General features: G+C 42.2%; 42 protein-coding genes, 1 tRNA gene and 3 pseudogenes. 14 read left to right on the top strand and 32 right to left on the bottom strand.

From position 1 onward, the window contains the following. Positions 1-398, bottom strand: a 398-nt coding sequence (locus tag DP117_RS10675; protein WP_248277613.1) for an ATP-binding cassette domain-containing protein, incomplete at its 3' end; no start/stop codon positions are given. 560 nt (positions 399-958) lie between these two features. Between DP117_RS10675 and DP117_RS10670 the strand changes: the two genes are divergently transcribed. From DP117_RS10670 to DP117_RS10660, 3 genes are all read left to right on the top strand, one after another. Then, positions 959-1,849 carry a PhnD/SsuA/transferrin family substrate-binding protein gene (locus DP117_RS10670; protein WP_169218281.1) on the top strand — a complete coding sequence of 297 codons (891 nt, stop codon included), beginning with the start codon at positions 959-961 and terminating at the stop codon, positions 1,847-1,849. Between the two features lie 314 nt (positions 1,850-2,163). Next, positions 2,164-3,444, top strand: coding sequence for a serine/threonine-protein kinase (locus DP117_RS10665; protein WP_169218280.1), 1,281 nt, complete (start codon positions 2,164-2,166; stop codon positions 3,442-3,444). Between the two features lie 221 nt (positions 3,445-3,665). Then, on the top strand, positions 3,666-4,073 hold the full coding sequence (locus tag DP117_RS10660; protein ID WP_169218279.1) for a hypothetical protein: 408 nt from the start codon (positions 3,666-3,668) through the stop codon (positions 4,071-4,073). Here the strand turns inward: DP117_RS10660 and DP117_RS10655 are convergent. The 8 genes from DP117_RS10655 to DP117_RS10610 form a co-directional block, all read right to left on the bottom strand. Next, positions 4,060-5,754, bottom strand: coding sequence for a DUF1565 domain-containing protein (locus tag DP117_RS10655; RefSeq protein WP_169218285.1), 1,695 nt, complete (start codon positions 5,752-5,754; stop codon positions 4,060-4,062). The genes DP117_RS10660 and DP117_RS10655 overlap by 14 nt on opposite strands. A 777-nt stretch (positions 5,755-6,531) precedes the next feature. Further along, the gene (locus tag DP117_RS10645) at positions 6,532-6,729 is read right to left on the bottom strand and encodes a hypothetical protein (RefSeq protein ID WP_169218284.1); all 198 of its coding nucleotides are present in this window, start codon (positions 6,727-6,729) and stop codon (positions 6,532-6,534) included. A 686-nt stretch (positions 6,730-7,415) separates the two neighbouring features. After that, positions 7,416-10,706, bottom strand: coding sequence for a translation initiation factor IF-2 (gene infB, locus DP117_RS10640; protein WP_169218277.1), 3,291 nt, complete (start codon positions 10,704-10,706; stop codon positions 7,416-7,418). A 428-nt stretch (positions 10,707-11,134) separates the two neighbouring features. After that, positions 11,135-11,404, bottom strand: a complete 270-nt coding sequence (locus tag DP117_RS10630; protein WP_169218276.1) for a YlxR family protein — start codon at positions 11,402-11,404, stop codon at positions 11,135-11,137. Positions 11,405-11,448: 44 nt separating this feature from the next. Continuing rightward, on the bottom strand, positions 11,449-11,658 hold the full coding sequence (locus tag DP117_RS10625) for a hypothetical protein (RefSeq protein ID WP_169218275.1): 210 nt from the start codon (positions 11,656-11,658) through the stop codon (positions 11,449-11,451). Positions 11,659-11,938: 280 nt separating this feature from the next. Beyond that, positions 11,939-13,222 (bottom strand): transcription termination factor NusA, encoded by a 1,284-nt coding sequence (nusA, locus tag DP117_RS10620; protein WP_169218283.1) that lies wholly within the window; start codon positions 13,220-13,222, stop codon positions 11,939-11,941. 235 nt (positions 13,223-13,457) lie between these two features. Next, on the bottom strand, positions 13,458-13,919 hold the full coding sequence (gene rimP / locus DP117_RS10615) for a ribosome maturation factor RimP (RefSeq protein ID WP_169218274.1): 462 nt from the start codon (positions 13,917-13,919) through the stop codon (positions 13,458-13,460). A gap of 231 nt (positions 13,920-14,150) precedes the next feature. Beyond that, positions 14,151-15,602 carry a hypothetical protein gene (locus DP117_RS10610; RefSeq protein ID WP_211176034.1) on the bottom strand — a complete coding sequence of 484 codons (1,452 nt, stop codon included), beginning with the start codon at positions 15,600-15,602 and terminating at the stop codon, positions 14,151-14,153. A 262-nt stretch (positions 15,603-15,864) separates the two neighbouring features. Between DP117_RS10610 and DP117_RS10605 the strand changes: the two genes are divergently transcribed. Beyond that, positions 15,865-16,668: a peptidoglycan-binding protein gene (locus DP117_RS10605; RefSeq protein WP_169218273.1), complete on the top strand. Its 804-nt coding sequence runs from the start codon at positions 15,865-15,867 to the stop codon at positions 16,666-16,668. A gap of 84 nt (positions 16,669-16,752) precedes the next feature. Here DP117_RS10605 and DP117_RS10600 read toward each other — a convergent pair whose 3' ends face one another. Both DP117_RS10600 and DP117_RS10595 read right to left on the bottom strand, forming a co-directional pair. Continuing rightward, complete coding sequence (locus DP117_RS10600; protein ID WP_169218272.1) at positions 16,753-17,652, bottom strand: hypothetical protein; 900 nt, start codon at positions 17,650-17,652, stop codon at positions 16,753-16,755. Positions 17,653-17,883: 231 nt separating this feature from the next. Continuing rightward, entirely contained in the window at positions 17,884-19,764 is a 1,881-nt protein-coding gene (locus DP117_RS10595; protein ID WP_169218271.1) for a serine/threonine-protein kinase, read from the bottom strand. Positions 19,765-20,310: 546 nt separating this feature from the next. On the opposite strand from DP117_RS10595, the gene DP117_RS10590 reads away from it, so the two are divergent. Then, positions 20,311-21,234 (top strand): DUF3365 domain-containing protein, encoded by a 924-nt coding sequence (locus DP117_RS10590; protein ID WP_169218270.1) that lies wholly within the window; start codon positions 20,311-20,313, stop codon positions 21,232-21,234. 125 nt (positions 21,235-21,359) lie between these two features. On the opposite strand, the gene DP117_RS10585 is transcribed toward DP117_RS10590, so the two are convergent. Further along, a complete protein-coding gene (locus tag DP117_RS10585) occupies positions 21,360-21,620 on the bottom strand; it encodes a DUF3493 domain-containing protein (protein ID WP_169218269.1) in 261 nt (86 codons plus the stop codon). A 23-nt stretch (positions 21,621-21,643) separates the two neighbouring features. Between DP117_RS10585 and DP117_RS10580 the strand changes: the two genes are divergently transcribed. Next, positions 21,644-21,715 (top strand) — tRNA-Thr (locus DP117_RS10580). Positions 21,716-21,978: 263 nt separating this feature from the next. After that, positions 21,979-24,318, top strand: a complete 2,340-nt coding sequence (gene pcrA / locus DP117_RS10575) for a DNA helicase PcrA (RefSeq protein ID WP_169218268.1) — start codon at positions 21,979-21,981, stop codon at positions 24,316-24,318. A 109-nt stretch (positions 24,319-24,427) separates the two neighbouring features. Here the strand turns inward: pcrA and DP117_RS10570 are convergent, their stop codons facing one another. The 3 genes and pseudogenes from DP117_RS10570 to DP117_RS37210 all read right to left on the bottom strand — a co-directional run. Continuing rightward, positions 24,428-24,844 carry a response regulator gene (locus DP117_RS10570; RefSeq protein WP_169218267.1) on the bottom strand — a complete coding sequence of 139 codons (417 nt, stop codon included), beginning with the start codon at positions 24,842-24,844 and terminating at the stop codon, positions 24,428-24,430. A 109-nt stretch (positions 24,845-24,953) separates the two neighbouring features. After that, a complete protein-coding gene (locus DP117_RS10565) occupies positions 24,954-26,636 on the bottom strand; it encodes a M14 family metallopeptidase (protein WP_169218266.1) in 1,683 nt (560 codons plus the stop codon). A gap of 80 nt (positions 26,637-26,716) precedes the next feature. Continuing rightward, a pseudogene (locus DP117_RS37210) lies at positions 26,717-26,857 on the bottom strand (PIN domain nuclease); the annotation flags it as partial. A gap of 191 nt (positions 26,858-27,048) precedes the next feature. Here DP117_RS37210 and DP117_RS10560 point away from each other — a divergent pair. Then, positions 27,049-27,309: pseudogene (locus DP117_RS10560) on the top strand (tetratricopeptide repeat protein); the annotation flags it as partial. Positions 27,310-27,553: 244 nt separating this feature from the next. Here DP117_RS10560 and DP117_RS10555 read toward each other — a convergent pair. The 6 genes and pseudogenes from DP117_RS10555 to kdpA all read right to left on the bottom strand — a co-directional run. Next, positions 27,554-27,754, bottom strand: a pseudogene (locus tag DP117_RS10555) (hypothetical protein); the annotation flags it as partial. 71 nt (positions 27,755-27,825) lie between these two features. Next, positions 27,826-28,983: an anhydro-N-acetylmuramic acid kinase gene (locus DP117_RS10550; protein ID WP_169218265.1), complete on the bottom strand. Its 1,158-nt coding sequence runs from the start codon at positions 28,981-28,983 to the stop codon at positions 27,826-27,828. Between the two features lie 108 nt (positions 28,984-29,091). Further along, complete coding sequence (locus tag DP117_RS10545; protein ID WP_169218264.1) at positions 29,092-30,261, bottom strand: universal stress protein; 1,170 nt, start codon at positions 30,259-30,261, stop codon at positions 29,092-29,094. Between the two features lie 66 nt (positions 30,262-30,327). Then, entirely contained in the window at positions 30,328-30,933 is a 606-nt protein-coding gene (gene kdpC / locus DP117_RS10540) for a K(+)-transporting ATPase subunit C (protein WP_169218263.1), read from the bottom strand. A 114-nt stretch (positions 30,934-31,047) separates the two neighbouring features. Continuing rightward, entirely contained in the window at positions 31,048-33,156 is a 2,109-nt protein-coding gene (kdpB, locus tag DP117_RS10535) for a potassium-transporting ATPase subunit KdpB (RefSeq protein WP_169218262.1), read from the bottom strand. 236 nt (positions 33,157-33,392) lie between these two features. After that, on the bottom strand, positions 33,393-35,105 hold the full coding sequence (gene kdpA / locus DP117_RS10530; protein WP_169218261.1) for a potassium-transporting ATPase subunit KdpA: 1,713 nt from the start codon (positions 35,103-35,105) through the stop codon (positions 33,393-33,395). A 421-nt stretch (positions 35,106-35,526) separates the two neighbouring features. On the opposite strand from kdpA, the gene DP117_RS10525 reads away from it, so the two are divergent. Then, on the top strand, positions 35,527-36,255 hold the full coding sequence (locus tag DP117_RS10525) for a phosphoribosyltransferase family protein (RefSeq protein WP_169218260.1): 729 nt from the start codon (positions 35,527-35,529) through the stop codon (positions 36,253-36,255). 391 nt (positions 36,256-36,646) lie between these two features. Here the strand turns inward: DP117_RS10525 and DP117_RS10520 are convergent, their stop codons facing one another. The 4 genes from DP117_RS10520 to smpB form a co-directional block, all read right to left on the bottom strand. Continuing rightward, complete coding sequence (locus DP117_RS10520; protein WP_169218259.1) at positions 36,647-37,756, bottom strand: peptidylprolyl isomerase; 1,110 nt, start codon at positions 37,754-37,756, stop codon at positions 36,647-36,649. A gap of 177 nt (positions 37,757-37,933) precedes the next feature. Next, positions 37,934-38,611, bottom strand: coding sequence for a rhomboid family intramembrane serine protease (locus tag DP117_RS10515; protein WP_169218258.1), 678 nt, complete (start codon positions 38,609-38,611; stop codon positions 37,934-37,936). Positions 38,612-38,780: 169 nt separating this feature from the next. After that, positions 38,781-39,500 carry a rhomboid family intramembrane serine protease gene (locus tag DP117_RS10510; protein WP_169218257.1) on the bottom strand — a complete coding sequence of 240 codons (720 nt, stop codon included), beginning with the start codon at positions 39,498-39,500 and terminating at the stop codon, positions 38,781-38,783. Between the two features lie 177 nt (positions 39,501-39,677). Next, positions 39,678-40,145, bottom strand: a complete 468-nt coding sequence (gene smpB, locus DP117_RS10505; protein ID WP_169218256.1) for an SsrA-binding protein SmpB — start codon at positions 40,143-40,145, stop codon at positions 39,678-39,680. A gap of 401 nt (positions 40,146-40,546) precedes the next feature. Here smpB and DP117_RS10500 point away from each other — a divergent pair, with 401 nt between their 5' ends. After that, a complete protein-coding gene (locus DP117_RS10500) occupies positions 40,547-40,834 on the top strand; it encodes a WGxxGxxG family protein (protein ID WP_169218255.1) in 288 nt (95 codons plus the stop codon). 159 nt (positions 40,835-40,993) lie between these two features. Here the strand turns inward: DP117_RS10500 and DP117_RS10495 are convergent, their stop codons facing one another. Both DP117_RS10495 and DP117_RS10490 read right to left on the bottom strand, forming a co-directional pair. Next, entirely contained in the window at positions 40,994-42,418 is a 1,425-nt protein-coding gene (locus DP117_RS10495; protein ID WP_169218254.1) for an IctB family putative bicarbonate transporter, read from the bottom strand. A 208-nt stretch (positions 42,419-42,626) separates the two neighbouring features. Continuing rightward, positions 42,627-44,144, bottom strand: coding sequence for a GAF domain-containing sensor histidine kinase (locus DP117_RS10490; RefSeq protein WP_169218253.1), 1,518 nt, complete (start codon positions 44,142-44,144; stop codon positions 42,627-42,629). A gap of 641 nt (positions 44,145-44,785) precedes the next feature. Between DP117_RS10490 and DP117_RS10485 the strand changes: the two genes are divergently transcribed. From DP117_RS10485 to DP117_RS10470, 4 genes are all read left to right on the top strand, one after another. Beyond that, entirely contained in the window at positions 44,786-45,916 is a 1,131-nt protein-coding gene (locus DP117_RS10485; protein WP_169218252.1) for a succinylglutamate desuccinylase/aspartoacylase family protein, read from the top strand. A 154-nt stretch (positions 45,917-46,070) separates the two neighbouring features. Continuing rightward, positions 46,071-46,244, top strand: a complete 174-nt coding sequence (locus tag DP117_RS10480) for a hypothetical protein (RefSeq protein WP_169218251.1) — start codon at positions 46,071-46,073, stop codon at positions 46,242-46,244. Between the two features lie 342 nt (positions 46,245-46,586). After that, on the top strand, positions 46,587-47,561 hold the full coding sequence (era, locus tag DP117_RS10475; protein WP_169218250.1) for a GTPase Era: 975 nt from the start codon (positions 46,587-46,589) through the stop codon (positions 47,559-47,561). A 3-nt stretch (positions 47,562-47,564) separates the two neighbouring features. After that, on the top strand, positions 47,565-48,239 hold the full coding sequence (locus DP117_RS10470) for a response regulator transcription factor (protein WP_169218249.1): 675 nt from the start codon (positions 47,565-47,567) through the stop codon (positions 48,237-48,239). A gap of 209 nt (positions 48,240-48,448) precedes the next feature. On the opposite strand, the gene DP117_RS36125 is transcribed toward DP117_RS10470, so the two are convergent. The 5 genes from DP117_RS36125 to DP117_RS10445 all read right to left on the bottom strand — a co-directional run. Beyond that, complete coding sequence (locus DP117_RS36125; RefSeq protein WP_248277612.1) at positions 48,449-48,628, bottom strand: HepT-like ribonuclease domain-containing protein; 180 nt, start codon at positions 48,626-48,628, stop codon at positions 48,449-48,451. A gap of 409 nt (positions 48,629-49,037) precedes the next feature. Beyond that, a complete protein-coding gene (locus tag DP117_RS10460) occupies positions 49,038-49,187 on the bottom strand; it encodes a hypothetical protein (RefSeq protein ID WP_211176031.1) in 150 nt (49 codons plus the stop codon). Then, positions 49,184-49,477: a nucleotidyltransferase family protein gene (locus DP117_RS10455; protein ID WP_169218248.1), complete on the bottom strand. Its 294-nt coding sequence runs from the start codon at positions 49,475-49,477 to the stop codon at positions 49,184-49,186. Before DP117_RS10455 ends, DP117_RS10460 begins: the two co-directional genes overlap by 4 nt. Before the next feature lie 93 nt (positions 49,478-49,570). Further along, positions 49,571-50,134 (bottom strand): Uma2 family endonuclease, encoded by a 564-nt coding sequence (locus DP117_RS10450; protein ID WP_169218247.1) that lies wholly within the window; start codon positions 50,132-50,134, stop codon positions 49,571-49,573. A 396-nt stretch (positions 50,135-50,530) separates the two neighbouring features. Next, the coding region (locus tag DP117_RS10445; RefSeq protein WP_211176030.1) for a HEAT repeat domain-containing protein at positions 50,531-52,697 on the bottom strand (2,167 nt) is incomplete at its 5' end.

Below are 52,697 nucleotides of genomic sequence, written 5' to 3'. Positions count from 1 at the left end.
CTAGATATTAAGTTACAGTTCCTAGCCCGCAATAACCTCATCATTTCTTTGTCTAAGCCGGGATCAAGACCAGAAGTCGGTTCGTCGAGGAAGAACAGTTTGGGATCAGCTAATAATTCCACACCAATGCTAACGCGTTTACGCTGTCCACCACTGAGATTGCGAATAAAGTTATGTCTAACGTGACTCAACTTTATTTGCTCTAGAGTTGTCTCAACGATTTGCTTAACATTCGTATCTGGCGGTAGTCGCAATTTGCAAGCGTAGGAAATAACCTCTTCTACTGTCAAGTCGGGATGCACAATGTCATCCCGAGAAACATAACCAATTTGCGAACGATACACCGCCCAGTTTTGCCGCAAGTTGTCCGCATTCAGGTATACTGAACCAGATGTCAACCCCCTTCGGGGAATTCAAAATTCAAAATTCAAAATTCAAAATTAAGAACCCCATACCATAAGTTGGGGGCTTGAAACAAGGACATCGTTTCCCTCGCGCCTACTCGTTGACGCATTGTCCCCTTCAAAAACAGCCAGCCCTCTAAGCCCTCTAAGAACGAGTACTCGTGGGTGCTGACAGATCAACAAAATACAGGGCTGGCTGTTTTTGATACGTGTAAGACCCCGTGGGTAAACATTTTTTACACCGCGTCCTAAACGATGGATATCTTTTTTGAGGTTAAGTCGAAGGGTTAAATCTTGACTATTTAGTTCTAAATAAGGTTGAGGACTAACAAGCGTCGCTTGTTCAAAGCTACCATTCATTCAATTGGTTGAGGAACTGTTATTTCTCATGATGATCTCAAACAATCTCTGTTCGTCAACTAAATATTTTCAAATGGCAACATAAGCATTATGAAAAATTAACTTTTATATGAATTCTTATATTAAGGACTTGAAATAGCGATAATCAAAATGTCCCGATTTTAAGAGAATTTTCCGGAAATTGTCATTAGCTAATGAGAACCATTATTTTACGATGTTTTTGGGTCATTCATTTCCTAATACTTATGGGGTTAGTTGGAACTGGATGCAGTAACAAACAAGAAGACATTAACTCCGAAAAACTGACTGTAGGTGTGGTCAGTTACGGCGAAGGAGCCGTTTCTATAGATAAGTACGAGCGTTTCAAAGACTATATAGCAAGACAAACTCAATCGATTGTAGAATTGGAACCAGCTTACAACGAATTGCAAGCTTTAGAGCAAATTCAGCGCCAAAATTGGGAAATTGTTTTTGCGCCTCCCGGTTTAGCAGCAATAGCAATTAGCAAAGAACTTTACACTCCTCTGTTCTCTATGGAGGGAACAAGTCGTAGACAACGCTCTCTACTGATAGTCCGAGATGAGAAACCAATAAAAAAAATAGCAGAGCTAGCTAATAAAACTGTTGCTTTGGGAATATTGGGTTCTGCTACTGGCTATTATGTTCCTCTGTACGATTTATATGGTTTAACTCTTGCTCAAATCCGTTTTGCTCCTACTCCCAAAACAGTATTACAGTGGCTCAGCGAAGGTAGCGTTGATGCTGGCGCATTATCTCAAACAGATTTTGAGCTTTATCAACGAGAGTTTAGTACAACCAAGTTCAGGATTTTACACACTAGTCGGTCAATTCCTTCAGCAGTTGTTTTACTAGCACCAACTGTGGAACGCAATCAACAGCAACAGATTCAAAAAGCAATGAACCAAGCACCCGGAGATATCGTAGCAGATGCTGGTTACATCCCTACAGCACCAGTACCTAACTACGAGCAATTTATTAAAATCATAGATAAAGTCAGACCTCTTGAAGCACAAGTCAAGAAAACACCTGCTGTTTTGCTCGATCAAAAATCTACCAGTCAATAGAAGGTTGATGGACAAGTCGTTAACTCAGACGACTTCATAAAAATTAATCATTTCTTGGCGTTTTTTTGGAAAAACATGCCGATATATTATTAAATTGTCAAGAGATTGGAGTAACGATGAATAAACTTATATAGTATATGTAGTCTATCCTGTGACAAACTGCTATTGCTGGAAATACAGTGTGTTGTTGTGTAGTTATGATAGACAATCTAAAGAATCAATTTATTAAAATTTTGACGTAATAGAGTTTTTTTTGCTTAAAAATACCAAATTTTCATAAAGACAATAGCTAAGATGCCTAGGAGTGCGGTGTTATGTCTCAGTCTCCCATAGTAAAAGCAGAAATTCCTTCTGGGACGATGATTGATAATCGTTATATTATTCAAAAACTGTTAGGACAGGGGGGATTAGGAAGAACATACTTGGCGTTTGATACTCGTCGCTTTAACGAAGCATGTGTCCTCAAAGAGTTTGCACCTACGGGTTCAGGGGAGAATGCCTTAGAAAAATGTCGCAATTTATTTAAAAGAGAAGCAAAAATCCTTCACCAGTTGGAACACCCTCAAATTCCTCGTTTTTTGGCTTGTTTTGAAGGGGATGGTCGGCTTTTTTTAGTACAAGAGTTTGTTGATGGTAAAACATATTCAGCTCTTTTACGAGAACGACAAAGCTTGGGACGAACTTTTACTGAAATTGAAGTTATACCGTGGCTAAAGAATCTGTTACCTGTCTTGCAATATGTTCACCAACACAACATCATCCATCGAGATATTTCTCCTGATAACATCATGTTACCTGAGGGCAAGAATTTGCCGGTGCTGATTGATTTTGGTGTGGGAAAGCAGATAGTTAACTTTAATGAAGGAACCACACCTTACCACATGACTTTTGTGGGCAAAATGTCACTTGTGGGCAAAGTAGGATATGCTCCCCGCGAACAAATCAGCTTGGGGTTGTGTTCTCCTAGCAGTGACCTTTATGCTTTGGGTGTGACTGCAGTTGTATTACTTACAGGTAGAGATCCATCTTTTCTTATGGATCAGTATTCTTTGGAGTGGAGATGGCGTTCTTACACCAATATCAGCAATGATTTTGCCAGAGTACTCGATAAACTGCTAGCAGATACGCCAAGGCAGCGATACCAATCCTCAAATGAAGCTTTAGCAGATTTAGAGCGTTTTGGACAGTTTCAAGTGATGTCACAATCAAGTGTTGTTGATTTGCCTGTCACTGTTATTGAGGAGAAAGCTCAGCCTGGAATGACAATGAGCCAGCCACCTAACCAATATCCAGAGACTATAGTTAGTTCAGCTAGAAGTTGGTCTCCTCAGCAGCAATTTCCTGTGGTTAAACCACAGCCACAACCACAGCCACAACCACAGCCACAACCACAACAATCCTTACTCAATCCAGCTTTCATACAACGTTGTCAGCAAGAGCTAGCTTACTATATTGGACCAATAGCAAGCCTAGTTGTGGAAGAAATCCTGGCGCAAACTCCTAACATCTCGCATTACCAATTTGTTGAGTTTTTGGCAAGGGAAATTCCAGATGCATCAGCAGCTTTTGAATTCAGAAAACACTTATTCTCATAAATATTGATATCGACTAGACAGTTCTTTCTCTTGTTGAGCAAAGGGAATTTTTTCCTGCTCTGGAACACCTAATTTTTAAGATACCAATTCTTTGTAACATTGCACTTTATATTTCCCTCGCCTTCCTTGTCTCCTTGATGCGTTGGGGAGGACAGTGCTGGGGTGAGGCAGCACGAACGCCATATGCGGAGCGGAGGGCTTCATGGAAATATAAGATTGCCATGAAGCTATCGGAGTATGCGAAAAAATTAGGGGTTTCGCCCATTTCTCCAGTCATTCCCCCGGTGAGCAAAATCCGCACCTTGTCCATGAGATTGCCTGTATCTATGCCAGAGTTTCCAGTTCCGAAAATAAAGATATCCCTGAACTTTATTTTTCAAAATCACATTCAAAATCACAAAAATTCAGATTTCTTCAACTTACGAAATACAAAGCGAGAAAAAATAAAAATAATATTAGGAAATTTCAAACTCGGCGGATTTACTGAGAAACTAAAAGTTGTTCAAACGGGGTCAGCTTATATAAAGACCCTGAATATAAAGCTAAAATTCTTTATAACAAGATACAAAGCGCCAGACAAACAACTTGTGAGTCATGGCGCTTTTAACTTTTCAATTACGGAACTCTGACCAAATATGGTGAAGGAATTGCTTGAGCGCTTCCTCTACTAACCAGTGCTTGGTAAACGAAAGCAGCAACTTCTGCCCGAGTCGCCTGACGATTGGGATTTAACTGCCCAACTGTGGGGTAATTTATCACGAGTTGCCGTGCAGTGGCTGCTGCTACTGAATTGGTAGCATAATTAGGAATCTGGGAAGCATCGCTATATACAGAAAGAACGTTCTGATTATTCGCAGATAAGCCCAAGCCGCTTGCTAAGGAGACAAGTACCTGTACTCGTGGAATTTGTTGCTGTGGTTTAAAGGTACGGTCAGGATACCCAGAAACAAAGCCACCTTTGTATGCAGATTGAATGACTTGGAAACCCCAGAAATTGCTGGCAACGTCGCTGAAGTTAATAACTTGACGCTTAGCAGTGGGTGCAAAGGCTTTGGTCACAATGGCGGCGAATTGAGCACGGGTGACAGGTTCATCAGGTTTAAAAGTTCCATCGGGAAATCCAGCAATAATATTCTTAGAGGCTAGAGCTTCGATATAGCCTTTTGCCCAATAATTTGCTGGCAAATCTTTAAACGCAACTGGACCACCAGCAGGTGGTTCAACCGTGGCGGCTACAAATTCGACTTGACCAGTAATGCGCTTGGGATCTATGTCATTGCCGATCGCGACAATAGTATTATTACCCTTGCTATTATTCACGTCATGACGGGTGTTGCTGCGGATCAAGTTACCGCCGGGATTTTCAGCGGTGCCAAGGTCAGGTGCAGCATTAGTGATCACGACTATACCATCACGCTTGTTCTTTTGAATGACATTTTTACGCAGTACTGGCTTGGCTGACTCGGAGATAAACAGACCATCTTGGTTTTCGATAATCTGGTTTCCTTCTACTAAGGGTGTGGAATTACCACCTATTGCTAAACCAAAACCTGTGTCCTGAAATAAATTATTCCGAATCTCTCCAATGGCAGATTTAGCAACTGAAATCCCGTTGCCTTTGTTTTGAACAAAGACATTATTTTCTATTTTTGGATTACCTTGACCCGTAACAAAAATACCATCTCGTATACTATTGGTAAACGTACTATTTGTGATGATAGGATTAGTAGATTCTACCCATATACCAGTGCCACGTTGTTCTGGGTTGGTGACTGTTATTCCTGTGATCACACTATCTTTATCAGCACGAATCGTCATATTCTGACGGGCAAATGTGGGACTAATGTAAACACCACTACCTGTAATCAAGACTGCCTGACCTTTAGTCGATTCATCACCGCGTAACGTCACACCTGGTTTGACCAAAAGTGGAAAAGTTTCTCCACTTTCTTGGTTATAAGTACCAGGAGCAAGTTGGATAACTGTACCGCTTTGGGCTTGATTAAGAGCATAAGTGATGGTTTTGTATGGCGTTGCTTCCGAGTTACCAGCACCAGTACTATCTGTACCAGTTTGTGGATTGACGTAAATAACGGTTGCTGCTGTAGGAGCTTGCGCCGTAATAGTTGGAGCGCTACCTTTGCTGTGAATAGCACCAGCATTCACCTCAGAACCCGGTAGTATAAACCCACCAGAAACTAAAAAGAAAGCGGTTAATCCTGTTGGTAAAGACAAGGTAAATGCAAGGCGTTTACCAGTTTGAATGCAAAAATTTTGCTTTTGCGGAGTATCAAATCCCTGATGTTTCATTTTATTATCAATGATGCGCATAAATAGTGTTACTTGAATCAAATGTCTATAACAGCAGGCGTTGCTGTAAAACTCATGCAAACTATATCCGAAGACCAGTACATTGACATCTGGGTTCCTAGGTGAAAAACAGAATTTTTTACACTTTTTCACATCTAGTTTGCATATCGACACGAATTTTTCGGTGTAAGAATATTTCGGACTTCCTTACACCGAGCGAACTCTTCCTAAACCTTTCTTCTAGATTTAATACCACTCATCCGTATACAACTCAAAAGGAAACCCGGTTTTTTTTGAGGAACCGGGTTTTCGGGGGTTAGGGATCGGGGTTAGGATATAAGCTTAAGGGTGATTTTGGACATAGTATTTAACATCACAATTTGTGACGCTCTTTTAAACCAACTTGCAAGAGTGATTCATACACCCTCAAGAAAAGCAAACCGACAAGCTTTGTGCTCTGCTTTAATACTTTCAAAAAAGCAAAAATGAGCAAATGACATTGATAGAAATCATTCAAAATGACATAACTTCGGAAGTCGAAGTTGATGGGTAAAGATTGGAAAAGCGCTGCTCGTAAACTCCGCCACTGACAAGGAAATTGATAAGATTTGCTGACTTAGTGATGTGTCTGTTTGTCTTTAACAAAGACTTATGACTAGAACACCGATTCACTAATGCTAAAAACCCGGAATACTCCTCAGGAAGACCAATTGATCGTTGGCTAAACCATAAGAAACCGGGTTTTTTCGTCAAAATTCTCAATACTGAATCGGTGTTTTAGTAAGCTAATGTTTCTAATGTCTCTCGCAAATAGCGCTGTACTTGTTCTTCAAGGCGTAGATTTTGAAATTGTGCATCACGTTCTAGTAACCAGCGTTGGAAACCGGAACTTGTTGCGATCGCGCACTTTAAGTTATCCCAAATCTCAGTATCAGCAGTAAATTGGTAATCTCTAGAAGTTTGAATTTGAGCCATAGTTCCTTGTTCCTTAGTTTCAAATATGAGCAAATATGAGCCTTTAGAGGCTACTTTCATGAAGCTGGACTCTAAGACCGTATCATCTTACTAATTCTTTTAAGGTAATATTTCTGTGGAAACGAATTCTGTCTGATTGGACACTAAAACTGGGACCCTACTCACGGAAATAGCCCAGTAGAAACTTACTGCTTATAGCTGTGGCAGGCAACACGGTACTCGCCAGCCTTTCCAGGGGCGCTGCGCTAACGCTCTCTGCGGCACAGTTGCGTGCCGTTCCCCTTTCAGGGTTGGGCAAGTTTAGCATTTTGACGCTGATTAAAATCAGGGAATCGCGCTACACTGTAGTCTAAAAACACAGAGTTTTGCGCTTTTCGTCTTAAACTGATAATTTTTTAAATTTTTCTATGTCTATCTTCTATTCTATCTTTAGAATAGCAAACAACGCTCTGCCTACTGGAAGCTATCCATTAGTCACATCTTTCTTAACAATACAAAACACCCAAATTTGAACATTTGGGATGCTCCCAGATTCACAACTGGGCAACTACCACTGCCATTGTTGTGATCGTAATTGCATTAGGTAGCTTTAACACAAGAGGGTGCAAAATATTGGGTACAGAAGGGGGACAGAGTGCAGGGAAATAAAACTGATCTATCACCTGTCACCTGTCACCGATCACCGATCACCTGTTACCTACTCCTGATCTTGTAGATGAGAGAGTGCGGCGCTTGGTTACCATCTGGAAAGCTTCGATGATGTCACCTTCAGCCCAATCATTGTATTTGTCAATGCCGACACCGCATTCGTAACCTGCGTTAACTTCGCGGGCGTCTTCTTTCATACGCTTGAGCGAATCAAGGACAGCTTCATGGATCACCTTACCGTTACGACGCACCCGCGCTTTGCAGTTACGGAGAAGCTTGCCAGACTGCACGTAACAACCTGCAACGGAACCACGTCCAACTGGGAAGACAGCACGCACTTCGGCTTGACCTAAGTGTTCTTCCACCAACTCTGGCTCTAATAGACCTTCCAAGGCTCCTTGGATGTCTTCTATGAGTTTGTAAATGACGTTATATTCCCGCACATCTACACCAGCTTCATCAGCCGCTGCTCTTGCGCCACTGGCATAAGTCGTGTTAAAGCCAACGATGACAGCTCCACTGGCTGCGGCTAAGTCAATATCTGTCTGGGTAATTTCACCAGCAGCTGACAACAACAAGCGGATTTGTACCTCGTTTTGCGGAATTTGCCTGAGCGATCCCACAATAGCTTCCAGTGAACCTTGTACATCTGCTTTCAAGATGAGGTTGAGTTCTTTCAACTCGCCTTCTTGTGCCTGAGCCGAGAGACTGGTTAGGGTAACGCGTCCCTGCATGAGACGGGATTGACGGAGTTTTTCTGCGCGTTCGGCTGCAATTGACCGTGCTTGTTTTTCGTTGTTGAAGACCTCAAACTCGTCGCCTGCTGCTGGTACATCACTTAAACCCAGAACCTCAACGGCGAAGGAGGGAGTAGCCGCTTCGACTCTTCTACCTCTATCATCTACCATTGCCCGGACTTTACCGAAGGCAGAGCCAGCTACCAACAAATCGCCTACGTGCAGACTACCGTTTTGAATAAGCAAAGTCGCAACAGGTCCTTTTGCCTTATCCAGATGAGCTTCAATCACGGTTCCTTTAGAAAGTCGATTTGGGTTAGCAGAGAGTTCTGCTATTTCTGCGACCAGCAGAATCATTTCTAGGAGTGTATCTAAGTTTTCTCCTTTGATAGCGCTGACGGGAACCATAATCGTGTCACCGCCCCATTCTTCTGGCACCAGACTATATTCGGTTAATTCTTGCTTCACACGGTCAGGCTGTGCCTCTGGTTTATCGATTTTGTTGATGGCTACTATGATCGGAACTTCAGCGGCTTTCGCGTGGCTAATTGCTTCAACTGTTTGAGGACGGACGCCATCATCCGCAGCGACAACCAATATCGCAATGTCAGTGACTCGCGCCCCACGCGCCCGCATAGCTGTAAAAGCTTCGTGACCAGGGGTATCTAAAAAGACCACTTGCTGCTCTTTACCGTCGTGTTCTACATCTACGTGGTAAGCACCGATATGCTGAGTAATACCGCCTGCTTCCCCGGATGCCACTTTTGTTTTGCGAATCGAGTCAAGCAGTGTCGTTTTACCGTGGTCTACGTGACCCATGATTGTCACAACTGGCGGACGGCGATGCAGGTTTTCTAGGTCTGCCACGTCGATCATTTCAGTCACTTTGCGAGCTTCTGCTTCTGGTTCGACGGTTTCGACTAGTACTTCTAACTCGTTTCCGATGAGTGTAATTGTGGGAATATCCAAATTTTGGGTGATACTCACCGCCATGCCTTTCATGAACAGAATTTTCACAATTTCTGTATCAGCAACTACCAAAGCCTCTGCCAGTTCTTGGACTGTCATCGGACCTGTGACTTCCAGTATTTCTGGACGCTCCTGCTTTTGTTCGGTTTCGTTGCGTCGGTTTTGCTCGCGAGAGGAAGAAGTAGGCTTTTTCGCTTTAGCAGCTGGCGCAACAGCTGTGGCTTGTGCAGGTTGTGTCGGCTTGGAAGCCTTGGGTTTTGGCGGACGTGCGATAGAAAGGCTGACTTGCATGGCAGTTGCAGTGTCCAGTCCATCGTCGTCTAAGAAGTCTTCGTCATCCTCAAAGTCATCAACTATTGGTTTGAGACGTTTGCCTTTAACAACTCCCTTTCCGGGCTTGGCTGACTCTTTAATCTCTTCTATTTCTTCTTCCTGCCACTTCTTAGCTGTTTTTATTTGACGTGGCGCTGTTGGGCGTTTCAGTTCGAGGACTTCGTCAGGAGTTGTTACGATTGCATCGTCCTCATCCTCTTCCCCAGTCGGCGGTTTCGTCAAGGAGACTAGCATTGGTTTTGGAGGCGTAGCAACTGGTACCACCGCTGCTGGCTGTTCAGCCGGACGTACGATTGGTCTGCTAGGTCTTGGCGATTCTCCGACTTGTACAGGTGCAGAAGGTTTAGTTCCTCTGTGCTCAGGTTTGACTGGTGATGGAGTAGAACGCACAGGTTTTTCAGATTTTTGCGGCAAAGCAGCCTGTGCTGTTTCCCCTGTTGCCGTTTTGTTGACCCTTTGCTTGGCTTGGTCGCGTTCGCTCCTTGGGCGGCTCCCTTCAGGAGCATCACCTTTATGGGATGAACGCTCTGGGCTGTCACCTCGAGGAGGTCTTCCTTCCGGGGGAGCATCGCGTTTTTGGTCGCGATCGCGTTTTAAAATCGGTTTCTCGCTCACAGTCGGTTGGGGATCTGCTGCTGGTGGAGAATTTGGTGTCTGGGCAGCAGGTCTTGTGGGCGGGGCTGTCAGTTGTGGTTTTGGCGGTTTTTCCGGTTTTGATTTTGGCGCTGGTGCTTTTTCCGGTTTTTCCGCTGCTACTTTTTCAACCGGCTGGTTTGTATTGGGTGCTATATCTTTATCCGCGTCTGTCACTGCTGATTGTTCAGGCGTGGTCTCAGACTGATTCCGGGGTACAGGTCGAATGGGTGCCGTCGGCTTCATGGGTGAGACTGGGGGGGCTAAGGACTTAGGGGGTGAAGGAAGATTGACTTCAGAAGCAACTATGTTGGTAGCAACCGACGCCTCTGGGGCGTTAGAGATGGTGTTTTTCAAAACTGTAGGTTTGCGAATCTCCAAAATTTGTTGTTTATTAGGTGCAGCAGGTCGGTTTCGGGTGCCAGCTTGTGATGAATTTGGTCTATGGCTGTTGCTGCCATTCCCTATTTTCGGCGTCACACTTGTCTGAGCTACTTTTTCTGCTTGAGTCCGAATGCGTTCGGCCTCGGATTCTGTAATCGTGCTGCTATGGCTTTTGACCGCAATATTGAGCTGGTCGCAAATTGCTAATAGCTCTTTGTTATCCAAATTCAATTCCTTTGATAATTCGTAAATTCTAACTTTGCCGTTGTTCATCCACTCTTCCCCTTTAATTTACAGTTTTAGCGGATGGTTGCCTGGTTGGCGACATCTCCATCCTTCGGTTACTGTGTTAGGTTGCCACTGCTAATGAATGCCGGTGCCTCCATTCAGGAAAGAGAGATGTTTCGGTTTATTGCTGGCATCCCCACCAGGAAGGATGGTTGACGCCGAACTGCGCTTGGGCGCTACCAGGTTGCCATTCTGTATTGTTTTGTTTTGTTGATTCTGAGTCTTCCACGACACATCGATTAAAACTTATTAGGAGTGTTGCTTCGCCCCTTTGGATAACCAAGAGCAATGCTAACGACACCCTTTTACTATTTTGGCACTACATGAGCGATAAAACAGAGTCTGTTGATAGCACGAGTTGTTCGGCTGTCAGCACAATTCCTTTAGAAATGACCGCTACAACGTAGTTTTTATTAAGTTTGTTTTTGGCTACTGCTTTGGTATAAGCGCTGCAACAATGTATGGTACAGTGCTTCTGGCACTGATGCACGTAGGGCTCGCCCTAGTCTATTTTTTTTCTGAGCCGCCAAAAGACAACTCTGTTGCGGACAAATATAGGCGGAACGCCCCATGCCCTCATCTAATTGTACCTGTCCTGAAGGAAACACGCGGACAATTCGCCAGAACTCTTGTTTTAATCCAATTTTTCGACAACTAATACAACGCCGATAATTTGGTTTCATAAGTGCTGGGTTTTAAGTTTTGAGGAGCCAGTTGCATCTTTGAGTTATCCATAGACATGGAGCGATCGCTCCAAACTATGGGCTTGTGCGATACGCGAGAGCGTCAAGCCTCCGGCTTCTTGCGCCCCGGCGGAGCGAAAGCCCAATGCCCTTTGGGTACGCTGCGGATGTTGGCGCAAGAAGCCTCTGCAGGAATTACGCACAAGGGTTTGGCTCCTTTTGGGAGCATCGCGTTGTTTGTCGCGGGATACCATTGGGCTTTCGCTTCTCCAAAGGAGCATCGCCTACTTCAAATTTAGTTCCTTTGAGACACGCACCCGCATTCGCCCGATTCGTGGGCTTTGCGCTTACCGAGGATTCCTCCATCTTTATGAACTGGCGTTTGTAATCAGTAGCGTCAATTGCCATCCTTACGCAAAGGCAAACAGTGTATTGACAATAAATACATTTAGCGCTGTCTGAGCGTCACCTGGGGACTGGAGTGGAATTTCCCTAGACAAAAAGCTCCTAATCACTTGGTACTCAAGACTATTCTTACTGATACTTTGATTCTTGTTCATTTTCATCAAAATTTTCATCCTCCAACAATTCTTCCTGATTTGTCTCCTCTAAGTCCTCCTCTTGGGAATCATCTACTTCCGATGTATGTCTTGCTCTAACATCTGCGAACTTAGCATCTTCTGCGGCGTGGTCATACTTAGCTTTATCTTTAATATCAATTTTCCAACCAGTCAAACGAGCTGCCAAACGAACATTTTGTCCTTCTTTACCGATCGCCAGACTTAACTGGTCTTCTGCGACCAATACGTGAGTTTGTCTAGTTTCGGGGTCCATCAGACGAACTTCATCGACTCGTGCAGGGCTAAGAGCATTAGCAATGTAGGTTGCGGGGTCTGGAGACCAGCGAATCACATCTATTTTTTCGCCGCGCAATTCGTTAACAACGACTTGAATTCGTGATCCCCGCGCTCCGATACAAGCACCAACTGGGTCTACATCGCGATCAAGAGTATCGACAGCAATTTTTGTCCGAGGTCCGACATGACGAGAAGGAGGATTTGCTTCCCGTGCGACAGCGACAATCCGCACGACTTCATCCTCAATTTCTGGCACTTCGTTGGCGAACAAATAAACTACCAAACCAGCATCGGCTCGTGATACGAGTAACTGTGGTCCCCGTTGCTGACCTTGAGAAACTTTTTTGAGATAGACCTTAAAAGTAGCATTTGCCCGATAATTATCATTAGGCAGTTGTTCGCGCTTGGGCAATTCGGCTTCTACCTCTGGCTGACCAAAACCACTGTTGACAGCCATAATTACTGATTGTCTTTCAAACCGCAGAACTCTTGCTTGTAAAACGGTTCCTTCTAAATCTTGGAACTCTTCTTGTACCATCTGGCGCTGTTGATCCCGCAGTTTTTGCGCCAATACTTGCTTGGTTTGCATGGCAGCCATACGACCAAATTCTCCTTGATCGGGCGTCACATCCAGCACCACTTCCTGCCCTAATTGTGCTTCATCTCCTCCCATTTCTTGAACTTGTTGAAGTGCAATTTCATGGTCCGAGTTACTCACAGCTTCGACGATAGTTTTGGTAGCAACAACACGAAAACCTTCGTCTTCTACGTCTAGTTGGACATCAAAATTATCGAAGTAATCTTCATCAAACTGTCTTCGTTCCAAGTTTTGGGCACGACGATAACGTTCGTAACCTTTCAATAGTGCTTCTCTGATAGCTGATTGAACTGCAACACGAGGTAAATTACGCTCACGACTTATATTTTCAATTAAATCTTTTAATCCTGGTAAAGTTACCATTGACATAATAAACAATCTCCTTATATGGCTATGCAAAAAATGGTCAGCATAAAGACAGTGCTAAGTGCTGTAGACGCCCAGAGGGCGTCTTCCCGAAGGAAGTCCTGAGTATAATTTGTAGAATGGTCTAAAACTTCACTCAGCAGCGCCGCTTGCTTTAACGGATAAACCTTCCAAGAACGCAGTGACTCTTCATAACCTGGTACTCACACACGTTGAATGCTCTCGAGCTTTTCTATCGTTGCTCATCGAGTTCAACCCTAGTAATTAGGGAGCGAGGAATTTGAACGACACGACCTTTTTGATTTAAATAAACGACTGTCTCATCCCGGCGAATCAATTGACCAATCCACTCTTGTTGTCCTTCATAGGATGGAGTAGTCTGAACAATAACAGGAAATCCTTTGAAAGAAATAAACTCTCGGTCGGTTGTCAATTGTCGCGAAATACCAGGACTGGATACTTCCAAAACATAAGCATCTGGAATGACTTCCGCCGCATCTAAGGTAGTTTCAATCGCACGACTCATTCGCTCACAGTCATCTAACCCAGTGTCCTGTTGAGGATTGCGAATGTCTAAGCGCAAAACCGGCGGACGTTGGTTGGTGTGAAAAACCACACCAACAATTTCCAATCCCAGTTTTTCTGCTACTGGTGTCGCTAATTCAATAATTTGTGGAACGAGAGGGTGAGTCATGCGGCTATTCCAACAAAAAAAGTGGGTGAGCACCCACTTCCTGCGATAGGGATATCTTCCAAGAAGTCTTCAGACGAACCTGTAACGGTTCGCCTTTGATCTAAGTTTAGCGTATTTTTTTAGAGCGAGAAGCAAATACGATTTCAAATCAGGCATTCTGGCGAGTTTGTTGTCACCACACAGGTAAATTCCTCTCCTTGTCCATTTTCCGCCGCTTTTGCCCATTAACAATTAACTTCTTTCTCTACGCACCAGCACGGTAGAGTTTTTGTCTAGTACAGGATGAACTGACGGCTGTGTTCGTAGCTGCTGGGTTTGTTCTAGAACTTTCCACATATCTTCTTGTGACAGGCGTTGGACATAATTGAGTTTGACTTCTTCTAAAAAGTCAATAAGTAAGTTTTGAATTTCTGAAAGGACATGCTTTTTCTGCATTTCTTTTCCCAAAGCTTCGCCAAAGCGTTGTACAAGTTGACTAGAAAGTTTTGCTCCAACTGAGTCTTCTGCAGCGCTGACAACTCCACTATAAAGGTTAGTTGTGATTTGGGTTGCTAATTGCTCACTCAGTTGAGTTTGGATGTGTTCTAGTCCGGGTAAGCTTTGCAAATTACGAGAAATGGGAGCTTGTCTGAGAATGCTTTCAATATTGTGGCGCAAAATAGCAGCAACTTCAGGTTGGATTTGTGGCAACACTTGGTAAACAATTGTTTTGACTAAAATATCTCCAATTGCTTCTACTTCATTGATATTGTTGATATCTATATAGGAGCGCATATTTTCATTGTGTGACAGCCAATATTTCAGATCACCCCGTTCAATTGATCCTTGGATTTGATTAATAACCCGAACCACAACAATTTCTGTGATTTCTTCCGCAAAATTCGCGATAATTCCTTGATGAATTTGTTGACGGAATGGATGAAGATTCAATAATTGTGCATGGTCTAAGCGAATCACAACAGGTATAACTCGCAAAGCTCGCCAAAATGGTAGCAGTAACAATAGGTCATACCAGCGCCACAGAATCGCATTGAAAAAGCTAAAACCAGGATGTTGACGTTTGATATAGAAGCTACGCGCTAGTAATTCTACACCAAACAAAATGACAAATGGTAAATCAATTCTCCAAAACTTATCAATAAATTCGCCATTTTCTCCAAGACTTCGGTAGTAGTTGACGATAATTAAAGGACGAATTCTCTCCTTGAAAAAATCAATTTCTTGATTCCAACCACGTTTTGATAGATACGCCTGACTCCAGAATTCAGAAAAGGCTTGCTTAGCAGATTTAACACCTAGGTGATTGCGCATTCGATTTTTGATTTTTTCTAGGGTACCACTCTTGCTAGCCGCCGCAAACGGATTGCTATCAACCATTTCGTTACTTAAAAGCCTAAGTTCCTCTAGTTTATTTACCACTTGAGGTGATTGCAACCCTGTTTGACTAACCTGTTCTGTCAGTTCGTCTACTGTTTGCAAATAGTTTTCTGTTTCTCGATGGGGTTCAATACTTTTAATTGGGTCATATATCTGGGTGAGTTGCGGGAAATTCCGTATGTAAAAATCTCGCCAAGGAATATAACTTAAATCAAATAAAGCTAAGCATAAATTCACACAGGCAATAACTGCCATCAAACGCTCAAACCATATGTTTCGCTTTGTTAAGGTTTTGACGTTAGCCATTGGCTTTTAAATAAATAAAGTACAGATTTTGAATACAACTCTAAATTAGGTGGTTTTGGGTCTTACCAGCCTATTTTTAGGGTTTTTTAAATTCTTCTATAGATAGATGACAGAAAATTAAGTTTAACAAATAAAAAAGAAGCTGAAATAACCTAAATCTATCAAAAATCATTAATAAAGGAAAAAAAAGACATTACAGAAACCTAAAATGCATCTGTCAACGTCAATTTCCAGTGGATTTGACTAACAGGAGTTTAAAATTATGTGGTGTGGGTTTGGAAAATCCAACGTTACTGTTGCGACTGCCTGTCTGATCACAGCTAGTGTCGTGATTTCAGATGTCGCTTTTGCTGCACGAATCTATACGCCACGGCAATTTCGTGCTGTGTTGCGGGGATTGGGCTACAACGTCAAGGTATCAGACACACCTTTGACAGCAACGGATACTAAAAAAGCAATTCAAGAATTTCAAAAAGGGTATAAAATAAAACCCGCTGACGGGACAGCAGGAACAAAAACTCAAGATTCTGCTGCAAAAATAGTTGAAGTTTTGCAAACAAATTTAAACTTGGTCACTAAGCCGAATCCTCTCTTACCTGGTAATCAATATTATGGTCCTCGAACAGAAGCTGCAGTTAAGCAATATCAGAAAAAACTGGGTTTACAAGAAACTGGAATTGCTGACTTAGCACTGAGGCAAAAACTCAACGAAGAAGCAAAACAAATCAAGACAGAACCAACGTCTGCGCCAACAACAAAGCCGTCAGCAAAACCAACAACCTCACCTACACCGAGAACGACTCCAACAGCAAAGCCGTCAGCAAAACCAACAACAACGCCTACACCGAGAACGACTCCAACAGCAAAGCCGTCAGCAAAACCAACAACAACGCCTACGCCTACTTCTACACCAGAGGCATCACCTACAGCAACGCCTACTTCTACACCAGAGGCGTCACCTACAGCAACGCCTACTTCCACACCAGAGGCGTCACCTACAGTGAGTCCTACGTCCACACCTAAAGTATCACCGACAGCAACGCCTACACCAACACCGAGAAAATAACACTGAGAAAATCACACCTTCCGTAGGGTTCTTAATTTTGAACTTTGAATTTTGAATTTTGAATTCCCCGGAAGGGGGTTGACCTTAACTCATCTGACTCGGATTAGATTCTTCTAACGGTCTACCCTTAGGAGTTGGTAAAATGGGGCGGCGGTCATCGTAAGGCATGGGAATGTACTGTACGGTGGGGCGTCCGCCTTGTGGTTGTGGATATAAATCCATAAGGTCGTAAATAACATTGGGTAGTCCGACTGTGACAGGTAACCCCATTTCTGTTGCTTCTTCAACGGTGATTGGGTAGTCGTGAGTCACGCGCCCTGTTGTGAGGGCATCGATGATATTCTCAATGTTATCTGGGTTGACTTTTTGTTTAGGTACTGTATCTTTCAGCAGAGTCCGTACAAAGCGCTGTACTTGGTCGATAGCTTTGCGCGACAGATCTGCCATAATCAAAGTCTGGTCGTCTACTTCACCAATAGGCTTGTGTTCAACGACTTTCAGGATGCTGGCTGCTGGGAAGTTACCCAATTGTGGATCAACAGGTCCAAGAACAGCGTTAGCATCCATGACAATTTCATCAGAAGCTAAGGCAAGCATGGTACCACCACTCATAGCATAGTGAGGCACAAAAACAGTTACCTTGGAAGGATGACGAATTAAAGCTCTGGCGATTTGTTCTGTTGCTAAAACCAAACCACCAGGAGTGTGTAAAATCAAGTCAATGGGGACATCTGGTGGGGTGAGGCGAATTGCCCGCAGAATTTGTTCTGAGTCTTCGATGGTAATATAACGCGAGACAGGAATTCCCAAAAAGCTGATAGACTCTTGACGGTGAATGAGCAAAATGACTCGGCTTTTACGTTGTTGCTGAAATTCTCGTAAAGCACGAAAGCGCCGAAACTCTATCTGACGTCTTTGCCACAAGGGTTGTAGCGAAGAAAGCAGGAGGAAAATCCAGAATAAATCTCCAATACCAAAGCCCATATGCAATTCAAAATGAAAACACAATTAAAATTAATTGCCTATTAGTTACCTAACTAGGGCAAGCTTCTCAACTGACACGCTTCGATAAAAGCGTATCAGTTGAGATAACAAGCCAAAATTGGGTTGACTGTCCTCATTGTTTCAATTTTTGGGAAAGATTGAGTCTATCTAGAGAGTTAGAAGGATTTCACTGCACCAAGTACTGAGTCGGAAAGATAAAATTTAACGAAATTAGGGCTGATATCGCCAAATTTTGATAGTATCGTCATCACTACCACTGACAATGGTCTGTCCATCTGGACTAAAGGCAACGGACCTGACGTAATTAGAATGACCATGAAGAGTGCAGAGTTCAGTACCTGTACTTATCTGCCAGATTTTGATAGTTTTGTCCCAACTACCGCTAGCTAGAAGCTGTCCATCCGGGCTAAAAGTCACTGAACAGACTGCATCCAAATGACCTGTGAAGCTGTGAATTTCTTTTCCTGTACTGACTTGCCAAAGCTTAATTGTGTTGTCATCACTGCCACTTGCCAAAAGTCTTCCATCTGGACTGAAGGTAACAGATTTAACAAAAAAAGAATGACCTGTGAAGCTGTGAATTTCTCTACCTGTATTGACTTGCCAAAGCTTGATTGTACAGTCAGCACTACCACTAGCTAAAAGTTGTCCATCCGGACTAAAAGCAACTGACCATACTGAGTCCAAATGACCGGTAAAAGTGCTAATTTCTATACCTGTACTGACAACCCAAAGCTTGACAGTGCTATCAGCATTGCCACTCGCTAATATCCACCCTCGCATGTAAGCTTCTTCTTGTGCATAAAAGAGTTTCGGGAGTATTGGACTAAAGGCTACAGAATTGATCCAGTTGCCATAGCTAGTCAATGTACGAATTTCTTTTCCTCTGCTAACCTGCCACAGTTTGATTGTTTCATCCCAGCTGCCACTTGCAAGTAACTGTCCATCTGGACTAAAGGCGATCGCATGAACAATGCTGGAATGACCAGAAAACCAACCACCAAAGGTACGCAGGAGTTTCCCAGTTTCTAGTTGCCACAGTTTAATTGTATGATCATTACTACCACTGGCTAGAGCCCGTCCATCAGAGCTAATCGCAACACTAACAACCATACTCGAATGACCTCTGAGGGTACGTACGCATTGCCACTTTTGAAAAGGTACAACAGATGCTCCCAGTCGTTGTGGGTTGTCGGGTGGAGAGTGATAATTAGGAAGTGGTGCGCGACGAGGTGTGATCACCTGTGTCGCAGAAGTCTCGCTGAATTCAACGTCCAATAAATCCAGCCACTCCTGTACAGACTGGGGGCGGAGATTGGCTTGCAAATCCATCCCCTTCATAATTGCTTGATTGACTACATCACTTATATTAGGATTGAGAGACTTCGGTGGTTCAAGGGGCATGTTACGGCGTCGTCTATCCTCAGCACTCCTTGGTGTGACTCCGGTCACTAAACTATACAAGGTAGCAGCTAGTGCATATACATCAATATATTCTCCCCGCAGCGCTTCCAATTCATACTGTTCTGGGGGGGCAAAACCAGGAGTGCGATACACTGTATGCCTTTGGATAACATTGGGAATAAATTCTCTGGCAATACCAAAATCAATCAGCACAGCTTCTGATTTGCCAGCGCGGATCATAATGTTACGTGGTTTGATATCTCGATGCAGCAAACCTTTACTATGAATCACCTTCAATGCGTCACCGATTTGCCGAATGTACAAAAGTGCTTCCACTTCTGATAACACTCCCAGACGCCGAAGGCGCTTGCCTAAGTCTTCACCCTCAATGTACTCTATGACCATGCAGGGCAAATCGCCTTCATCAAAGATATTTTCGATTTGCACTATATGAGGATGGCGACAGACAGCAAGCCGAATAGCTTCATCGCGGAAGTCTTGCTTTAATTTAGTTTGATGTGGTTTCCAGGTATCGTCATTAATAATGTCTTCTCTTAGAGTTTTAATGACTCGCAGTTCATTTCGTTCATTTCTGGCGAGATAGGTGATACCAATTCCACCTTCGCCCAATTTTCTTTTGATGATGTAGCGTCCCCCAAACAACGCATATCCTGCATTCCAGACCATTAGATTAATAACTTCATTATGCTATTTATTTTGGCACGTTATTATAGCTAGATCAGGATAAAGCGGAAAATGGACAGATAAGAAGATAAAGGGAACTAGTTCTCCCATTAGGCGTTGGAAACCCGGCTTCTGCGCTACGTGACTCCCGCATTTCCTCCAAATAATCCTCCTGAACGAGTTAACTTTATTTGTACCTACTTACTTATCTTAATATTTGTTTCAAAAGTTCACGAGCAGAGTGGTTATGTTTTCATTATAAAATTGAGAAATACAATTCATCCAAAAGTGAGATGCAACAAAAGCAAAAGGTTTTAAGTTGATAAATATATAATTGAAAAAAAAAACTCAAAAATGTCTTAATTGTTGGAAAAAATATGGTATGAATTCTATTGTTTATTAATTTTTTCAAAAAAAAATACGTACATAATCGGGAAGACTGCAGAACTATTTTAGAATGATTTACATTCTCAGTCTGTTCATGCTATCGAAAAGACATAAGTTCAATTATTTGCTCTTTATATTTTTCTCAAAACAAGTTCTGGCGTTATGTTTAAAAACTTAAAATTGAGACAAAAATTCACAGTTTTGCTTCTTGTCATTCTTGTAGTAGGTTTGAGCGTAAGTGGGTTGGCTCTTTCTGCTTTACTAAGACAGAATGCGATCAATGAAATTGCCTCAAGAGCTTTAACACTTATCGATACAATGACTTCTGTCCGTGAGTACACAATTACTCAAATTACTCCAGAACTCTCTGACAAACTGGAAGAAAAGTTTTTGCCCCAAACTGTATCTGCGTATTCAGCACGAGAAGTTTTTGAAATTCTACGAAAAAGACCAGAATATCGTGAGTTTTTCTATAAAGAAGCAGCAGTAAATCCGACTAATCTTCGGGATAAAGCTGACAGCTTTGAGACGAAAATTTTCGAGCGTTTTATCAAGGAAAAAAATTTAAAAGAGGTGCGTGGATTTCGCTCACTTCCAGGAGGCGATGTCTTTTATATTGCTCGTCCGTTAGCAATTAAGCAAGAAAGCTGTCTTCAGTGTCATAGCAATCCTGAGGCTGCACCAAAAACAATGATTGAGCGCTTTGGCGCAACTGGTGGATTTGGATGGAATCTGAACGATATTGTAGCGGCTCAAATTGTTTCATTACCAGCGAGCAAAGTTATCGAAAAAGCCCATCAATCTTCTTTCTTGATAGTGGGAATTGTATCTGCTGTTTTTATAGCGGTCATTTTTCTCGTCAATCTCTTTTTGCAGCGAGAGGTTATTCTTCCCCTCAAACGCATAACTCGCGTCGCTGAAGAAGTTAGCACAGGGCATTTAGAAGTTGATTTTGATCAAATTTCTAATGATGAGATTGGTAATCTTGCCAAAGCTTTTAAACGGATGAAGTTAAGTTTAGAAATGGCAATGAAAAGAATTAGACGTACTCATGGAGGAAATACAGGAGGAATAGGAGAAACTTGAACTACAGTTCACGCATTCGCAATCCGGAGAAATTCAAAAGAAAAAAAAAGAAAAAAAAAAGAAAGATTTTTGAATTGACCAATTTTTGGATTTTACCTTGATGTTGACCAACAGTGACAATTTAGTCAGCGTTTACGCGAATCCCAACGCCAAAGAAAAACCATTAAAGCGACGATTCCTATTTGAAGTGCCAAGTTTGGCAAAGTGCTTTCAACATCACGCCCCGCAAGTAGCCTAGAAAGAAAGATGAATACGCCGATAAAACCAGAAGCACCGCAAGCTATATAGATAAATTGCCGTAAGCCCCGATAAGGGGCTGTTGCTTCTGCTTTCAGACGGGCGTATTGTTCTGATTTCATACGATTTTTGTTATTTTGTTCTGTCATAAGTTATAATCTATCGGAAGTATGCCGATGTGGCTCAGTGGTAGAGCACTCGATTCGTAATCGAGCGGTCGCGGGTTCAAATCCCGCCATCGGCTTTGTGATTAGGATGTGATAATCTTTTACAAATAATTGTCATACTGGCTGTCGTTGAACTATTCAGTATTGTTACAAACCGTAATATACAACAAAATCAAGAAAAGCCAACTTCTGCTTTAACATTGTTCAACCAAAGCAGACTCGAAAGTATTAATAAGATTGACTGAGTTTCGCTAGGATAGTGTAGCCTAAGCATTAGTTACTCTTTTTGACTTCAAATTCAGCGATACCTGCAGCTTTGTCGTAAGAACTCCTCACGCCCATGACAACAACCACAGACTTCCTCAGTCATCTTAACCCTAGTCAACGCCGCGCTGTTGAACATCATTGCGGGCCTTTACTTGTTGTTGCTGGTGCGGGTTCCGGCAAAACACGAGCGCTGACTTATCGTATTGCTAATCTTATTTTGGAACACCGTGTCGATCCAGAAAATATCCTGGCGGTAACTTTCACCAACAAAGCTGCACGGGAAATGAAAGAACGTATTCAAAAGTTATTTGCCGATCGCCTGGCAATCACAGAATACAACGAGCGATTTGATTTATTACCAGAATACGACCAAATGAAACTCAGGTCGAAAGTCTGGAAAACTTATATTAAAGAAATGTGGTGCGGTACTTTCCACAGTCTCCTTTCTCGCGTTCTCCGGTTTGACATCGACAAATACCAAGACGAAAAAGGACGTCAGTGGACGCGGAATTTTTCCATCTTTGATGAGTCGGACGCCCAAAGCCTGGTTAAAGAAATCGTTACCAAACAACTTAACCTAGATAATAAAAAATTTGAACCTCGTTCTGTCCGCTACGCCATTAGCAATGCCAAAAACCAAGGCTTATCACCCAAAGAATTTGAGAGAGAACAACCTAATTATCGCGGACGGGTGATTGCAGAAGTTTATAATCACTATCAAAGCCGACTTGCAGAGAACAACGCTCTCGACTTTGATGATCTCATTCTCGTTCCTGTAAGATTGTTTCAGCAGAACGAGCAAGTTTTAGGTTATTGGCATAACAAGTTTCGCCATATCCTGGTAGATGAATATCAAGATACCAACCGCACCCAATACGAACTGATTCGCTTGTTGACGACAAATAACGAAACTAAAAAGAGTAATTGGGATTGGACAAATCGTTCTACTTTCGTCGTGGGTGATGCAGATCAATCGATTTACTCATTTAGAATGGCAGACTTCACCATTTTGTTGGACTTTCAGCAAGATTTTGGTGACGGCTTACCGGATGAAGACACCCGCACAATGGTGAAGCTGGAAGAGAATTATCGCTCTTGCGAAAATATTCTGCAAGCAGCAAACGAACTGATTGAAAATAACACTCAACGTATTGATAAAATCCTCAAAGCAACAAGAAGTGCTGGTGAGGAGATTTTTTGTCATAAAGCAGATGATGAAATTGCGGAAGCAGATTTTGTCATCAACCAAATTCGTTCTTTGGAAAACCAGCATCCAGAGATAAATTGGGGAAGTTTTGCCATACTTTATCGTACCAATGCCCAATCTCGACCTTTTGAAGAATTGTTAGTACGGTTGGGAATTCCCTACACAGTTGTCGGAGGAATCAAGTTTTATGATCGCAAAGAAATTAAAGATATCTTGGCTTACTTACGGGCGATCGCCAACCCAGCCGATACACTCAGTTTGTCACGAGTCATCAATACTCCCCGGCGCGGTATTGGTAAAGCCACCATCGACGCACTGAATAACGCCGCCAGAGAATTAGGTACAACTTTGTGGGAAATACTCAGTGATGAAACATCCGTCAATTCATTAGCAGGACGTTCTGCAAAAGCTGTCAATGGTTTTGCTAAAATGATTCGGAATTGGCAAGAACAAATAGAAACAGTTCCAGTTTCTCAACTTGTCCAAGGAGTGTTGGAAGACTCTGGATACATCAAAGACTTGGAAACACAGAGTACAGATGAAGCAGAAGACAGATTGCAAAACGTCCAAGAATTATTCAACGCAGTGCTGCAATTTGAAGAAGAAAACGATGATGTCACTCTGCAATCTTTCCTTGCCAATACTGCATTGAGTTCCGATTTAGACAATTTAAAAGAAGGACAAACAGCAGTTTCACTGATGACTTTACACGCCTCCAAAGGCTTGGAATTTCCTGTTGTGTTCTTGGTAGGAATGGAACAAGGGCTATTTCCCAATTACCGTTCAATAAATGATCCAGCATCTTTGGAAGAAGAACGCCGCTTGTGTTACGTGGGGATTACTCGCGCCCAAGAACGGCTGTATTTAACCCACGCCCGCGAACGCCGCCTTTATGGTTCAAGAGAACCAGCAGTGCGATCGCAATTTCTCGACGAGTTACCTGAAGAGTTAGTAATGACTCGACACAAAAGTGTTGCTTATACAAAAGGTGCTGCTGGGAATTCATCACAGCGTGTCACCCAACGAAAGCAAGGAACTGCTGAAACTTGGAAAGTCGGCGAGAAAGTTCTGCACAAAAGCTTTGGAATTGGAGAAATCACTCACATTTTTGGTTCGGGAAATAAAGTTTCTCTGGCGATTAAGTTTGACAGTTTGGGGCAAAAAATTATTGATCCAAAAGTTGCACACCTGCAACGGATGGAGTGATGGGCAATTCAAAATTCGGTGAATATCAGTTATCAGTTATCAGTTGTCAGTTACCAGTTATTACTGTTCATTGTTTACTGTTTACTGTTCACTGTTCACTGATAACTATTCATTGACTTTGATGGGCGTGAATTCTTACGTTTTCAATTTTCTCCCATTTTAAGAGTTCTGCCACTTGCACCGCGAGTTTTAACGGATCAAAAGGTTTGACAATTATTCCCGCAATGCTTAAGCGCGTATATTGTATTAAATCTTGCTTTTCCACCTTAGCAGTCAGCAAAATAACTGGAATATTTTGAGTCATCGAATGACTTTGCAGTGCAGTCAGCACCATTAATCCGTCCATCTTCGGCATGATTACATCCAGCAAAATGGCATCGGGAACTTCAGTAGAAGCCAATAACAGTCCATGCTTGCTTTCAGTAGATGTGCGTACTTGCCAGCCCCCAAAGTATTCCAAGCAAGTTTTAATGATGATACATAAATTTTTCTCATCATCAATTACCAAAATGTGCTTTGTTGACATAGCTTACTTACGGATTAGTCCTTTAGCAAAATAGCTACCTTTGTTTCTCTTCAACATCTGCTAAAGGAACTAGTGAATGTTAAGTTATCTTGTATATAGAACTACATAACTACAAAATTACCTCAGTATATACAACTCCCGCACGCTCATGACGAGCTGACAGTTTGACTGTACCACCTAGAGGCGATCGCACGATCCATTCTACCTTCGCTCTGTCTTGGGTAAGATCTGCATGTCGCCGAATGGGAACTGAAGGTTTATAGGCGCGTCCCTCTAATTGGCCCAACTCTTCACGCGGCTTACCTGTCTCTAAAGTTGCACCAACAGGTAACTCAATTTCGCAGATACAACCCCGCACCAGCTTTTTCTCTAGAGCTTTTTCTGTCACATAAGTAGGTAGCCAGCCTGTATTGTGTATAACTAAAATCACCCGATAAATACCATCACCCAAGTTGTGGACACTCGCTTCATAAATCTCCAACTGGGGAGAGATTAATAGATGCCACACTAGCCAGTCGGGAAAACGAGCAATTTCCTTCTCTAGAAATTCTGGTGGTGGATTTGACCAAGCATACATAGTATCCCAACCACCCAGTTCAACTGGTCCAAGTTGCGGATGGTCGAACGGATACCATTCTACATAACCTTTTCCGCCCAATTGTTCGTCGCTCCAACGCAGTAGCTTCAGGTCATCTTCTAAGGGGTGTTCCCATTGCCATTCAATATATTTATACTCAGTAATTCCTGCTTGGCGCTGAGGACTCCAAACTTCTACCGTCCAGCCAAAGACACCTTGGTGTTCATAAATCCAGTCGTGGAAAGTACCGCCGATAACCTGTTTGGGATGATAACGAAACTCATGAAATCCAGAGATAGCGGGGTATTCAGTTAGCTCAGTCCCTTTTTTGCCGATGCGTTGGTAGGTACGCAAGTCTTTAACAGGTAATTCCTGATCGCTTTCATAGCTGTAGGCGCGTAATAAAACACCACTGAAAGTGTGGAACGTAGTTGCTCCTGTGATGTTTGGATGAGTGCTGATAAATTGTACAAGCGATCGCACCTCCGGTTCAGATGTAGGATAAGGACCAGAGCCTACTTGTTCATGCTCTTGTCGCCACTGATTGGGAAAATTACGGTTTAAGTCTAGCCCTTCTTTGGTAGGCTGGAAGTGAATTTGGACTCCGTCATAATTTTCTATACGCCCTTCTGGCAAAACTCGGTAATATTGCCCACCTGTTTCTGTTGGTTCACGAGCCACTAATAGACGTGGTTCGGTTGGGCAAATTTTCCAGGTTCCGTTAGGATCAGGAATTCGCATCATTAAAATGCGGCGATCAGAATCTATATCTTCAATGACTAAACCGTCCTCATCTTCCTGATCATAGGGATAAGGACGGGTGCTAGAGCGAATAAATTTCGGCGAATCCGCTAATGCCAACTCAGCGCCATCAGGGTTGACGCGGGGACAAATGTAGAAAGCGCGGGTGTCCAGACAACGGGTTATATCTGGGTGAGTTCCGTAGCTTGTCACTAATGTTTGTAAGAGGTACAGACACACACTCGATGCTGCTACCTCCGTGGAGTGGATATTACCATCAACCCAGAAGGCAGGCTTTTGGCTATCCGAACCTGTAGCAAAATTGGTGACTGTAAGCAGCCAGATGTCACGCTCTTCGTAGCTCTTGCCGATGCTTTCTATACCCACAAGCTGGGGAAATTCCTGAGCATAAGCATGAAGGATACGTGTTAAATCTTGATAACCGTAGTATTTATCGAACCGAACATCTGGCATGCTAAAACAAGGTTTTAACCAGCTAAAGATTACGCATTTGACTGCTAATTTTTATATTATGCAGTAAAAGCTTCCGCTTACTATAGTCTAAAAGGATTAACTATTTGTAACTTTCTCGATACAGTCAGACCATTCTGCATATCTTCAGAATAAAGAACATTTGCTCTTGCATCTAAAGCGCTGGCAACAATCAGGCTATCCCAGAAGGACAAGTGATAACGCTAAGGCGGTTCGTTTAATGAACATTAAGTGCATCTATGGCACGGTTATCCGCGATCGTTGGCGGTAGACTGTGTGATGGTGCGTAAAAGTATTAAACGTGCAGGAAGACAGGCGAATATTCCACACTCACCCGTGATTAATTTGCTGGTGGTGACAGCACGACCGAATGAAGAACATGATGTTGGTTATCGATCGCTACTCTTGTGCAAGCACGTACCACAACTTGGGATGGGTAGCCCAAGATTTGCGAGAATTTGAGGAAGCAAGGCGCAATTACCAACAAGCTTTGCAAATCAAAATCGATTTTGGCGATCGCTACTCTTGTGCAAGCACCTACCACCAGTTGGGATGGGTAGCCCAAGATTTGCGGGAATTTGAGGAAGCAAGGCGCAATTACCAACAAGCTTTGCAAATCAAAATCGATTTTGGCGATCGCTACTCTGCCTCCACTCACAGATCTAGTCAAAATTCAACAATTGTACTGATGTTTAATGAGGCTCTGCCTCATCGTAGGCATTCCCTGGTTGAACCAGGGAACGAGAAAAATCAAATATGATTCCTATATGTCATTGCGAATGGAACGAAGTGGAATGAAGCAATCGCAAGTGTTTGGGATTGCTTCGCTTCGCTCGCAATGACAACTATTTAATCAAGTTCATATGGAAGCAACTTCAGTATGATTCAATCAATGTGCTTCACGATTGTTTGTCATCAGCATCTGGTTCAGTATACTCACAAAAAATATCGATGCCGATATCGACAATGTACAACACAATAACAGTCGCAATAGTCGGATCGAGTGGCACTCCACTCATGCCTAGCAAAGAAACAATCAACCCTGTGAGTAACGGCGCACTCGCTGGATTTCTTTTGTATTCCTGCACTTTGGTACGGAAACTATAAGTCCATTTTAATAGACTTGGGCTATTAGCCTGGTGGTTGTGCGGCTCAAACCAACAACTAACCACTAATCACCAACAACCAACGGTAAATGAACTTCACCCAGCAGCACTTCTTGACGCGCCCCCGTCGCTGTTGGTAAATTTCCAGGAGTTCCCATTTGTCGCCAATATGCCAAAACTGCAAAGGCGATCGCCTCTTTAAAATCCGCACTCAAACCAACTTCATCTGTCGTCATGACTGGCACAGATTCCAATAGTACCTGTAACCGATGTTTCAAATAAAGATTACGACTACCTCCGCCACACAATAGCACTCGCTGTGGCATTTGCGGTAAAAAAGTCCGATAACTGTGAACAATTGAAGCTGCTGTAAGTTCTGTCAGCGTCGCCAAAAAGTCGGCTGAACTCAGTTGATATCCTTCAGCGTCTTGTAAACACTGATGCAAATAATCAACACCAAATAATTCTCGCCCTGTAGATTTAGGTGGTGGTAGATAAAAGTAGTCTTGGCTAAGCCATTGTTCTACTAAAGGAGAACAGGGAGTACCACTCGCTGCCCAAGAGCCATTTTCATCATATGTTTTCGCACCATCTGTTAAATGCTCTACCGCCAGATCCAAAAGACTATTTCCTGGTCCTGTGTCCCAGGCGCGAGTTTTTTCTAGCCAGTTGTCACGCCGAGCTGGAATATAAGTAACATTCCCAATGCCACCAATGTTTTGAATACAACGTGCTTCTTGACGATGACTGAGCAAAGCCGCATCGATACGCGGTACAAGAGGCGCACCATGACCACCCGCAGCCATATCTGCTACACGGAAGTTAGAGACTGTTGTTATACCCGTTTGATTGGCAATCACAGCACCACGTCCAAGTTGCAAGCTATACCCGATTGGGGTGATAGGTTGTAGTGGTGGTTTATGATATACTGTTTGTCCATGAGAACCAATTAAGCTGGGATTTCCGTGACCAATTTGGATATTGTGTGCAGCTTGAGCAAAAGTAAAGGCGATCGCATCATCTAATTCTGCCAATTCTGCCATCGAGATCGCAACACCAGCACAAACTGCTAAAATCCGTTCTCTCAAATCTGTTGGATAAGGATATGTTGCGCCAGCCACCAACTCAATTTTGATATCAAAATTTGTACCAGAGATATCTACCAAAGCGGCGTCAATACCATCTACAGACGTACCACTTATCAAACCAATTACGCGAGTCATTTGATTTTGAGTCACAGATAACCACAGATAACTATCTCAAAATTATCCGCGTACATTCTTTATTTATTTGCGGTTTCAATTTTAGATTCATCCAAAATTTAAGATTCTTCATTCTTCCATCATCGAACGATTGGGAGTATTGTTTTTCTCAGCAGAAATAATATGTAAATCAATGTTTTTCAGTAATCGCAGCAATTTATGAGTCAAAGCGCCTTTCAAGAGAATTTGCCAGCGCGAGCGCTGACTGGCACCGATGACAATTTGAGTGATACGGTATTGTTGAGCAACTTGTGCGATCGCCTTAGCGACATCAGTGCCATTAACACGAATAAATGTACCATCAAATTCTTTGCAAAGCTTTTCACAAGTTTCAATGTACATGCTTTCTTCCTTAGTCAGAAAGCGGTCTGGCTCAGAAACATATACAGTAAATAGAGGAGCACTCATGTAACTGGCAATCCTCGCCCCCCGACGTAATAATTGTATCGAGTTAGAATAAGTAGACACGCACACCAAAACCCGCTCGTGAATATTGCAAAATTGACCTTGTGGAGTCGAAGCGATCGCATCTTCCTCAACATTATCTGCGACTTCTCGCAGTGCTAGCTCTCGTAAAGCGATAAGATTGCGGCGTTGAAAAAAGTTATCAAGTGCTTGTTGAATTTTCTCAGCTGCATAGATTTTACCTTCTTGCAACCGTTCTTGCAGCGTTTCTGGTGTAACATCTATGACGACTACCTCATCTGCTTCCTCTAGAATCCTGTCAGGAACGCGTTCTCGTACAATAACCCCAGTAATTCGTGCGACTAAATCATTGAGACTCTCCAGGTGTTGAATATTCATGGTGGAATAAACATCAATACCTGCTGCCAAAATCACTTCTACATCTTGGTAGCGTTTTTCTCGTAGCGAACCTGGGACATTTGTATGTGCTAATTCATCAATCAATGCCAACTGAGGTGAGCGAGCAATGATTGCACTAGTATCCATTTCTGTTAGAGTTAACCCACCCCGAGGAATTTGCTTACGGGGTATTATCTCCAACCCGTTTGCTTTTTGTGCTGTTTCTTTACGTCCGTGGGTTTCTAAAAGCCCGATAACAACATCAATTCCTTCGTGCTTGAGTGCATGAGCCTCTTCCAGCATCCGGTAGGTTTTGCCAACTCCTGGAGCCATACCTATATAAATTTTATGCTTACCTCGTCTTGCTGGACTTATGCCACTAGAGAGGGGTACAGGTATAGCCCTGGCTTGTGGTGTTTGAGTATAATCAAACATCTGGTGGTGTTAGAAATCCTGAGAGTATTTAGAAAGTCAAAATTTAAGAATCATTTGATTCTTCTTTTATTTATTTTGTTGACGGTTAAACTCATCCAAATCCAAAGCATAATTTAATTTTAGAACATTAACTCCAGGCTCACCAAAAATACCTAAGAATCTTCCTTCTGTGTATTTTTTGATAAAAGGAATTATTTCAGCTGGTTTGAGTTGACGGGCGCGAGCAATTCTATCCAACTGCTCCTGTGCTGCTCTTACAGAGATATGCGGATCTAAACCTGAACCAGATGTGTAAACGAGGTCAGCAATAGGTTGAATGTTTTCCTCTTTAAGTTGATTTGCTTTTTCTATAATTCGCTGTAGCAATTGTGGGCTACTAGGAGCAAGATTACTACCTCCAGAAATCCCAGTAGGATTGCCTAGTTTTCCTTGACTATATTTAACCTTACTAGGGCGACTATGAAAATATTGGTCAGATCTAAATTGTTGACCAATTAAAGCTGAACCGATGAGTTCTCCTCTAATATTTTCCACTATACTGCCCTGAGCTTTCTCTTTCAAAAAAGGGACTTGAGCAACAAAAAGTATGAATAAAGGATAGATGATAGCAGTCAATAACCAAAAAACCAAAGTGAGACGAATTCCCTTATTAAACTCTCTAGAAATAGACATAAAAAACCAGAAAACCCTCTAATATTTACTGTTTTCTCTTCTTCCCTCTTTCCTTGGCGCTCTTTGCGTCTATGTCCTCTTGTCCACGCTGCGCGCTTGGCGGTTCGTTTCTTCTTAAGCCAATCCCACCAAACTAATCAACACATCAATCAACTTAATCGCGATAAACGGCGCAATCACACCTCCCAAACCATAAATCAAAATATTTTGTTGCAAAAGCTGATTAGCCGTCAAAGGTTTAAACTTAACACCAGTGAGTGCCAAAGGAATCAAAGCTGGAATAATCAAAGCATTGTAAATCAGCGCCGACAGAACAGCAGAATGAGTACTCGTTAACTTCATGATATTTAAACTTCCCAAATTAGCCGAAGTAAACAAAACTGGGATAATCGCAAAATACTTAGCAATATCATTCGCAATAGAAAACGTCGTCAAAGCACCGCGAGTCATCAGCAGTTGTTTTCCAATCGCAACAATATCAATCAGCTTTGTGGGATCAGAGTCCAAATCCACCATATTCGCAGCTTCTTTTGCTGCTTGAGTCCCTGTATTCATTGCTACCCCAACATTTGCCTGAGCTAGTGCAGGGGCATCGTTCGTACCATCACCAGTCATCGCCACCAATTTGCCCATCTTTTGTTCGCGCTGAATCACAGAGATTTTATCTTCTGGAGTAGCTTCAGCAATAAAGTCATCAACTCCAGCTTCCCCCGCAATCACAGACGCGGTAATGCGGTTATCTCCGGTGAGCATGACAGTACGCACTCCCATTCGCCGCAGCTGTTGAAAACGTTCGCGGATACCTGGTTTGATGATATCCTTAAGATAAATAACGCCATAAATTTCACTATCAAGGGCGACTGCTAAGGGTGTTCCTCCCAGTTGTGAAATTCTTTCATATGCTGCATCCAGTATTGGCATCGGCGTATTTTGTCCATTCAGAGAACGCACGAATGCCTTAATTGCTGACACCGCGCCTTTACGCACTTGGCTACCATTTGGCAAGTTTGTACCACTCATACGAGTTTTTGCTGAGAACTCCACAGCTTCTGCTCTGTCGCGATCAAAATCAATTTTTGCTCCTAATTGTTCTGCCAGTCGAACAATTGATTTTCCCTCAGGAGTATCATCAAAAACACTCGCAGCTAGAGCGACATTGGCAACTTGTTCTATGGAATACCCTTTGATAGGGATAAATCCCTCTGCCAAGCGGTTACCCAGAGTAATTGTACCTGTCTTATCAAGTACCAGTGTACTGACATCACCACATGCTTCGACTGCTCGTCCTGAGGTGGCGATCACGTTAAACTGGGCGACTCGATCCATACCAGCAATACCGATCGCACTCAGTAATCCACCAATAGTAGTGGGAATTAAGGCGACGACTAAAGCAACCAATACCGTGACACTGATTGGACTATTAACATAGTTGGCGATCGCAGGCAAAGTCACCACAACAAACAGAAACACCAAAGTCAAAACAGCGAGTAATACTGTAAGAGCAATTTCGTTCGGTGTTTTTGCACGTTCAGCCCCTTCTACCAAAGCAATCATCCGGTCAATAAACCCCTTGCCTGGGTCTGCGCTGATCCGGATAATAAGTTCATCTGAGATAATGCGCGTACCACCAGTGACAGAACTCGCCACATCTGAACCTGTTTCCTTCAGCACTGGCGCAGATTCGCCAGTAATTGCGGATTCATCGACACTGGCGACACCCATAATCACTTCCCCATCAGCGGGGATAATATCACCAGCAACCACATACACCGTATCGCCCGTCCGCAAGCTGGTAGAAGAAACTTCAGTGACTGAACCATCAGGAGCGAGTTTTTTAGCGATTGTTTCTGACTTAGTTAACCTTAAAGCATCAGCTTGTGCTTTACCTCGTCCCTCGGCGACTGCTTCCGCAAAGTTAGCAAATAAAACCGTAAAGAACAAAATTCCCGTAATTAATCCATTGAAAAGTTGTAGATTCTTACCAGAAACTGGACCAAACAAGTACGGATTGATGGTCAGTAGTAAAGTAATAATGGTACCAACCCAAACCAAAAACATGACTGGGTTTTTGACTGCGTATTTGGGATTGAGTTTGACAAAAGCATCTTTGATAGCTCTTGGGTAAAGTCCTTTAGTGTTGACTCGCGATTGTTTACGTGCTTGGCGGCGATCGCTTTTACGAGCAGAATAAGAAGGTTTGGAGGAAGGATTGGTAGAGTTCATGAGAGATAATTCAAAATTCAAAATTCGCAATCTGGAGAAATATATCCTGCGTGTACGCATACGAACAAAGTATCTGACGGAATGCACGATTCTTAATCAGCTCAAAGAAACCGGGTAACTGAGGCGAAAAATCAAGGTTTTGACTCTAAGCCGTTCTCAAGAAACCCGGTTTCTGACAAGAGTCCTTACGCGTACGCTACGCTATCAAAAATTAGCAGCACCTACTACGAGTAACACTACTTAAGGCGAGTGGAAAGTTTAATACTTTCGGCTATTGGTCCCAAAGCTAAAACGGGAAAGAATGTTAACACACCCAAAATCACAATGACTCCAGCGGTAACAGCAGTAAAGAGTGTAGAGTCAGTTCTGAGGGTACCTGGAGTTTCAGGGACTGCTTGTTTATGTCTCATGCTTTCTGCTAAGAGCAAGATGGCAATAATGGGTACATATCGTCCCATCAGAAGACTGAAACAAGTACTTAAATTCCACCATAAAGTACTATCTCCCAACCCCTCTAAGCCAGAACCATTGTTCGCACTTGCTGAAGCGTATTCATAAATGACTCGTGAAATGTTGTGAAATTCAGGAGAATTCGTATATCCAGGCGGTGGGATGAGAAATGCTAAACTTTTTGGAAATGTTAAAGCAATCGCACTTGGGATTAAGACTGCTATTGGGTGAATCAGCAGCACAACACTAGCAAGAATGATTTCTCGCTTCTCAATTTTGCGTCCTAAAAATTCTGGAGTGCGCCCCACCATGAGTCCTGTGAGAAATACGGTGAGAATCGAATAAATGAATAAGTAAGCAGTTCCAATTCCTTGTCCACCCCAGACAATCTGCAAAAACAAGTTCAATAAAGTGGAAAAGCCTCCCGATGGCATGAGAGAATCAAGCATCCCATTCACAGAACCACTCATAGTTCCAGTCGTCGTAATTGCCCATAGTGCTGTTTGTGACCAACCAAACCTAACTTCCTTACCCTCTAAATTAGGCTGTTCTAATCCCAACGGATCATCAACAAGGGGATTTCCTTGATACTCACCAATGGCTGTGACACCAATCAAAACTACGTAGATGATAAAAACCATCCAAAAAAGTAGCCAGGCTTGCTTGGTGTTTTTGGCAAATAAACCGTAGGTGTAAATCAACGCCGCTGGAATAGAAATCATCGCGATGATTTCTATGAGGTTAGAAAAACTATTAGGATTTTCAAATGGGTGAGCAGAGTTTGTTCCAAAAAAACCACCGCCGTTCTCTCCCAACTGTTTGATGATTTCAAACGAAGCAACCGGACCTCTTGCTATATACTGCGTTGCATCCTCTAAAGTTGTGACTTTCAAAGGTCCATCTAATGTTTGTGGTACACCCTGCACTAGGAGTGCGATCGCACCTACAATCGAAATAGGCAGCAAGATGCGCGTTATTGAACGGGTAAAGTCAACGTAGAAATTTCCCAGTGGTCTACCTGTTAAACCTCTGATAAATGCGATCCCAACAGCTAACCCAGTCGCGGCTGAGGTAAACATCAAAAAAGCCAAAGCAGCTGTTTGGCTGAAATAACTTAAAGTTGTCTCACCAGAGTAGTGTTGCTGGTCGGTGTTCGTTAAAAACGAAATCGTCGTGTGTAGCGTGATGTCCCATGTAGGAGCAGCTAATTTAAGAGGATTCCAAGGCAAGGATTTCTGAAAGTATATCAGCACAAACACCATAACACCCATGATGATGTTGCTGCAAAGTACTGCTCTGGCATACTGCCAACCCGACATATTATCTTTTGTGGGTGTCGTATCTACCAATTTATAAATAATTCGCTCTACAGGGTTTATGAGTGAATCGAGCAGCGTTTTTTCCCCCAAAAAGACACGCGCCATGTATCTACCCAATAGCGGAGTGATTGCGATCACAATACACAACGTTACCCCAATTTGAAAAAATCCTTGTCCCATTTATTTAGCCAAAATTCATTATAGTTGGATAATACAGAAAGTTTTGGTAGCCAAAAATCTTAAGAAGAACGGGCTGCGCCCCGCTACGCTAACAGTTGTCGGAACGCAGACAGGAGAAGGAGCATAGGCGTGGTTCTGTTCAGTAGGTTTTAATCTGTTGTTTTTCTTTATTTGTTCTCAAGATATCTAATAGCTTCCCTGATTAAGTCATTAATTGATCGTTGTGCTTGTGCGGATATCTTTTTCATTTGTTGGTCCTCTTTGTCAGACAGTCTTAAGATTGTATCGTTGCATCATCTATGTGTGTTAATGTGGGATAGTGTTAACACATCAAGTTCCGAATCGTCTGTAAGCGTTCGGTTCATGATAGCCAAAATCAGTCATGATAAAAGCGTAGGCGTTTTTATATGCTGGGAAAGCCATGAAAAACACCCCGCTTTTTGCAAATCGCACTCAAGCTGGTGAGCAACTGGCACAAGCAATTTACACTATTTTGACCCAGCAAACTGCTGATCAACTAGCAAAGCCTCTAACAATTGTCTACGCTTTGCCAAGGGGAGGAATACCAGTAGCTGCGCCAGTTGCGCGTCTTTTGAACTGTCCGTTGATGGTAGAGGTGGCGAAGAAAATTAGCCATCCAGAAAACCCTGAGTTGGCGATTGGCGCAGTCACTGCTTCAGGGAATGTTCTTTGGGATGAGCACAAGCTGTCTTTTCGAGATACACCAAAATCAAACTGGCGGCAAGCTGCACTAGATGCAGCGACGAGTCAAGCAAAGTTTCTTCAGGCTCAATTAAGTCCTGCTTGTCCGCAGGTGAATACTGAAGGTGCGACCATGATTTTAGTTGATGATGGTATAGCGACAGGTATGACAATAGCAGTTGCAGCCACATCTCTCAAAGCACTCTCTCCAGCAGAAGTTTGGTTATGTACTCCAGTTGCTCCTTTGGAGTTGCTACCTTGGTTGGATCAGTGGGGCGATCGCGTGATTGTCCTATCAGCACCAAAACGTTTTTTCAGTGTGAGCAATTTTTACTCAGAATTTCCGCAGCTAGAGACAAATGAAGCTTTTGAATGTCTCCTGCAACAAAATGAACAGATGTTAAAGAAGAACACAGAACACAGAACGCAGAATACAGAATCGAATTAGGTAGAGCATTCAAAAAGTTTCAGAGGTCATTTATAAAGTAAATATTAAGTAGGGTGTGTTACGGCTATGTAAGGTATGAAGCGTCTTTAGAGAGTAGGAATGAGCCGCAGGGCACCGCATCTAGTGGTGCGTTACGCGTTGCTTTAACGCACCCTACAATTTAAGGTTTACTTTATAAATCATCTCTCACGCTGAAGAATTATAAGTAAAAAAGCCCCCACAATCCTATCGACAAAAGTAAGATTATCGAGCAGGAATGATGGGGGATTCAGTATCGGATTCTACAATGTTGAACAACTATCGGAACTACAGAAGAAACTGTGTTCAAGTCTGAGATTTAGTATTCCCATCGGGATTTATCAGAAAGCGTTGAGACACCTCCCAAAGGAACTTAAGCGACATTCGGCTCAATTAAATTTTCTGCCCCTTGAATAACCTTTGCCGACTCAATTTTGTCACCCGCCTTCAGTTTCTTCAAAACATCCTTTCCTTCAGTGACATAGCCAAAGACAGCATAACGTCCATCCAACAAGTTACGTCCTGCTGGAGTCAGTTCCGGTTCAAACAGGAAGAAAAAGACTTGCGAAGAACCACCATTCGCATCACCTTCAGGACGCGCCAGCGCTACAGTACCATAAGCAGAAAAAGGCAGAACTGGTAAATCAGTGTAACGACCAATTTCCTCTAAAGTGAAACCGTAGGTAGGTTCTTTATCACCTTGGACAAGGAATTCCAAGGGGATGGCGCGGTATTTACCTGTTTTTGGATCAATAAAGCCAACATCCTCACCTGGTGGATCTCCAGTTTGCAGAAAGTAGGATTCTTCTGAACGAGTGAATTCTAAGCCGTCATAAAAACCCCGTTGCACCAAATCCACAAAATTCCCAGCGGTGACAGGGGCGCTGTAACCGTCTACAACAACAGTCAAATCACCTTGACTCGTTTTCACTTCTACAGTAGCGCGACCTTTGAGTTGAGGTAAATTGCTGTATTGGGCTGGTACTTCAAAGGGAAATTCCTTCACCATTGACTGTTCTAGTTTGCCAACAAGACTCAGCAATTTGGCACGTTCTTCCCGAACTTTTTCTTTATCTTTTGTTTCAACCACTTCTTGCAAAGCAGTGACGCCAGATTTTAACTCAGTAATCACAGCTTCAGCTTCGCTTTGGCGTTCTTCTGGAATAGCTGCTAGAAGTTTGGAAGGTTGATCGAGAATTCGCGATGCTGTGCTGAGATCTTTAGATATCGCACCCCAACGTCGATTTGCTCGCAGTTGATTGGTAATGTCTTCTAAAGAAGCTTGTAATTGACGTACAGGTTTATTATCGATAGGAAGAGAGTACCGCAATAGAGCATTGCCGTCAGTAATAGCATTTCCCGCTGGTAGTAGCCCGGCGCTACTAGAGGAAGTACACCCGGCTGTACTTATTCCTAAAAATAAAGTGACCACAAGCAGTGGTATTAAGCTGTTATTCAGCCAGGATTTCAATATTTTGAACATAGTAGAATGGCTCAAATGCAGCATCAAATTGTTGAGTGGGTATCACCCAACAATTATCTTCCCACAGTACAGGAAGTACTTTCGCTTTGATATCAAGTTACATGCATAAGATGAAGATACGGAGAATGGGAAATGTACCTGACGCGACTGTCACAGCCGCGTCTTGTCCTCAATTCCCTAATAGTCGTCGCGCCTAAATAACCCCAATAAAGGACCAAGAATCACACCAAACACAAAGCCACCGATATGCGCCCAGTAAGCAACTCCTCCTGTTTCTACACTCATATTAGCGGCTGCTTGCAGGTTGGCAAGACCAGATATGACATTCTGGACAAAGAAAAGTCCGATCAGGATAAGCGCTGGGACTCTAATTGTGGTAATGAAGATACCTAAAAAGATTAATGACATCACTTTTGTATCGGGAAAGCGGATGATGTAAGCACCCAAAATTCCAGCAATCGCACCACTCGCACCCAAAGATGGAATTGTAGAATTGACACCTATCACCCACTGACATAAAGCTGCTAAAGCACCGCAACTGAGATAAAAAATCAGGTATTTAAAATGACCTAAGCGGTCTTCAATATTGTTGCCAAAAACCCAGAGAAACACCATATTGGAAATCAGGTGCCACCAACCGCCGTGTAAGAATTGCGAAGTAAATAAAGTCGTCCACTCACCAGCAAAGTTGTTTGTTAACTCTCGTGGTACTACCGCATACAACTGGAAAAATTGCTGTATTTGTGCATTCGACAGACTCACTTCATGAAGAAAAACTAAGACATTCATGCCAATCAACCCATAGGTGATAAATGGGGTGATTCGTGTTGGGTTTTCGTCGTACAGGGGAAACACAGGTGTTTTTCCTAATGACTGATTAACTGCAATATATCTTGTAGAAATGGCAGTTGCTCAACAAAAGGAATTTTATCTCCAAAGGATGTCAGCAGCAATGAAAAACCCATATTTGGCAAACTTAATGAAGAATCACAAGTGCCAGCCCTATTCGTGACACTTGCTTTATCTACCTGTACCAAGATTCTTCTCTTGGTTTGTCGCTAAATAATCCCAACAATGGACCGAGAATTGCCCCAAAAAGAAAACCACCTGCATGTGCCCAATAGGCGATACCGCCACTTTCCATGCCAATATTAGTCGGTGTTTCTAGACTAGCAATCCCGTAGAAAGCTTGTTGGATAAACCAAAATCCCAAAAAGAAGTATGCTGGAACCCGAAATGTGGGGAAGAAAATCCCTAAGGGAACAATGCCAAGAATTTCTGCTTGAGGAAAACGGAGAATGTATGCCCCCATGACGCCGGCGATCGCACCACTTGCTCCCAAAGAAGGAATTGAAGAACCTTGTGCAAAGTACCATTGGGCGAGTGATGCCAAAACACCGCAACTTATATAGAAAAACAAATATTTGACATGACCCAATTTGTCTTCTACATTATTACCAAAAATCCATAAAAACAACATATTACCAGCCAAGTGCAGTAAACCGCCGTGCAAAAACTGCGAGGTAATCAAAGTAACCCATTCAGGCACTGGCTGATTGACTGAAATTCCTGCAAAGCTGGCGGTGAGTTCTCGTGGAACAACAGCCGCAAGGTGAAAAAATCCGTTTAATTGTTGCGGAGGCAAACTTGCTTCGTAAAGAAAAGCCAAGACATTGACAGCAATTAACCCATATGTGACATAAGGCGTAATTGTCGTAGGATTATCATCTCTAATAGGAACCACAGGCGTTTTTCCCAACTTTTGAGGAACAAGCCTCAGATTACCTAATTTTTCGTGTCATTTCTTCTAACCTGTGGAGGTATTTAGTCATCAGTTATCACTGTTCACTGATAACCCTTCGGGTTCGCCAGTCGCCTCTGTCGGGAAACCCTCCTGCAGCGCTGGCTCACTGATAACTGTTTAATAGACTTTCATCGCCCGTTGCATGTCGCGCTGATCTTGGCGTCGTTTGATATCTTCGCGCTTGTCGTGGATTTTTTTACCTTTGGCAAGAGCTATACTGACTTTCACCCAGCCACGCTTGAAATACATCTTCAAAGGTACTAAAGTTAAACCCTGCTGTTCTACTTTGCCAACAAGCTTGCGAATTTCCATCTGATGCAGTAGCAGCTTGCGTGTGCGGCGCGGTTCATGGTTAAAATACTGCCCACTAGCATTGTATGGCGAAATATGCGCGTTAATGAGCCATGCTTCCCCATCACGGATTAAAGCATACCCATCTTGGAGATTAACCTTACCCGCACGAATTGACTTCACCTCGGTTCCTGTCAACTGAATTCCAGCTTCATAGGTTTCGAGAATTTCGTATAAATAACGGGCTTGACGATTGTCGCTAATAACTTTGTAACCTTCGCTCTTGTCACTCATCGAGAATTATACGTACCTCAAATGTATTAGATAAAGATAGTGTATGGTCGTTTGTCAGACGTGGGGATATTAAACTGCCATCAATATTCAACTAAATACTAGTGTTATCCTACTAATTTAGCTTGTTTGTACTGTTTTAGCTTGTTTGTATTGTTAATTAACTTTTGCAGGAGTTCTAACTTGTTTAAGGTTCCTCATCATGATTTGTAGTATATGATAGGGAATTAAAAATTGTTAACAAATACAAACTTAGTATATTTCTTCTGTAAAGGTTGGGATAATTTTGTACTTCTTGAGTGTGAGTTTATCAAAAGCTGATTTTATAGCCACAGAATGATTTTGTTCATGTATTGACTGAGTAGATTAGTGAGTGAACTCTCAAGGGTTGAGGAAGTTAAATCATGAAACGTCAATTCACTAAAGTCATTGGCACTAGCGTTATTGCTTTAAGTATGGCATTACCCTTTGCTACCCCTGCTTCTGCTCAGACTACAACAGATCCAGGAGCAACCACCGCTCCTGGCACAACAACTGACACCAGAGCTTATGGCGACAATGATTTTGATTGGGGTTGGTTAGGATTACTAGGTTTGCTTGGTTTAGCTGGTTTAGCTGGTAGAGGACGCCGCGAAGAACCAAACCGCTATCGTGATCCTAATACCGTTGGCAGTACTACTTACAGAGAATAACAGAGAATAACTGTATTCTTTGTTCAACAAATAAATACAACCAATGAAACAACAAAAAGATAGAAAGCCTTAGACTGTATATCTAAGGCTTATTTTAAGCTTATTAACCAAGGACAGTCTAGTGTAACAAAGACTGTCTTTGACTATTGTAGACAAAAGTTAGCCAACTGTAGGTTCTGGGTTTGTTGAATCGAATTTTCTGGCTTGCTCGTGGAACATAGATTTGTGATAGGAAGCAATTAAACCAACCATTAACCACCATGTGGTATTGACTTCAGGACGAAACCAGACGGTATCAACCAAATTATGGGCAAGTGTACCACCTAAAGAAGCGATCGCCCCCATGATCCAAAATCCATCCACACTTTTGATTTCTCGTAGCCGTTGCAGTTGTACAAAACCTGTATTAAATATGACAATCAATAGCCACAAGAAACAAGCTAAACCGACAAAGCCAGTTTCTACAGTGATCTCCAAGAAAATTGAATAGGCACTTAAAGCAGTGTAACGGGGAAGTTGATAGATGGGGTAAACTTTATTAAAGGCATTGTGCCCAGGTCCAATACCAGTGATTGGATAATCCTGAATCATTTTAAAGACAGCAGTCCAAACATTCTTACGAAAATTATTACTACTATCTCGTCTATCAGCGAAAATACTGAAAATTCTATCGCGTACTGGTTCAATAAACACTGTAGCAAACACCAACACCCCAGTCAAACTCACCAAAAGAATCCACGGCAAACTGGTGCGCAACAAAGGAGGCATTTGCAAGCTCCACCAATAATACAGCAACCCTATTAAGATCAAAACTCCAACGACTAGCCCAATCCAGCCACCACGACTGAAAGTCAGAATCAAGCAAGAACCATTCACAACACACATGGTTAATGCTAATGCTTTTTTGAACCAGCTAGCCCACGCAAAAACTGCGACTATACTTAAAACCACCGCAGGTAAAAGGTACCCAGCCAACAAATTAGGATTGCCCAAATAGCTATAAACCCTTGTCGTCTTTGAGAAAGAAGATGTTGGATCAACCCAAGTTGCTAGTGCTGGTGCTCCGAAAAACCATTGCCGCAATCCATATACACTCACAATGAGGGATATGTGCAAGTACAGCGTAATCAGCCATTGACGAAGGCGAGGCGACCTCATAACCCTAGCACAAAGGGCAAACAGAAGTAAATAAAGCGTAAAATTTCTTAAATCGGTCAACGCCGCCTTCTTTACGGGTGACAAAGCTGTAGCTACGGTGGCTATTCCCCAATAAAGCAGTACAAGTAAATGAATAGGGGTGACACTTGGGGTATTTGATGTTGTTTCATCGGATAAAGTTAACAATACCCAAAATCCTGCACAAGCCAGCAATATCAATCCCGATAAGTCACTGGACACAAAAGGGGCAAAAGCATAGACAACGCTGAGTAAAACAGCTGCTATTGTTTCTCCCCACTGCATCAATAGGCTACTTTGTCTCCAGGAATGCAACAGTCCCACCAAAGAGGAATGTAGGTAACTTGTGCGAAGATATTCCTTCAGAGGCAGATAGGATAAAGTAAATCGTTGCCAAACTAAATTCATAATACCAAGCTGTGATGAACTAGCACTCCTGTGTAGAACTTGGACTTAATGATAATCTGGTCTTTCAAAAAGTTCACAACACCGGATTGCAAATTATTCACTCATTTGTTGTTGCTATCAGCCATTTGCCCATCATTTGAACAATTTGCACTTGTTTGCTAATGCAACACAGCTTGTGTTATTGTGCTTGAAGACAAGCAACCTTGAGTTAGACATCGCTCGCGGCATCTGGTGTGCCTAAATTCAGTGGTAAACTCAGTACATAGCGATATCCTGATTCTGATGAACCTTGAATAGCAATTTGTCCACCATGCAGCTCTGCAAAATGGCAACTCAGTAAAAGACCTAAGCTTTCACGAGAAAGATGACCATGAGGCTTAGTTATACTCTCGTTTGGCATGTCTACAATAACTGATAAGTCCGGTGTTTGTTCTAAGTCCTTGAAATGACTACCATAACTTGATTTCTCACGTGTCAGTTTTCGTAATGGTAGTGTCCTGCTGTGGCAAAATAACGGATCAACTTCAGTGATGCCTTCACCTAGCCAAGGATGTGACACCCAGACAGTGATATTTAATGTATCCTCTTTAGAAGAAACATGAATGCGAACAATACTACCTGTCGCAGAAAGTTGAATGACACTGAAAATCAGGTGATATAGGATTTGTCGCACTTTGTCTTTATCCAAAGAGCAAATGCGACTGCGTCCTGGTTCTATAGAAAAACGAAGATCTTGCTCGCGGCGGTTAACTGCTTCTTCTAAAGTACTGAGAACCTGTTGACATAGCATTTCAACATCCACAGAAGCTAAATTTAATTCTGTTGGGTTTTCCTCCATGCTTCCCATCTGAGAAATTTCGTTAACCAATGAAAGCAAATACCGACCACTGTGTTGAATAATTTCCACATATTCTCTTTGCTTATTTGTCAAAGGACCATAAATTTCACGTCCTAAGACACTAGCCATACCCAGCACAGATGTTAAGGGAGTACGTAACTCCTGAATGAGTTGTCCTAACAATTCTAATTTTAGTTGGTTGGTAGGAACTAAATCTTTTTGTGTAGATGGGCTGATTTTGATTTCAGTAGTATTAACGATATGCTTCTGTGAGAAATTAGAAAGACTACTCGATAAGGTGGGATTTGACGTTGTTTCCAATAGACGATTACGCTCAAATTCGCTCATGCTCCAACGAGCAATAACTTGTATAAATTCAATGTCTTTACCAGTGAAATTACGTGGTTTTGTGTCCATGATTGCTAATGCACCCAGACAATGTCCAGAAGCGTCAAATAGTGGTGCTCCCAAGTAAGAGCGAATGCCATAATCCTGGATCAACTTGCTGTAATCAGAACTATCTGCTGTTGTCAGTTGATGCGTATCATTAATGATAAAAGGTTGCGCACTTTCTATCACCTTAGTGCAAAATGATTCCTGGCGTAACAGTTCACGGCTTTGTGCCAGATGATTCATAATTCCTCCCCGTAGCTTAGACAAGCCCACAGACGATTTGAACCAGTGGCGTTCTTGATCCACAAATCCCAAAATGCAAATTTGTGCTTCCAATAAATGGACAGCAGTTTGAGTCGCCTCTTCAAAAACTGGAATTGTCTCTGGTTGGAGCAAACCTAAATCTGATAAAACTTTGAGGCGTTGTTGTTCTCCCATTTTTTGGGAAACCCAGTTATCCTTCATGCTAAATAATTTGTTCTCAGACTCTACCATTGCCATCGCTACCTTAACAATCTCTCACTAGAGTAATTTATGTAACCACTGTATCTGGGTTATTTGCTATTCTCATGTTTCCCTAATTGTGCCGTAAATTAACAAGTTTCGGGTAATTTATTTTTTGCTCGACGTTTTAAGATGTCATAGAAAATACTATCCTTTGACTTTATTTTCTAACAAGGTAATGGAGTATGACTGAATCTCTATCCGTAATAACCCAAGCTCAAAATATAAGTAATATTTTTTACATTTTATTTATTTTTTCAGTAAAAATACTCTTTAAAAAAAAATGAACAACAAGCTACTACCGCTCCCTTGGAATTCAAAATTCAAAATTCAAAGTTCAAAATGCTTAAAAGACAAGGCTTTTGGGTGTTTGAAATGGTATGTTTATTTGCGCCGTCGTGTACTACTACGCGATTCATTACTGAAGAGAAATCTAATTTTGACGTTGGGGAGTGAGGGAAAGGATTTTAGAACTTACGCATTATCTGCTAGAAACTCGCTTTCTTCGTTCGTATTTGATTGCGAAACAGACGATTTTTGATAAAAACCGGGTAACTTTTGCGTATGGAGGTTGTCTCTCAGTCGTCCTACTATAAGAACGAAGAGGTAAAAAGTGTACTCGCGAATTGCTTATGCTTCCTATTATTTCTACAATTCCTCTGCGCCACATGGCTTCAGGTGATGTCTTATCCTTGCAAGTCTACAAGTTTATTGGCGCTCATCCTGGCAAAAAGGTTTATATTCAATCCAATCTACATGGTGCTGAAATCGTTGGAAATGCTGTTATCCACCAACTAATGGAGTTTTTGAAAACGATAAATGATACAGACTTATTTGGTGAAATTTGGTTAGTTCCTGTTTGTAACCCAATCGGAACTAATCAGCGATCGCACTTTTTTTCCTCTGGAAGATACTGTGTTTACGAAGCGAAAGATTGGAACCGTATATTTTGGGACTACGAAAAACACGCTGATGATTTATTCACATTTGCCAAATCTCAAATCAATTTTGAACCAGAAGTTATCAGAAAAAACTATCTCACTGTTATTGGACAGAGTTTTGCCAAATTTTCCGAAAAAATTAACTCTTCTAGTGGAGTACCTTACACACAACGATTTAGCTATAAATTGCAATCTCTTAGTTTAGATGCAGATTATTTGATTGACTTACACAGTCATACCTGTCAAGGATTAAACTACCTTTATTTGTTTCGTAACCGAGAAGAAAGTGCAAAACATTTCTTACTCGAATTTGGCATTCAACTTGATAAATACGACGGTGATGCTTTTGATGAAGCTTTTATCAAGCCTTGGTTAGCCTTGGAAGAGTGTTTTAAAAAACTAGGTAGAGAAATCAGATTTGATGTAGAAGCTTGGACACTCGAACTTGGTACAGGGATGCAAATGAATCCTCATTCAGTAGAAAAAGGTCTTCGAGGTGTAAAAAACTATTTAAAACAAAAAAGAGTTTTGCAAATTTCTGGGTTTTCTCTTAAGGAAAACACATTTGATAACATGAGCTTTCAATTAAGAAGTCAAGTGCAAAAATATTATGCCCCAACAGGTGGAATGATTCAATCAAGAGTAGAATTGGGGAGTTTAGTAAAAGCTGGAGAACGAATTTATCAAATTTTGAATTTTAATAAAGAGGGTAAGTTACCAACTCTGATAGATGTCAGTGCAGAACAAGATGGATTAGTTTACGATGTCTCAAGCAATCAGGCAGTCAATGAAGGCGAGTTTGTGTTAGGAATTCTTGGATAGTCTGTTGTGAAAAGGAGTCACGAGTCAGGAGTCACGAGTCAGGAGTCACGAGTCATACCAATTCTGGAGTAAACTTGCACTTAATACTTACTCTTTCATTCTTGGCGTTCTTGGCGTCTTGGCGGTTCGTTTAATAAACATTAAGTGCATCCTCATGGAGAATTGGTATCAGAAGCCAGGAGTCAGGAGTCAGAAGCCAGGAGTCAGAAGCCAGGAGTCACGAGTCACGAGTCAGGAGTCAGAAGTCAGAAGCCAGGAGTCAGAAGCCAGGAGTCACGAGTCACGAGTCAGGAGTCACGAGTCAGGAGTCAGAAGCCATAATTTGTAAGCAGTTTAGCATGATTGGTATATTCATTCATCAAAGATTCTCCTGATTCTTTCATTATTCTGATTCCTGAATACTGACGGGCGTGAATTCTTACGAACTCGCCAACTTACTAACTCAAAATTGTCGATGCGGAATATGGGGAAAAGGCTTCGCCGCCTAAACCGAAATATTATCTTTCTGTGGAGAGAAATTTATCTGTTTGTTTTCTCTCATCCATAGTGGGCAGAGATAGATAATTAATAGTAAATTAAAATTAAGGCAAAGTAATAACTAAAAATTCAGTGGTGTTTTGATGTTTGTTTTGTCCTTGTACAGAAAGTTACGTAATCCTGAAGAGAAAATATGACGGTACAGCAACGAGTAAATAGTAGTCAAAATGACATATTCTCTCTGTCAGGAGAAGTGGTAATTCCGCAAGCTCCTCCTGAATATAAATCAGGTTTTGTCGGCATTATTGGTCGGCCAAATGTCGGTAAATCTACGTTAATGAATCAACTGGTAGGACAAAAAATTGCCATCACATCACCAGTAGCACAAACAACACGCAATCGATTACGAGGCATTCTTACAACTCCAGAAGCTCAACTCATTTTTGTAGATACTCCAGGAATTCATAAACCCCATCATCAATTGGGGGAAGTGCTGGTGCAAAATGCCAAAATAGCTATCGAATCGGTAGATGTCGTCTTGTTTGTGGTGGATGCATCGACAGCTTGTGGTACAGGCGATCGCTACATTGCTGATTTACTCAATAAAAGCCCAATACCAGTGATTCTTGGCTTGAATAAAATTGACGGGCAACCTTCAGATTTCCAGAGCATAGACGATAGTTACATTGAATTGGCAAAGTTGCATCAGTGGCAAATAAAGAAATTTTCTGCCAAAACAAATGTCGGATTACCCGAACTGCAACAGCTTTTAATTCAACAGTTAGAATTAGGACCATTATATTATCCACCTGACTTAATTACAGACCAACCAGAACGCTTTATTATGGGTGAATTGATCCGAGAACAAATTTTGCTGTTAACTCGTGAGGAAGTTCCCCATTCAGTTGCTATTTCAATTGACAAAGTGGAAGAAACACCGTTTGTGACTCGTGTACTTGCGACAATACACGTTGAGCGCGATTCCCAAAAAGGAATTCTGATTGGTAAAGGTGGAGCAATGTTAAAAGCTATTGGTAGTGAAGCCCGCCAACAAATCCAAAAGTTAATCGCTGGGAAAGTTTATCTTGAACTGTTCGTCAAAGTGCAACCAAAATGGCGTCAGTCTCGCATACGTTTGGCAGAGTTTGGGTATCGGGTGGAAGAATAAAAAATGTACAATAACAACTTTCGCTTAAATCTAAATGCTGATGTTTCTGCGCTGCGGATTTTGATAGTAGAAGATGATCCAATGATGCAACTGGGATTAGAACAGTCATTAATGGCTCATCCTCAGTTAGAGATTATAGGACAAGCGGAAGATGGTTATTTGGGTGTGCAAGCAGCACTGAAACTGAAACCGGATTTGGTGGTGATGGATATTGGCTTACCCCGGTTAGATGGGATAGCTGCAACACAGCAAATAAAAAAAGAATTACCAAACACTCACGTCGTGATGCTGACATCACATCAAACAGATACAGAAATTATTGCGGCGTTGTCTAGCGGTGCTGATGCATATTGTATCAAAGGGGCGAGTGTTGAGCGACTGTTGAGTGCGATCGCCGCTGCTGTTGAAGGTGCAACTTATCTCGATCCTCAAATCGCCAGACGAGTCATTGATAATCTCAAACCTCCTGCTCCCAGTGGAAACACTGCAAATTTATCTGGGCGTGAGTTAGAAGTTTTGAAACTGATGGTAGAAGGTTTGAGCAACCCAGAGATAGCTGAGAAGCTTTATCTGAGTCCGAATACTGTCAAAACTCACGTGCGTGGGATTATGAATAAGTTATCTGTTGACGATCGCGTCCAAGCTGCAGTTGTCGCATTGCGTTCTGGGTTAGTGTGAAAAGCCAAGAGAGTACCAAAAAATAAATTATCCATTATGTAGGGTGGGTTAGGCGCACAACAGTTGAGGTTTTACATGATAACTAAAGTGCGCCGTAGCCCACCATTGTTTCGGTGCGTCACTAGAAATTAGTGTTGCTTGCCCAATCGCCTCTGACTCTCCTTTGCCAATACATTTATTTCAGCGATTGGCAAAACAAGTTTATCTGCTCAAGTATTCTGCAAGTTTCTCGTGATTTCAACAATCACTGCTTTTAAAGGTGGCAATCCTTCATGAACCGTTGCCCAGACAACATTTACATCAATTCCCCAATATTCATGCACTAACACATCTCGCATAAGCGCCACCGCTTTCGGTAGGAATTTGAGGGTGCTGGCTGCGGATCTCATCGGGAATTCGCTTGACTGCTTCTCCTAATACCAATTTGAAAAAAGAATGCAACACATAGAAAAGACCCCTCCCCAACCCTCCCCTTAGCAAGGGGAGCCAGTGCGTTGGGCGGGTTTCCCGACTTGAAGCACCTGGCGTGAGGGTGCGCGGTAGCGCGGGTGGGGTATCTGTCGCAAACATTTTTTGAATCGGTATAAGATTTTGATTGACCTTTTTTGAATTCAAAGTTCAAAGTTCAAAGTTCAAAATTAAGAATCTTTTTTTGAATTGATTAATTCTGGGTACAAGCCCCCACCATAATCTTTGATTTGGTGGTCTTGAATTAGTGGTGAGTACAAGCTCCCACTAATTCAATGAGCGAATTTTGAATTTTGAATTTTGAATTTGAGCGTTTGCGTAGCGCCCCTCTTAGGGGCTAGCGAGTGACTTCACAACAGCTAAAATTTTCTCACGGTTGACTCGAAATGTTTCAAAATCAATTCCGTCTGTAAACGCTTCAATGTCCGCAATAGCATCCAATATGTCTTGGAGAAATTCTGAGAGTTGTCGTTTAGTCATACATAAACGACTTCCGATAACACTCGCTCCCGGATTCTTGGCTTTAAACCGTTTTGCGTCACTATATCAACCTTCATACCGATCGCACTACTAAGATAGTCGCCTAGTTCTACCAGTTTAAATAAGGTAGGCGCTCGATCATAGTCAATGAGTACATCAACATCACTTTCCTGTGTCTGTTCACCACGAGCGTAAGAACCAAAGATGCCTAGCTGCGTGATATGATAGTGTTCCTGCAACAGCGGTTTATTTTGTCTGAGAATTTGCTTAATTTCCTCCAACGTTTTCATCTTCAAAAGTTTTACTCCAAACTTATCAACAGAAATTAAAACTGGGCTTTAGAACGGGTTTCTTTTACTAAACGAAGACAGTCTTCCAAATCATTAGCCGCCCATCTTCAGCCATCCAAAAACTTGATTGACTGTTAATGTCAGTTCAATTTCTGGTAACACAGGCAATAAATCTTCTCCCATAAGTAGTAAAGGCTGTTGCTCACGGAGAAATACTAAGATACTGAAGTCATCAGGATCAATAAACCATCCGAGGCGACTACCATGTTTTAAGCAATAAAGAATATTACCAATCACTTTGTTGGGTTTTTGTTCTGGCGACAGAATCTCAATCGTCCAATCTGGCGGTAGTTCAAAGTTATCAGGGACTTGATCATCAATCAGAAATGGTATGCGCCTCCACAGAAATATAGCCACATCCGGTACAATTGAGCGTTCCCCGAAACTACACCGCAATTCGGGAAAAGCATAGGCAATTTTCTTGTCCTCTGCAACTTGATTGACTGCTGCACAGAGTTTAGCTTGTAAGCGGCTATGTCTCCCCTTCGGCATTGGCTTTTGAATAATCTCACCGTTAATATATTCGCTGGCTGGCTTGGTTTCTGGGAGCTTCAGGAACTCCTCTAGGGTAAGGGAGTGGAGAGTTGTAGCGCTCATAGCTCCTGAATCAGTACGAAGATGTGTTCTCAGTTTAGCAAAACGCAGCAGGCTAGCTCATTTGACAGGCGCGTTTTTGGTGGGCACTCAGTGCGATCGCACTTAATACAAGCTTGAAGAAAATCAATGGGATACTCTTTGCGTCAAGCCTCCGGCTTATCGCGCCTTGCGCGGCTCCTCCGGTGCATCGCCATTAGACTTCTTGCAAAAGTAGAAAAGTTGTGGATGTCATTCTGAGCGAAACGCAGTGTAGCGTTCGCCTTGGCGCGGCGAAGCCTCAGAATCTCAAGAGATGTTTCGCGAAGCGAAACATGACATTTCATTTGCAAGAAGTCTATTGACTACTCGGTAGTTTCTCTGATGAACCATTTTCTGCTGCGAGATCTATTTATTCCTTCAATGATGCCAAGCCTGATAAAAGGAGAGGTAGGGCATATTTTGGGCGCAGTGCCAGATAAGTTTGTAGGATAAATGGAATAGGGATAAGTTTTTTTTGTAGGTTTCATGAGATAGGTACTCTTTCCAGTTTTCGATTATTACTGTTAAGTGTTCATTTTGTATACATTTCTTTAAGGTTTCAATAGATTGGCTACGTATGGACATATTGCTAGTTGCCATAAGGATGTGTTCTAACTGCTTAACTACTTTTTGGTTAAGAGAGTCAATTTGTAATAAACACTCAATGGCTATGTAACGTATAGATTCATCATTAGATTGAAGAAACTGCTTCAGTTTACTGAGTGCTTCTGTATGTTCTGGGTTATCTTTCACTAAACTGCTAGCAGCTAGACAGCAAGTATATTCATCGTTAGAGAATTGGATGAGTTTCTCTAATTCTTGAATTGCCCTGGAGTGATGAGGCTCTAGTTTCTTTAAGCTATCAACTGCAAGATAACGGGTAAGCGCATCGTCAGTAGATTCAATTAATTTTAAGAGTTCTTCAATTGCTACTATAATATTGTCTGTGCCAATTTTTACTAAACTCCAAGCTATATTCCCACGTAAGTCATATCTATCAGTCTTAGCCGACTTCATAAGCGGTACTAGTGTCTGAATTGCTGTTGAGTTACCAGGGGAAATTTTTCCTAAGCTATCAGCTGCAAGGTAAAGGGTGTAAGTGTTAGTCGCTGACTTGATAATCCTCTTTAATGCATGAATTGCTACAGGATTGCCTATTTCAATTCTCCCTAAGTTCTCTGCTGCTTGCCAAAGAGTTGATTCATCCTTAGCTGACTCAATGATTTGTAATAACTTTTGGATTGCTATTGGATTGCCGGATTCAATTTCCAATAAATTGTGAACTAACAGCCCAAGAGTGAATTGCTCTTCAGTTAAATTGCCAAGAGTGAATTGCTCTTCAGTTAAATTGCCAAGAGTGAATTGCTCTTCAGTTAAATTGATGAGTTGTTCTAACTTTTCGATAGCAATTTGATTACCTGGGTCAATTTTACCTAGACAATTAGCTGTCAGTCTAAGTATGTATTCATCCTTAGCTGAACCTATAATTTGCTTTAACAACTTAATTGCTATTGGACTGCCAACACCAATCTTTACTAAACTTTCAGCGACTAAGTAATGAGTATATTCACGCTGACCCACAACTGAATTGATAAGTTGTACCAATTTCTGGATTGCTTTTTCACGCTCTGTCTGTTGTAAAGCTTCTTTGGCTTGGTCTGCAATGGGTTCAATAAACGTCAACCATTGATAATTTTCATTAAAATAACCAAAACTCCACTTAGCAATTTGCTCTACGATTTCATCAGCTTTAGAACAATCTCGAAATTCAGCAATTCCTGCTGCGGCTAAAAAATAAGCTCGATACTGATAAAATTCTCCACATTCATCATTAAACTCTATTAATGCTTTTATAAACTGCTCTTTCTGCTCTGGTTCTACTTTCTCGCAACCCAACCACAGCAATATCACCTGCTTCCATTGGGGTTCAAATATGCGATAAATTCCTTGGGATGGGTTGTTGAGGACGTGGTTAAGCAAAAAGTGCCAATCATCAATCGCTAATGCCGCAAAATATTCCTGAAACGTGGCATGGTAGAAAGCATAGAAGGGTTCTTCTGTTTGTTTATCTCGATCTACCTGATTCAGCCACCCTAAACGACAAGCGCGATCAAAGAGATTCTCTCCCATCACCCGGTAAGCAAAGTTCTGTCCAATGCGAAATCGGGTTTTTCCAGAAGCGATAGCTTTTTGTGCCAACTTTCCTAAAGCTGAATTCAACTCATTCTGTTGGGCGAGCGTTGTTGGAAATTCAGTTTGTTTCCACTCATAGTGGTATAGTGTAAATCGCTTGTAAAGTGCAGCTTGAGTTTCTGGTAAATCCTTAGTCGTGTCCCAGACTTGACACATCAAAGCTAATCTCAGGGGATTTTTTACCAAGTCAAGCAAGCGTTCTCTTCCAGATTCATTCAGCTTTTGCCATAGCTGTTCCCCTTGTTGGATAGATGTTTTGGGAAAGGAAGGATTTTTCAGATTCTTCGCTCCACTGACGTTACCCTCAGAATGACACTCCTCACTTAAGGAAGGATTTTTCAGATTCTTCGCT

The organism is Brasilonema sp. UFV-L1, assembly GCF_012912105.1.
GTDB lineage: Bacteria > Cyanobacteriota > Cyanobacteriia > Cyanobacteriales > Nostocaceae > Brasilonema.
The sequence above is the reverse complement of the archived record's forward strand: the minus strand, read 5'-3'. Positions and strand labels throughout refer to the sequence as shown.

What these genes read in the sequence shown, in the direction of transcription:
- DP117_RS10450 (WP_169218247.1), bottom strand. Translation starts at nt 50,134, where the DNA reads ATGAGCGCTACAACTCTCCACTCCCTTACCCTAGAGGAGTTCCTGAAG.
- DP117_RS10585 (WP_169218269.1), bottom strand. Translation starts at nt 21,620, where the DNA reads ATGACAGAACAAAATAACAAAAATCGTATGAAATCAGAACAATACGCC.
- DP117_RS10645 (WP_169218284.1), bottom strand. Translation starts at nt 6,729, where the DNA reads ATGGCTCAAATTCAAACTTCTAGAGATTACCAATTTACTGCTGATACT.
- DP117_RS10550 (WP_169218265.1), bottom strand. Translation starts at nt 28,983, where the DNA reads ATGACTCGCGTAATTGGTTTGATAAGTGGTACGTCTGTAGATGGTATT.
- DP117_RS10480 (WP_169218251.1), top strand. Translation starts at nt 46,071, where the DNA reads ATGGAGAATTGGTATCAGAAGCCAGGAGTCAGGAGTCAGAAGCCAGGA.
- DP117_RS10665 (WP_169218280.1), top strand. Translation starts at nt 2,164, where the DNA reads ATGTCTCAGTCTCCCATAGTAAAAGCAGAAATTCCTTCTGGGACGATG.
- DP117_RS10660 (WP_169218279.1), top strand. Translation starts at nt 3,666, where the DNA reads ATGAAGCTATCGGAGTATGCGAAAAAATTAGGGGTTTCGCCCATTTCT.
- DP117_RS10630 (WP_169218276.1), bottom strand. Translation starts at nt 11,404, where the DNA reads ATGAAACCAAATTATCGGCGTTGTATTAGTTGTCGAAAAATTGGATTA.
- DP117_RS10455 (WP_169218248.1), bottom strand. Translation starts at nt 49,477, where the DNA reads ATGAAAACGTTGGAGGAAATTAAGCAAATTCTCAGACAAAATAAACCG.
- DP117_RS10655 (WP_169218285.1), bottom strand. Translation starts at nt 5,754, where the DNA reads ATGAAACATCAGGGATTTGATACTCCGCAAAAGCAAAATTTTTGCATT.
- DP117_RS10600 (WP_169218272.1), bottom strand. Translation starts at nt 17,652, where the DNA reads ATGGGCTTTGGTATTGGAGATTTATTCTGGATTTTCCTCCTGCTTTCT.
- DP117_RS10565 (WP_169218266.1), bottom strand. Translation starts at nt 26,636, where the DNA reads ATGCCAGATGTTCGGTTCGATAAATACTACGGTTATCAAGATTTAACA.
- DP117_RS10670 (WP_169218281.1), top strand. Translation starts at nt 959, where the DNA reads ATGAGAACCATTATTTTACGATGTTTTTGGGTCATTCATTTCCTAATA.
- kdpA (WP_169218261.1), bottom strand. Translation starts at nt 35,105, where the DNA reads ATGGGACAAGGATTTTTTCAAATTGGGGTAACGTTGTGTATTGTGATC.
- DP117_RS10495 (WP_169218254.1), bottom strand. Translation starts at nt 42,418, where the DNA reads ATGAATTTAGTTTGGCAACGATTTACTTTATCCTATCTGCCTCTGAAG.
- DP117_RS10500 (WP_169218255.1), top strand. Translation starts at nt 40,547, where the DNA reads ATGAAACGTCAATTCACTAAAGTCATTGGCACTAGCGTTATTGCTTTA.
- smpB (WP_169218256.1), bottom strand. Translation starts at nt 40,145, where the DNA reads ATGAGTGACAAGAGCGAAGGTTACAAAGTTATTAGCGACAATCGTCAA.
- kdpC (WP_169218263.1), bottom strand. Translation starts at nt 30,933, where the DNA reads ATGTCTATTTCTAGAGAGTTTAATAAGGGAATTCGTCTCACTTTGGTT.
- DP117_RS10490 (WP_169218253.1), bottom strand. Translation starts at nt 44,144, where the DNA reads ATGGTAGAGTCTGAGAACAAATTATTTAGCATGAAGGATAACTGGGTT.
- DP117_RS10485 (WP_169218252.1), top strand. Translation starts at nt 44,786, where the DNA reads ATGCTTCCTATTATTTCTACAATTCCTCTGCGCCACATGGCTTCAGGT.
- kdpB (WP_169218262.1), bottom strand. Translation starts at nt 33,156, where the DNA reads ATGAACTCTACCAATCCTTCCTCCAAACCTTCTTATTCTGCTCGTAAA.
- DP117_RS10525 (WP_169218260.1), top strand. Translation starts at nt 35,527, where the DNA reads ATGAAAAACACCCCGCTTTTTGCAAATCGCACTCAAGCTGGTGAGCAA.
- DP117_RS10570 (WP_169218267.1), bottom strand. Translation starts at nt 24,844, where the DNA reads ATGTCAACAAAGCACATTTTGGTAATTGATGATGAGAAAAATTTATGT.
- pcrA (WP_169218268.1), top strand. Translation starts at nt 21,979, where the DNA reads ATGACAACAACCACAGACTTCCTCAGTCATCTTAACCCTAGTCAACGC.
- DP117_RS10610 (WP_211176034.1), bottom strand. Translation starts at nt 15,602, where the DNA reads ATGGCTAACGTCAAAACCTTAACAAAGCGAAACATATGGTTTGAGCGT.
- era (WP_169218250.1), top strand. Translation starts at nt 46,587, where the DNA reads ATGACGGTACAGCAACGAGTAAATAGTAGTCAAAATGACATATTCTCT.
- DP117_RS36125 (WP_248277612.1), bottom strand. Translation starts at nt 48,628, where the DNA reads ATGAGATCCGCAGCCAGCACCCTCAAATTCCTACCGAAAGCGGTGGCG.
- DP117_RS10595 (WP_169218271.1), bottom strand. Translation starts at nt 19,764, where the DNA reads ATGGTCTGGAATGCAGGATATGCGTTGTTTGGGGGACGCTACATCATC.
- rimP (WP_169218274.1), bottom strand. Translation starts at nt 13,919, where the DNA reads ATGACTCACCCTCTCGTTCCACAAATTATTGAATTAGCGACACCAGTA.
- infB (WP_169218277.1), bottom strand. Translation starts at nt 10,706, where the DNA reads ATGAACAACGGCAAAGTTAGAATTTACGAATTATCAAAGGAATTGAAT.
- DP117_RS10520 (WP_169218259.1), bottom strand. Translation starts at nt 37,756, where the DNA reads ATGTTCAAAATATTGAAATCCTGGCTGAATAACAGCTTAATACCACTG.
- DP117_RS10625 (WP_169218275.1), bottom strand. Translation starts at nt 11,658, where the DNA reads ATGGTATCCCGCGACAAACAACGCGATGCTCCCAAAAGGAGCCAAACC.
- nusA (WP_169218283.1), bottom strand. Translation starts at nt 13,222, where the DNA reads ATGGTAACTTTACCAGGATTAAAAGATTTAATTGAAAATATAAGTCGT.
- DP117_RS10460 (WP_211176031.1), bottom strand. Translation starts at nt 49,187, where the DNA reads ATGACTAAACGACAACTCTCAGAATTTCTCCAAGACATATTGGATGCT.
- DP117_RS10605 (WP_169218273.1), top strand. Translation starts at nt 15,865, where the DNA reads ATGTGGTGTGGGTTTGGAAAATCCAACGTTACTGTTGCGACTGCCTGT.
- DP117_RS10590 (WP_169218270.1), top strand. Translation starts at nt 20,311, where the DNA reads ATGTTTAAAAACTTAAAATTGAGACAAAAATTCACAGTTTTGCTTCTT.
- DP117_RS10545 (WP_169218264.1), bottom strand. Translation starts at nt 30,261, where the DNA reads ATGTTTGATTATACTCAAACACCACAAGCCAGGGCTATACCTGTACCC.
- DP117_RS10470 (WP_169218249.1), top strand. Translation starts at nt 47,565, where the DNA reads ATGTACAATAACAACTTTCGCTTAAATCTAAATGCTGATGTTTCTGCG.